Raw genomic sequence first — 56,152 nt, forward strand, 5'->3', positions numbered from 1 at the left:
GTCGGCCGCCGTCCTCCCCGACGGCACCGTCGAGACGATCACCCGCGACGACGAACTCTTCGGCCGCCCGACGTCCCGCCCCGGCGCCAAGCTGCCCCACGCCTGGCTCGTCGACCACAAGGGCGGCCGTATCTCGACGCTCGACCTCGTCGGCAGGGGCGGCTTCTCGGTCGTCACCGGTCTCGCCGGAACGCGATGGGCCGAAGCCGCCGACACCCTCGCCCAGGAACTCGGGCTCGACCTGCGCGGCGTCGTCATCGACCGCGACGCCCATGACGCGTACGGCGAGTGGAGCCGCCGCGCGGAGATCGACGAGGAGGGCGTGCTCCTGGTCCGGCCCGACGGATACGTGGCCTGGCGCCGGAGCAGTGGCGCCGCCGACGCCGACGAGGCCGTACACCTGCTGCGCCAGGCGCTGACGGCGGTTCTCTGCCGGCCTGCGTAACGGTCGGTCCCGCGCCTGCTCGTCTGATCGATTGATCGGTAGAGTGGAGGTATCGCGGGCAATCGATCGGAAACGGTGAGGGCATGCGGGAGTCGGCGGAGAAGCGGCAGGCCCGGATCGCGGAGCTGGTGCGGGTGCGGGGGGTCGCGCGGATCACCGATCTCGCCGACGAACTCGGCGTCTCGGTCGTCACGGTGCGCCGGGACGTCGAGGACCTGGCCCGGCGCGGAGAGGTGCGCCGGGGGCACGGGGTGGCGCGGTCGCTGCGGCCGGTGGCCGAGGGGAGCCTGGCTGGGGGCGATGCCGTCGCCATGATCGTGCCCGAGCGGAACACGTATCTCACCGAGGCCGTCCAAGGCGCCCGGGAGGCCGCGGAGAAGGCCGGGCTGCGGCTCGAACTGCACATCGCGGCCGACGACGGCGGGGCGGAGCGCGAGGCGGTTCGGCAGGCGCTCGACGGCGGCGCGCGCGGGCTGCTGCTGTCGCCGCACTGGCGCACGCGCGCCGAGGAGATCGACGCGGACCACGCGTGGCTGGCCGCCCTGGACGTGCCCGTCGTGCTGGTGGAGCGGCGCCCCGCCCGCACCGGCGCCATCTACCCGCTGGACTCCGTGCGTTCGGACCACGCGTACGGCGTGCACCTGGTGCTGGAGCACCTGGCCGGCCTCGGCCACCGGCGGATCGTCCTGGCCGCACGCGACGACAGCCCCACCGCGCGGGTGATCCGCGACGAGTTCGCCGGGCAGACCGCCGCCCGGGGTCTCGCCGCGGGCTGCCGGACCATCCTCAGTTCCCGCACCGCGGGCCCCGACCCGTCCGCCGCCGACCCGCGCTCCGCGGACCTGGTGGAAGCGGTGCGGAAGACCGGCGCGACGGCGGTGCTGATCCACAGCGACATGGACGCGCTGGTGCTGGTGCAGCGGCTGCAGGCGGCCGGGATCGATGTGCCGGCGCGCTGCTCGGTGGTGGCCTACAACGACGTGGTCGCCGACATGGGCCCGGTCCCGCTGACGGCCGTCGCACCGCCCAAGGCCGAGCTCGGCCGGATCGGGTTCGGCCTGCTGCTGCGCCGCCTCGGTACGGCCCGCGAGGGACTGCGCCCCGAGGCGACCCGGCACGTGGATCTGCTGCCGAGCCTGGTGATCCGCGAGTCCACGGAGACGCGCACCGCCCGCTGACACGCACGAGTTGTTCGTTTGACCGCTTCGGTTTCTTCTGTTCGATGTATTGACGCCTTTTTCGTCTCCCGCTCAGGATTTGGGTAACCCAGCAATGACGCGGGAGGCCCCATGCCGGCTCGACGACGCGTACGCCTGGCCACAGCCGCACTGTTCACCGCCATGACCTTGTTGCTCGCGGGCTGCTCCTCGGGCGGCGGCGACAGCGCCGGGACCGGGCCGGTGCGTCTCACCTTCTGGTCGGCGCTGCGCGGCACCCAGGAGGTCGTGGACGAGTACAACCGCAGCCAGGACAGGATCCGGGTCGACTATCAGCAGGTCCCGTCCGGCCCCCAGGGCGGCTGGGCCAAGCTCAGCAACGCCGCCCGCGCGGGCAACGCACCCGACGTCGCCACCATCGAGTACCCCCAGCTGCCCGGCTACGCCATCGACGGCGTGCCCCGCGACCTCACCGACCTGCTCCCCGACGACGTACGCCGAAAGTTCCTCCCACAGGCCCTCGACCTCACCACCCTCGACGGCCGTATCTACTCCGTGCCGGTGGACATCGAGCCGATGATGTTCTTCTACCGCAAGGACGTGCTGACCCGGCACAGCATCCAAGTCCCCCGGACCTGGGCCGAGTTCGAGACCGCGGCCCGCGCGCTGAAGAAGGCCGACCCCGGCTCCCGGCTCGCCAGCTTCTTCACCAACGGCTCCCAGCACATGGCCGGGTTCGCCTGGCAGGCCGGCGCCCAGTGGTTCCGGACCGCCGACGACACCTGGCGGATCACCCTGGACGACGCCCCGACCCGCAAGGTCGCCGCCTACTGGCAGCGCCTCGTCGACCAGGATCTGGTGCGCGTCGAGCCGGTGGACAGCCAGCAGTGGCGAGCGCATCTCCAGAACGGCGAGACCGTCGGCTACCTCGCGGGCGCCTGGGCGGCCGGCTCGCTGATGAACTCCACCCCCGGCGGCAAGGGGAAGTGGGCGATCGCGCCGCTCCCGCAGTGGGACCCCGCGAAACCGTCCCTCGGCACGCAGGGCGGCTCCACTTTCGCCGTCACCAAGGACAGCCAACATCCCAAGGAGGCATTGGAGTTCATCCTCTGGATGGTCACCAGCCCGGACGCCCTGCGCGCCAAGCTCTCCAGCGGCATCAGCAGCGCCTACCCGGCCGTACCCGCGCTCGTCCCCGTGGCCCGCAAGGAGATGGACACCGCCTACTACTCCGGCCAGGACATCTTCGGCCTCTTCGAGGAGTCCGCCCGGCTGGTCAGCCCGCGCTGGCAGTGGGGTCCGCGCATGACCTCCACGATCACCTCCGTCGAGGACGGGTTCGCCAAGGCCGGAGCCGGCAGCGGCAGCATCATCGGCGCCCTGCGCGAAGGCGAGCGCAGAACGCTGCCCGACCTCAGCAGCCTCGGCCTGTCGGTCACCACCCACTGAGTCGGTCACCACCAACTGAGGAGCAGCCGTGAGCACAGTGCTCTCCGAAGAAGAACGCACGGGAACGAAACCTCCCGCCACGCGTCCCACCCGCCCCCGCCGCGCCGGACGCCGCCAGCAACTCCTCGCCTGCGTCACGCTCCTCGCCCCGTTCACGGCCCTGCTCATCGCCGTGTTCCTGATCCCCGTCGGCTACTCGGTCTACCTCAGCCTCTTCTCCCAGGACCACGAGGGCCTCGGCTTCGGCGGCGGCACCACCGTCTTCACCGGGCTGCGCAGCTATCTCGCGGTCCTCGACGACCCGAGCTTCCGCTCCGGCTTCGCCGTGATCGCCCTGTACTGCGTGATCTTCGTCCCGGTGGTCGTCGTCGGCGCGCTCGCCCTCGCCCTGCTCCTCGACTCCGGCCTGGTCCGGCTGCGCCGCACCGCGCAGATGATGCTGTACCTCCCGCACGCGGTGCCCGGCATCATCGCCGCCGTGATCTGGCTGTACCTGTACACCCCCGGCCTCAGCCCCGTCATCAAGGTGTTCGCCGAGGCGGACATCCACATCGACTTCCTCGGCCTGCACACCGTGCTGCCGGCCATCGTCAACATCGCGCTGTGGAGCGGCCTCGGCTACAACATGGTGATCTTCTACGCCGCCCTCCAGGCCCTGCCGCGGGAGGTGATCGAGGCCGCCCGCATCGACGGCGCCGGCCGCCTGCGCACCGCGCTGTCCGTCAAGGTGCCGATCATCCGCGGCTCCGTCGTCATGGTCTGCATGTTCGCCCTGATCGGCGCGCTCCAGCTGTTCACCGAACCCACGCTGATGAACCAGGCCACCCCGATGGTCAACTCCCGCTACACGCCGAACATGTACATCTACGACGCGGCCTTCCGCCGCAACAACTACGGCCTGGCCTCCGCCGCCTCCGTGATCCTCCTCGTCGTCACCTGCGCCCTGTCGTTCGCCGTCACGCGCTGGGCCGGCCGCCGCGAACGGAGCCCGCGATGACCACGAGCAGACTCACCAGCCGCGCCGTCGCCAACGTCGTCGTCCTCGTCGCGGCCCTCTACACCCTGCTGCCCGGCCTGTGGCTGCTGCTGGCCTCCACCAAGAACTCCGACGCCCTCTTCAGCAGCGACATCCTCAGCCTCGGCGACTTCTCGCTCGGGCGGAACCTCACCGACCTGTTCTCCATGGAGGGCGGTGTCTACGGTCGCTGGTACCTCAACAGCCTGCTGTACGCGGTCGTCGGCGCCCTCGTCGGTTCGCTGATCAGCGTCGCCGCCGGGTACGCCTTCGACAAGTACGACTTCCCGCACAAGGAGAAGCTGTTCGGCCTTGTCCTCACCGGCGTCATGGTCCCGCCGACCGTGCTCGCCCTGCCGCTCTACCTGGTGGCGTCCAACATCGGCCTGGTGAACACCTTCTGGGCCGTGTTCATCCCGGTGCTGTTCAACCCCTTCGGCGTCTATCTGGCCCGTCTGCTCAGCGGCGGCTATGTGCCGACCGAGGTGCTGGAGGCGTCCCGGGTGGACGGCGCGGGGGAGTTGCAGACGTACTTCCGCGTCAGCCTGCGCATGCTCGGCCCCGGCTTCGTCACCGTCTTCCTCTTCCAGCTCACCGCGATCTGGAACAACTTCTTCCTGCCCATGGTGATGCTCTCCGACCAGAACCTGTATCCGCTCAGCCTCGGCCTCTACACCTGGAACAGCTCCGCCACCGTCTCGCCCGAGTACTACCCGCTCGTCGTCATCGGCTCGCTGCTCGCCGTCGTCCCGCTGATCGTCGCGTTCGTGACGCTGCAGCGGTACTGGAAGTCGGGCCTGACCGCCGGAAGCGTGAAATGACCGAACCCCGCCCTCACCGGCGCCGCCCGCGCGCCGTCCTGGCCATGGCGCGGCGGACCGCCCGCCAGGTCCTCGACGCCGACGCGCGGGCCCGCCTCGCCGACCTCACCGACATCGACCCGCACCTCGTCCTGGACGACCTGACCACCCCCGACGCCCACCGGGCCCTCGCCGACGCCGAGTTGCTCGTCACCGGCTGGGGCTGCCCGCCCCTCGACGCGGCGGTGCTGCACGCCGCGCCCCGGCTGCGTGCGGTCGTCCACACCGCGGGCACGGTACGCCACCACATCACCCCCGCCTGCTGGGAGCGCGGCCTCGCGGTCTCCTCCGCCGCCGCGGCCAACGCCGTCCCGGTCGCCGAGTACACCCTCGCCATGATCCTGCTCGCCAACAAGCGTGTCCTGGAGACCGCCCGCGTCTACCGCGCCGAGCGCCGCCGCGTCGACTGGAACGAACGCCACCCCGACGCGGGCAACTACCGCCGCACGGTGGGCATCCTGAGCGCCTCTATCATCGGCCGCCGTGTCATCGACCTGCTCCGCCCGCACGACCTGACGGTCCTCCTCCACGACCCCTACGTATCCGACGCCGAGGCCCGCGCCCTCGGCGTCCAGCCGGTGTCGCTGCCCGAGCTGTTCGCGCGCTGCGACACCGTCAGCGTCCACACGCCACTGCTGCCCGAGACCCGCGGCCTCGTCAGCCGCGACCTCCTCGCCCGGCTGCGCACCGGCGGCACCCTGATCAACACCGCACGCGGCGCCGTCGTCGACCAGGACGCCCTCACCGACGAGGTGGTGTCAGGACGACTCCACGCCGTCCTGGACGTCACCGAGCCGGAGGTCCTGCCCGCCGACTCCCCGCTCTACGACTGCCAAAACGTCGTGCTCACCCCGCACATCGCCGGCTCCAAGGGCGGTGAGCTGCGCCGCCTCGCCGAACTGGCCCTGGCCGAGATCGAGTCGTACGTCCTCGGCCGCCCCTTCGCCCACCCCGTCCGGCCCGAACGCCTGGCGCGCCTCGCCTGAGACGAGCCCGTAACGAACAGGAGGCGTGGCCCGGCCATGCCCGAACTCCCGCTCCCGCCCGAAGACCGCACCCTCAGCCCGTACACCGGTTACACCCGCGCCCACTGGGAAACCGTGGCCGACCACCTGCTCACCGCCGCGCTCCGCTACGCCACCCCCGGCCAGGCCCTCATCGACCTGCCCGGCCCGCCCTCGAAGTCCGGCGTCCGCTCCGACGGCCTGGAGGGCTTCGCCCGTACGTTCCTGCTCGCGGCCCTCCGCACCGCCGGAGCCTCGGGCAAGGACCCGCACGGCTTCCTGGACCGCTACACCGCCGGCCTCATCCGCGGCACCCGAACCCCCGGCCGCGACGACACCGAGTCCTGGCCGGAGATCGGCCACCACGGCATCCAGGGCCAGCCCATGGTGGAGTCCGCGTCGGTGGCCCTCGCCCTCCGCCTCACCGCACCCTGGACCTGGGACACGCTCTCCGCCGCCGACCAGGACCGTGTCGAACGCTGGCTGCGCGGCGCGCTCACGCACACGCCCGCACCCAACAACTGGTACCTCTTCCCGCTGACGGTCGCCGGTTTCCTGGAGTCCGCGGGCCGGGGCGACACCGAGACGCGCCGCGCGATCCAGCGGGGCCTCGACCTGCTGGACGGCTGGTACCAGGGCCAGGGCTGGTACTCCGACGGCGACGGCCGTGCCTTCGACCACTACAACGGCTGGGCCCTCCATCTCTACCCCCTCCTCCACGCCCACCTGGCCGGAGACGGTCCCCTCCTGGACCGACTCGGCCCCCGCCTCCGCGAGTTCCTCGGCGGCTTCGCCCTCCTCTTCGACGCCAACGGCGCCCCGATCCACCACGGCCGCTCCCTGACGTACCGCTTCGCCGCGACCGCTGCCGTGGCCCTGGGCGCCCTCACCGACCACACCCCGCTCACCCCGGGCACCACCCGCCGCATCCTCAGCGGAGCCCTGCGCCACTTCCTCGACCGCGGCGCCCTCACCGAGGACGGCATCCTCACCCTCGGCTGGTACGGCCCGCACGCGGCGACCCTCCAGCGCTACTCGGGGCCGGGCTCCCCGTACTGGGCGTCGAAGGGCTTCCTCGCCCTGCTGCTTCCGCCCGAGGACCCGGTGTGGACGGCGACGGAGGAGCGAGCCCCCACCGAGGGCCCCGACCGTGCACTCGCCCTGCGAGCCCCCGGACTGCTCGTCCAGACCACCACCCGGGACGGCCTCGTCCGCCTGCACAACCACGGCAGCTACAAGTTCGACTCCCGCGAGCCGGAGCAGGCCCCCGGCAACCCGCTCTACGCCCGCCTCGCCTACTCCACCCGCACCGGCCCCACCAGCGCCGCCAACACCCCCGACAACCACATCGCCCTGGAGGCCCGCGGCACCCGCAGCGCCCGCATCCGCATCAACCCCCTTGCCGACGGCCCGAACTGGCTCGCCTCCTGGCACCACCCGGTCTTCCTCGAAGGCGGCCCCGTCCTGCCGTCGGCCCGCATCGAAAGCCTGACCCTCGCCCACGGCAGCCTCGAACTACGCGTGCACCGCACGGTCGGCGTACCACCGGGAACGCCCGTCCACCACACGGGTTGGGCGGTCGCCGTCTCACCGGAAGCCGCCTCGCAGGCCGGGCAGACCGACGAACTCCGGATCGATGGCGACGAGGTGACCAGCCTGCTGCTCGGCCTGCACGGCTGGCGGCAGCAGGCCATACTCCGCGCCCCACAGGGCACCGCGTTCGGCCCCTGGGCCCTGGTCCCCGAACTCACCGGAGCGGTGGGGGAGGACGAGCCCGGCACCCTGTTCGCCGCACTCGTCTCCCTGACCACCGACCCGACCCCGCTCACCGACCAGGTCACCACCGAGGTGAACGGCTTGATCCTCACGGCCCACTGGCAGGACGGCACGCGCACGACAGTGAACTTCGAGGATGTCCCCGCGGTGACCGAATCGCCCCGAAAGGGGCGCGGGGAACTGCGCGACAAGCCCCCACGGCCTGCACTGTGATCCACTCACCCACAGCTGGCACGACCGGTCTGCACGGGACAAACCCGCGCCGCAAACCCCCCGTTCGCAGGCACATCCACAACAAGCCGCGACCCGGCAGTCACCTCACGCGTCTCGACAGCGAGACCTCCACCCGGCGCATCCCGGTAAAGATCCACCAACCACCGCCCGGACCCAAGGAACCCGAGCGACGCGTCCAGCGTCCGCGCACCCCCCGAAGTCACCGCCCCCAAGAACCACTCACCCCCCGACCGCCGAGCGAACACAGCCCGATCCCCAGGCGCGCCATCAACCAACTCGGTGTCGTCCCAAACCGCCGGCACCCCCGCCAGGAACCGCTCCGCAAGCGGCCGCGCCGCATACGACTCGACACTGTCGGCAAAGTGCTGCACCCCGGACTCGTACACCACCGACAACGCCAACTCGGCCGCGTCACTGGTGGGCCGCACACCGGTGAAGGTGACCGGCGTGAAGTCCATGGAGCCGGTGAGATTACGGGTGAACGGCAGCGTCGTGTAATGCCCCGCAGGGAACGGCTCGCGCCCCGGCCGCGGACGCGTCCCCTCGGCGCCCCGCACCGCCTCGACGGTCATCAACTGCGGCCACGTCCGCTGCTGCCCACGAGGAATCGTGCCGCCGTGGAAGTTCAGCATCAGCTCGTACTTCGCGCTCCCGGCGAAGATCGCGTCGTACCAGCGCATCCGGTCCTGCCCGTCCGACTCCATGAAGTCGATCTTCAGCCCGACCGCGCCCCAGCCCTTCCACCGCGCCAGCAACGTGTTGATCTCGCTCGCCGCGTCGATGGTCTGCCACCGGACCCACAGCCAGACTCCGACGCCCTTCTCCCGGGCGTACGCGATGAGTTCGGGCATCCAGTCGTTGCTCCAGCCCGAGTCGACGAGCACATACTCCCAGCCCTGTTCCGCGGCGAAGTCGACGAACTTCTTCTGCGCGGCGAGGCTGGTCGGGCTCTGCCCGTCGGACCACCAGGACCAGGCGGCCTTCCCGGGCTTGATCCACGAGGTGTCGGCGACCTTGGACGGCGCCGCGAGATCGGTGATCAGGTCGCTCTCGGTGACGGTGGCGAGATCGCCGATCACCATCGTGCGCCAGGGAGTCGCGAAGGGCGCCGTGGCCACCTCGGCGGGGTCGGGCAGTTTCAGGCTGAAGTGGCCCGCGTCCGCGTCGACACGGTCGAGGGTAAGGCGGGAGCCCGCGTAGGAGCTGTCGAGGCCGGACTCGCCGAGAAGCATCCAGCTGTCGCCGTCGACGCGGAACAGGGACGGATAGCCGTAGTCGGTACCGGTCTTGGCCTGCGCGAGCGTCGTGTGCTGGTGGATGGACTCGTAGTCCTGGCGGCCGTTGTCGTACGGCAGCAGGTAGGAGTCGGCCTGCGCGGGCACCGCGTACTGCGAGGTCTCGCCCAGCACCGTCACGGCGCCGGAGTCGCCGTCGCCTCGCGGGAGTTCATAGCGGTAGGCGACACCGTCGGCGGCGACCCGCAGGGCGATCCGCAGCATGCGGCCCTGCTTGCGGAAGGTGAAGACGGATTCGGTGGCGTCGAGGGTGTGCCGGGTGCGGGCGCCGGTGGTCGTCGTGTACGTCTCATGGACAGGCCGGTCCCGGCGGCTGACGAAGCTCAGCCCGGCGGAGAAGTCGGTGACGGCGGTACGGATGCCGAGGGCGGACGGCCGCAGCACCGTCGTACGGCCGTCGCGGGCGGTCAGGGTCAGGCCGCCGGAGTCGGTGAGGGCCAGCTGGGCGGAGAGGGGGCCGCCGCCGGGAGCCGCGGTTCGCCAGCTCCGCTCCGGGCCGGCGTCCTGGCCTTCGGCGGCGGTCGGAGCGCACAGCGTCGCCAGGCAGGCGGCGACCGTCAGGGCTCTGGTGACTGTGGATCGTACGACACGCATGTGTGCCTCCCACGCACGAGTCATCGGGTGAATCGGTCGTGTGGTTCGGTGTATTGACGCATCATTAGCCGCTTCCTACGCTCCCGTCTAGCCAAGTCATCGGATCAATCTGAGGGAGATCGATGATGAGAGTCAGTAGACGAGGCTTTCTCGGAGGTGTCGCCGCCGGTGCCGCGACGTCGGTCGCCGCACCGGCGGCGGCCGCTCAACAGGGCGGCGGCCCCGGGGGATTGGTCGGTATGCGGACCGACCGCGAGTGGCAGGAGTTCCTCGCCGCGCAGGACCCGGTGTGGAAGCGGCTGCCGCGCACCTGGTACGAAGGGCCCTTCCTCGGCAATGGGCTGCTCGGCTCGATCGTCTACCAGGAGCCCGGCCGCAACGCCCTGCGCTTCACCGTGCACCACAGCGAAGTCCAGGACCACCGGCCGGAGTTCGGCAGCGATTGGGGCGTGGCCCGCCTCCCGGTCGGCAACCTGCTGTTACACCCCGTCGGCACCATCACCGGCGCCGATCTGCGCCTCGACCTGTGGAACGCCGAGATCACCGGCACCCTCACCACCGACAAGGGCGCCATCCGGCTGCGCGCGCTGGTCCACAACGACCGCACGCTGCTGCTCGTCACCGCCCGCGCGGACGCGGGCGAGCGGAACTTCCGCTGGGAGTACGTCCCTTCACCCGCCGTCAGCCCGCGTATCGTCCGCGAGGATCCGCCCGACGACCTGGAACCCAACCCCGCACCGGTGACCACGAAGGAGCCGGACGGCACGACTCTGGTGGTGCAGTCGCTTGTCGCGGGCGGGCAGACGGCCAGCGCCCACCGCGAACGCGCCCACGGCGACGACCGGACGTTCTGCCTGGCCGTCACCCACTCCCACCCCGGCACCGACGCCGAGGGCCGGGCCCGCACGGCGGTCCGCAAGGCGTCCGCGCTGCCCGTCTCCAGCCTGCTGCGCACCCACCGCGACTGGTGGCACGCCTTCTACCGCAAGAGCTTCGTCTCACTCCCGGACGGCATGCTCCAGAGCTTCTACTGGCTCCAGCTCTACAAGCTCGCCTCCGCCGCCCGCGAGCACGCCCCCGTCATGGCCACCACCGGCCCCTGGCTGGAGCCCACCCCCTGGCCCGCCGTCTGGTGGAACCTCAACGTGCAGCTGGAGTACTGGCCGGTGCACGGCTCCAACCACCTGGAACTGGACGCGATCCCGCGCACCCTCGCCGAGAACACCGACACCCTCATCGGCGCCCTGAAGCCGCAGTACCGGGCCGACTCGGCGGGCCTGCGCCGCTCCACCGACGCCCAGTGCGAGGACAGCGGCAGCGTCGCCGTCCCCGGCGGCTCCGGTGACCCGGAGGTCGGCAACCTGCCCTGGGCGCTGCACAACGTCTGGCTCACTTACCGCCACACCATGGACCGGGGCCTGCTGGAGGACATCCTCTACCCGCTCCTGCGCCGCTCCACCAGCTACTATCTGCACTTCCTGTACGAGGGCGACGACGGCCGGCTCCATCTCCCGAAGACCTTCTCACCGGAGTACGGCAGCGCCCCCGACTGCAACTACGACCTGGCGCTGCTGCGCTGGAGCTGCGCCACCCTGCTCGACACCGTCGAACTGCTCGGTGTGGACGACGAGTTGGCGCTGAAGTGGCGGCACGTCCTGGACCGGCTCACCGACTACCCGGTGGACGCGAACGGCTTCATGATCGGCGCCGGGGTTCCGTTCGCGAAGTCGCATCGCCACTACTCCCACATGCTCGCCGTGTACCCCCTCTACCTCGTCAACTGGGAACAGCCCGAGCAACGCGACCTCATCGAGCGGTCGTTGAAGCACTGGATCGGCTTCGAGGGTGCCCTGCGCGGCTACAGCTTCTCCGGTGCCGCGTCCCTCTCCGCGATGATGGGCCGGGGCGACGACTCACTGACGTATCTGCGGGAGCTGGTGGCCCGGTTCGTCCAGCCCAACACCATGTACTACGAGGCCGGCCCGGTCATCGAGACTCCGCTGTCGGCGGCACAGAGTCTGCACGACATGCTGTGCACGAGCTGGGGTGACACCATCCGGATCTTCCCTGCCGTGCCGGGGGAGTGGCGGGACGTCACCCTGCACGACTTCCGCACCCAGGGCGCGTTCCTCGTCAGCGCCGTCCGCCGGGGCGGCCGTACCCGCTGGGTACGGGTCCGCAGCCTCGCCGGGGAGCCCTGCCGGGTGCGCCATTCACTGGGCGGGCGCGTCACGGTCGCCGGGATCGGCGGCCCGGCTCCCGACTGGCGCGACCTCGGCGACGGCGTCGTCGAACTCGACCTGCCCCAGGGCGCGGAGGCCGTGATCCACCCGGCGGGCCGCCGCCCCGAGCTGCGGATCGCCCCCGTGCCGGTCTCCGCTCCCGCCGACCGGTGGGGCCTGCCGGAGCTGCCGCAGTCCGGAACCGTCACCCAGGTCGACCTGACGGGCCACTTCGACAACGACGGCATCACCACCGAGATGTACTACGGCGACGGGGACTTCGACGGCACCGGCCGCACCTACCCCATGGCCCAGCTCCCGCAGACCGGCCAGACCTCCGACAACGGGATCGGCTTCGCCTTCACCAACGGCAGCGAGGGAACGAACAACAACGTCGTCGCGGGCGGCCAGAACATCTCCGTACCGCAGGGCGCCTACGGCAAGTTGCACGTGCTCGGCGCGGGCGACACGGGGAACGTCACCGTCCCGGCGACGCTCCGGTACGCCGACGGGACCACCGCCTCGACACAGCTCCGGCTCACCGGCTGGCTGGCGTCGGGACCCGCGTACGGCGAGACCACGGCGGTGACGACCGGTCAGATCCACACGCGCAACGGGCCGTTGGGCACCAAGGCGGCCATCTTCCACCAGGTCGTCGAGGTCGACGCGACCCGTCAGCTCACCGGGATCACCCTGACCGCGCCGACGGGCGGCACCGCCCGTGCGCACGTCTTCGCGCTCTCGCTGGAGGCTGTCGGCGGGTAGGTGTGGGGCGTCATGAGTCGAGGCCGCGGCACGGGTCCACCGTGTCCGCGGCCTCGGTCCAGCCCGCTCAGACGTCGTCCCGCTTCGCGGAACGCCCGCGCTGCTTGATCCGCTCCTGGGCCTTGCCCTTGAGCTTCTTGGCTTCTCCGCGCGCCTGCTCGAGCTTGCCCTCGGTCTGCATGTCGCGGTCGCCGGTGACCTTTCCGGTCATTTCCTTGGCTTTGCCCTTCATCTTGTCCGCGCGGCCCTTGTCGGCCATGGCTCCTCCTGAGGTGAGACAGGGCTTGCCCGCCCAAAGTAAGCGGGTGGGGCAGGCCCCGCGCGTCGGACGATGACGCTGCGTGAGCGCCGCGCCGCCGGACGGCCGGGGCGGGCCTTCCGGACGCGGTCAGCCGTTCAGCCGCTTACGCAGCAACTTCTTGCCCAGTTCGGCGCCTTTGCGGCTGTCGGCCTGCGCCTTGCGGAACAGGTCCACGACCTCCGTGTCCTTCTCGCGCTCCGCGTCCTGGATGTACGTCTCGAGCCGCAGCGCGTTGTTCAGGCAGGCCTCGACGTACCAGATCAGGTTGTAGTCCTTGTCCGGCGTGCCCGTGACGCCACCGGTCTCCGTGCTGCTGGTCATGGTGAACCTCCTCCGGTCCGAAACGGAACGGTCGAGTACCCCGGGCGGCGAGGCGTACACGGCCTCCCCGAGTGCTGGTCACCGGCGGATGACGACGGCTGGGGCGGGCACTTGGAGCGGATGGGTGCTGTGCTCGCCCTGGCCTCCGCGGTCTGCTACGGCATCGTCGACTTCGCCGGCGGACTGCTGTCCCGCCGCGTCCACTTCGCCGTCGTCACCTTCCTCGGACAGGTCGGAGGCTTGCTCCTGGCGGTCGCCGCCGCGCTGCTGTTACCCGCGACAGCGGTCCGGTCCACGGACGTCGCCTGGGGCGCGGCGTCCGGCGCCGGAAGCGCCGTGGCCATGCACTTCCTCAACCGCGGTCTGAGCCGTGGCGCCATGAGCATCGTGATCCCCGTGAGCGCGGTCACCGGGGTGGCGCTGTCGGTGCTGTGCGGGGTGTTCCTGCTGGGCGACCGGCCCACTCCGCTCGCCTGGCTCGGCATCTGCGCCACCGTTCCCGCTCTGTGGCTCGTCTCCGCCGGCGGCGACGGCCACGGCAGCCGAGCCCCGTCCGGGCGGCGGCTGCCGGTGGACGGCCTGATCGCCAGTGGGGGAGTGGCGGTCCAGTACATCGGCCTCGCCCAGGCGGACCCGGCGAGCGGCCTGTGGCCCGTGGCGGCCGGCCGGGTGGCCGCGGTTCTCCTCCTGCTCCCGGGCATCCGGCGGCACGCCGCCGAGTTCCGCCGGCCGGTCCGGTCGCTGGGCTGTGCGGTCCTGATCGGGGCGGGAGCGGCGCTCGGGCTCATCCTGTATCTCCTCGCCGCCCACCAGCAGATGCTCGCCGTCGCCGTCGTCCTGGCCTCCCTTTACCCGGCGGTCCCGACGGCCCTGGGACTCGCCGTCCTGCACGAGAAGGTCACCCGGACCCAGACGTCGGGTCTGCTGATCGCGGGCGTCGCGATCGTGCTGCTCAGTCTGGGGTGAGCGGTTGGGTGCCGTACGGCCGCATCGACCGGACCCGCGACGGGTACCCGGAGCACTCCGGAATTCAGTTGGATCGGTGGCCTGACGATGAGTGCGAAGACCGACAACGCGGTGGTCCGGGCCCTGCTCGACCGGCAGGAGCGCACCTACGCGGCGCAGGCCGGGATCAGACTGCGCAACACCCCCGGCCCCCTCTACCAGACGCTCGTACTGGCGATCCTGCTCAGCGCGCGGATCAAGGCCGATATCGCGGTGGCCGCGGCAAGGGCCCTGTTCGACGCCGGAATGCGCGACGCCCGCTCGATGGCTCAGGCGTCCTGGCAGGAACGCGTCGACGCGCTCGGCGAGGGCGGCTACCGCCGCTATGACGAGCGGACCGCGACGATGCTCGGCAAGGGGGCCGAACTGCTGCTGGAGCGCTACAAGGGCGATCTTCGGCGCCTGCGCGAGGAATCCGACCCCAAGAAGGCCCTGCGGGACATACCCGGGATCGGTCCCACGGGAGCCGATATCTTCCTGCGCGATGTGCAGGGCGTATGGCCGGAGTTCGCACCGTACTTCGATCGCAAGGCCCAGGACGGTGCGCGCCGGCTCGGACTGCCGACGTCGCCCGACAAGCTGGCCGGATTCGTGGGCGAGCGTGACGTGCCGCGGCTCGCGGACGGCCTGGTCCACGCGGCCCTCGACAAGCCCCTGGCCGACGAGGTGCTCGACGCCGCGAAGGCGGCGTGACAAGGCGTTCCGGAGTACGCGGCCATGGGACGGCCGGGGTGCCGCGTTACGCTGGCGCGGTGCCGGACCTGATCGCAGCCGCGCGGCCGCACCGCCCTGACACACACAGCCGCCCTGCGCACGGGCACCCGCGCTCATGACCGCCGGTACCCCGCGCGCCGCGGCGGAGCGACTCAGCGGGCGCCGGGTGACCCACGAGCGTCGGCTCAACGCCGCACTCTCCGAAGTCACCCTGGATGACGGCCACATGGTGATGGTCAAGCGTGGTGACGGCCCGGCCGCCGCGCAGGCCGAGGCGGCCGGGCTGCGCTGGCTCGCCGCCGCCGGCACGGTCCGCGTACCGGAGGTGCACGGCCACGACCGTCACTGGCTGGTGTCGGACCGCGTCCCGCCCGGCGCACCGACCCCCGCCGCGGCGGCCCGTTTCGGCGGTGAGCTGGCAGCCCTGCACGCGTCCGGTGCGCCCGCGTTCGGCGCCCCGCCGCCCGACGGCCCGGTGGACGCGTACATCGGGCTGGCCCCGATGCGTAACTCGCCTGGCACCGACTGGCCGGAGTGGTACGCGGAACACCGAGTGCTGCCGTATCTGCGCCGCGCGGTCGACGACGGCACGATCCGCCCCGCCGAGGCGGCCGTGATCGAGCGGGTCTGCGGGCGGCTGCCGGAGCTGGCGGGCCCCGCCGAGCCGCCCGCCCGGCTGCACGGCGACCTGTGGAACGGAAACGTGCTGTGGGGCGCCGACGGTCACGCCTGGCTGATCGACCCGGCCGCGCACGGCGGACACCGTGAGACCGACCTGGCGATGCTCAGCCTCTTCGGCTGTCCTCACCTGGACCTCGTACTGGACGGCTATCAGCAGACCGCACCCCTGGCCGAAGGCTGGACGGACCGCGTCGGACTGCACCAGCTCTTCCCGCTGCTGGTGCACGCGGTGCTCTTCGGCCGTGGCTACGCGGAACAGGCCCTGGACGTGGCTCGGGCGGCACAGGCGCGGTGATCTTTTGGGGTCGATGGCGTACGGACCATTGACTCGGTCCTGAGCGACCCTGAGACTGACATGACTACGTAGTCATAGAGCTTGGCCCTGAACTCGCACCCACTCATGACTACGTAGTCGCGAACGAGGAGGATGCATGGCGACCACCGCTGCCGAGGGCGGACGACGTCGGCGCGGCCCCGGTATGACGGAGGTCGCCCGGGTCGCCGGTGTCTCGCAGAAGACGGTGTCGCGGGTCGTCAACGGCGAACCGCATGTCAGCCCGGAGGTACGCGACCGCGTCCTGCGGGTCATCCGGGAGCTGGACTACCGCCCGAACAACGCGGCGCGTGCCCTGCTCCTCGGCCGGTACCGGCGGATCGGCGTCGTCACGCTGGGCACCGCTCTGTACGGACCGTCCACCCTGCTCAGCGCGCTGGAACGGGCGATGCAGCGGGCGGGCTACTCCTTCGCGCTGGCCGGAACCCTGGAGGGGCAGCGAGTCTCGGTAGCTGTGGAGTCCCTCCTCGAACAGGGCGTGGACGGGATCGTCCTGTCCGAGCCGATCGACGACGGCACCCCGCTCCGGTTCAGCGCGGACGTGCCGGTGGTCAGCCTCGGCGAGGGCATGGAACTCACCGAAGGGGTGGGCGCCGTGGTCGGCGCCGACGGTGTGGCGGCCGCCCGCATGGCGACCGAGCATCTGCTCGGGCTCGGCCACCGCACGGTCTGGCACCTTCCCGGACCCCAGGACTGGTACGCCGCCCGCGACCGGCTGCGCGGCTGGCGCGAAGCGCTCGATGCCGCCGGCGCCCCCGAGCCGCCGCTGCCCACCGAGGGCGACTGGAGCCCGGCCTCCGGGTACGCGGCCGGCCGCCAGCTGGCCCAACTGTCCGAAGTCACCGCCGTGTTCGCCGCCAACGACGACATGGCGATCGGCGCCCTGCGCGCCTTCGCCGAGGCGGGACTGGCCGTCCCCGACGACGTGAGCATCGTCGGCTACGACGACATCCCCGCCGCCCCTTACCTCTCCCCACCCCTGACCACCGTCCGGCAGGACTTCACCGCCGTCGCCGACCACGCCGTCGACACCCTCATCGCCATGATCGAAGGAACGTCCCGTCCGGCTCTGCACACCGCGCTCGCGGTCGAGTTGGCCGTACGGGCCTCCACCGCACCCAGCCGCTGATCCGTCGGCGGAACGGTCTGCGGCACCTCGCCGCCGACCCGATCCGCCTGCCCGCGTGCGCCGCCCGGGACGGCCGCGCACGCGACACTTTCGCAGCCGCGCCACGTGAGGAGTCACGTGTGGACACCCCATCACGCCGAACCGTGCTCCGCAGCGCCCTGGGACTGGGGGCAGGTGCCGCACTCGCCGCCTGTGGCACCGGGAGCACCACCGCCCGTACGTCCGGAGACGTGACGCTCGCCCTGTGGACCCACGACCCCGGATACGAGGCCTTCTTCACCAAGGGCATCACGGACGCCGACCGCCTCACCGACTTCCGCTACCGGCTCGAGGTCACCCGCGCCGGGGCCCCCGACCTCGTCACCAAGCTGCTCGCCCAGGCAGTCGCCGGCCGCGGTACACCCGACCTCGCGGGATTCGAGATCGGCAGCTTCCCGCGGATGCTGCGCGGCGACATCGCACCGCGCCTCCTGCAGCGCGAGCGAGTTCGGCATCTTCCGCCGTGTCGTGCTGCCCCTGCCGCTGGCCTGCCCGCCGTCGCCCTCTTCGTCCTGCTCCGCAAACAGCTCCTCGAAGGCCTGTCCACCGGCGCCGTCAAGGGCTGACGCCGCCTCAACCGACGTATAGGAGAAGCATGTTCGAGCTGCCCCCACGGGTTCTGTTCGGTGCCGCCTACTACCACGAGTACCAGCCCTACGAACGCCTCAAGGACGACCTCGACCTGATGGCCGAGGCCCGCTTCACGGTGATCCGGGTCGGCGAGTCGGTGTGGTCGACCTGGGAGCCGGAGAACGGCCGCTTCGACCTCGACTGGCTGCAACCGGTGCTGGACGGGGCACAGGAGCGGGGGATCGCCGTCGTCCTCGGAACGCCCACGTACGCGGTGCCGCCGTGGCTCGCCCGGCAGTACCCGGAGATCGCGGGGGAGCGTCGCACCGGTGAGCGGATCGGCTGGGGCGCCCGGCAGGAGGTCGACTTCACCCACCCGGCGTTCCGCTTCCACGCCGAGCGGATCATCCGCAAGGTCGTCGGCCGCTACGCCGACCACCCGGCCGTGATCGGCTTCCAGGTCGACAACGAACCCGGCCTCGAACTCTTCCACAATCACGGCGTGTTCCAGCGCTTCACCGACGAACTGCGGGCGCGGTACGGAGACGTGGAGACCCTCAACCGAGCCTGGGGCCTGGTCTACTGGTCCCACCGGCTGTCCACGTGGGCCGACCTGTGGACCCCCGACAACAACGCACAGCCCCAGTACGACCTCGCCTGGCGCCGCTTCCAGGCCCGCCTCACCACCGAGTTCATCGCCTGGCAGGCGGACATCGTGCGCGAGTACGCCCGCCCCGGCCAGTTCGTCACCACCTGCATCTCCTACGACCGCAAGGGTGTCGAGGACGACAAACTCACCGAGCGCCTCGACGTCACGGCGGGCAACCCCTACTACACGATGCAGGACGCCCTCACCCTGCCCGACCGCAACCGCGACGATCAGGGCTGGACGACCAACGGCACCTGGGCGCTGTACCGCAGCGCGGACCGCATGTACTCCTCCCGCCAGGAGCCCTACCTGGTCACGGAGACCAACGCCCAGGCGATCGGCACCCCGTGGAACAACCGCCCGGCCTACGACGGCCAGTGGCGCCAGGCCGCCTGGGCGCTGGTCTCCCGCGGCGCCTCGATGATCGAGTACTGGCACTGGCACACCCTGCACTTCGGCACCGAGACCTACTGGGGCGGCATCCTCCCGCACAACGGCCGCCCCGGACGCGTCTACCGCGAACTGGCTGTACTGGGAAAGGAGTTGGAGACGGCGGGTGACCTGGTGTCGGCCCTGACTCCCGACGCCGACGTGGCCTTCCTCTACTCCTCGCCGAGCAAGTGGGCGCTCCAGGCCCAGGCGCCACTCGCCCGGCCGGACGGGAGCGCCGACGAAAGCTCGTACCAGACCATCTTCGACGCCTTCTACCGCGGCGCCTTCGGCGCGGGCCTCCAGTCCCGCATCCTGCACCCCGGCCAACTGCCCGACCACGACCTGCCCCCCGTCCTGGTCGCCCCCGCCTTCTACGCCGCCGACGACGAGACCCTCGACCGGCTCAAGGAGTACGCGGCCAACGGCGGCCACCTGATCCTGGGCCCCCGCACCGCCTACGCCGACACCGAGGCCAGGGCCCGCACCGAGGCACAGCCGGGTCAGCTCGCCGAGGCGGCCGGAGTGACGTACGACGAATTCAGCAACCTCGGAGCACCGCTCACCGTGACCGGCAGCTCGGACTTCCAACTCCCGCCGAGCGCCCACGCGTTGCACTGGGTGGATGGTCTGCAGCCGCAGGGCGCCGAGGAGCTGGCGGCGTACGAGCACCCGCACTTCGGGCGCTGGCCCGCGGCCACCACTCACCGGCATGGAGCCGGCCGGATCACCTATGTCGGCACGGTCCCCGACCCCGAGTTCGCCCGGGCCCTGTTCCAGTGGGCCGTCCCGGCGGACGAGTGGCGCCCGGCCCTGCCGAGCGTCACCGCGACCTCCGCCACCGCCCGGGACGGCCGGCGGGTGCGCTTCCTGCACAACTGGTCGTGGGACGAGGTGTCGGTTCCGGTGCCCGCGGCCGTACGGGATGTGCTGTCGGGCGCGGTGCACTCGGAGGCGGTGCCGCTGGGGCCCTGGGACGTGAAGGTGCTTCAGGAGGAGCGGCCGTAGGGACCGCTGCTGCGGCGGACGACCAGTTCGACCGGGACGAGCGGCTCGACGCGGGGCGGCTCGGCGGGGTCGTCGATGCGGTTGAGCAGCAGCCGCAGTGACCGGGTGCCGATCTCGGCGAAGTCCGTGCGGACGGTGGTCAGCGGGGGGAGGAAATGGGCGGCCTCGGGGATGTCGTCGTAGCCGACGACGCTGACCTCCCCGGGGACGGCCCGCCCGGCCTCGTGCAGGGCGTGCAGGACGCCGAGCGCCATCTGGTCGTTGGACGCGAACACCGCCGTGACGTCGGAGCGGCCGGCCAGCTGTTGCCCCAGGTCGTATCCGGACTCGGCGCTCCAGTCGCCGGTCAGCGGAGCGTGCACCTCGGCCCCGGCCGCCTCCAGTGTCGCCTGCCAGCCGGCGACGCGCAGATCGGCGGAGGTCCATCCGGTCGGGCCCGCGATGTGGAAGACGGTCGGGTGACCGAGGCGCAGCAGGTGCTCGGTGGCGTCACGGGCGCCGATGCGGGAATTCGCGGTGACCAGGGGCGGGCCGCCGCCCCCGAGGTCGTTCTCCAGGACCACCAGCGGGCTGTCGAGACGGGCGTCCGCCAGCGCCCGGCCCACCCATGCCTGCGGGGCGATGGCGATCACGCCGTCCGCGCCCTCGGCCGACAGCCGATCCACGGCCTGGACCACCGTGTACGGGTCGGCCGTGTCGAGGGCGATGGAGCTCACCAGGTAACCGGCCTCCTGCGCCGCCGTGTTGATCGCGGTGAGGATGGAGGCGGGCCCGTAGCGCGCCGCGTCGAAGGAGATCACGCCGAGCATGCGGGTCCTGCCGCTGGCCAGGGACCGGGCGCTGCGGCTCGGGCGGTAGCCGAGCGTACGCATCGCGGCCCGCACCGCCTCCCGGGTCTCGGGGCGCACCGCCGGGTTGTCGTTGAGCACCCGCGACACGGTCTGCTTCGAGACACCGGCCAGCCGGGCCACGTCATCCATGACAGGACGCGCCCCGGCAAAGTTCCGACGACTGCGCCCCTTCGGAACGGCGCTACTGGTCATGGCGGGTGCTTCCTCGGCATCGCGGCGGGAGGTCCTCAGCATAGGCGGCACGCGCGGCGGGCCTGTCCCGGCCGGGACAGGACCCGACTGTCGCGCCCCCCCCACCCGACGGTAACCGTCCCCGGCTGTCGCGGGCCGCGCCCCGCAGGGGCGCGGCCCGCAAGGGGCGCGGGGAACTGCGCGATCAGCCCCCACCGGCCCGCAGCGAACAAACCGCCTACCCAGCGGAGCTCTCAGCGCCGCGTCTCGTCGCGCGGATGAGCCAGAGCGTCGCCGCCAGGCACACCGCCGAGACGGCGCAGAGCAGCAGCGGCACCGCACGGATCCCGGACCACTCGATGGCCTTGCCGAGCGCCGGGCCGGCCGCGACACCGCCGATCATCGACGCGGCGATCACGACCGCACCGGCCCGCCGGGCGCCCGGGGCCGCCCGGTTCAGCCACGGCAGCCCGGTGGGAAAGATCGGCGCGATGAACAGACCGACCCCGGCGTACGCGCACGGGGCGAGGCCCGGCACGGCCGCCAGCAGCAGGCAGACCGTCATGCCCGCGCAGGAGACGGTGATGATGGCCTGCGCCGAGAAGCGCAGCGCGAGCGGCGCCACCAGGAAGCGGCCGACGGTCATCATCAGCCAGTACACGGACGTGGCGGTGGCCGCGGCCCCGGCGCCATAGCCCACGGTCTCCAGATGGGTGGGCTCCCAGCCGCCCACCCCGGCCTCGATGCCCACGTGCAGGACATACAGCGCGACGAACACGGCGAGCACCGAGCCGAGGCTGCGGCGGAGGACGCCCGCACCGGACTCCGGCACCTCACTGGCAGGCGGCGGCACCCGGTCCCGTACGCCTCTCAGGCACAGCAGCAACGGCAGGTTGGCCAGCGCGAAACCGAGGAACACCGCGGGATAGTGCTCCGCGCCCACCGCACCGATCAGCGCCGGGCCGAGGATCGCGCCCACGCCGAAGTGCGCGTTGAGGACGTTCAGCATCGCGGTGGAACGGCGGCCGAACCCGACCGCGAACAGCTGGTTCAGGCCGTAGTCGATCCCGCCGAACCCGAGCCCGGCGAGCAGCGCGGCGGCCAGGGCCACGGGCCAGCTCTGCGCCAGCGCGAACCCGGCCGCACCGACCGCCATCAGCAGATAGGAGACGCCGAGCAGCCGCCGGTTGCCGATCCGGCCGTACAGCCGGTCGAAGAGCAGCACACCGGCCACCCCGCCCACGAAGTGCGCGCTCAGCGCCAGCCCGGCGGCCGAGGGCGACAGGCCGAACTCCTCGCGGAGGGCCGGGATCGAGGGGCCGTAGAGGGCCTGGAGCGCGCCGATGAGCACGAAGCCCACGCAGGACGCGACTACCGCGGAAGGCCTGAAGACGGACGGACCCGGGGGAGCGGTGAGGGGCCGGGCGGTCTGTTGTTCGGTCACGAGAAGGGATGTTACCGGTAACATACAGCGGCGGGTCAAGACCTGGGCGAGGCGGCAGTCGCCCCGTTGAGTAATCAACTGAGTAACCAACGGACTGCTAATTTGAGGCCCATGGCGTTGCGTAATGCGGTGATGGCCGCGCTGCTGGAGGGTGAGGCGTCCGGGTACGACCTCGCGAAGGGGTTCGAGGCCTCGGTGGCGAACTTCTGGATGGCCACGCCCCAGCAGCTCTACCGGGAGCTGGAGCGCATGGAGAACGAGGGGCTTGTCTCCGCCCGGGTCGTGCAGCAGGAACGCCGGCCCAACAAGCGGCTCTTCTCGCTCACCGAAGCCGGTCGCGACGTCCTGCGTGCCTATGTCGCCGAAGGGCCCTCGAAACCGACGGCCATCCGGGACGAACTGATGGTCAGGGTCCAGTGCGTCGACATCGGCGGCATCAGCGACATCGACGCCGTACGGGCCGCGGTCGTCGAGCGGATGGAGCGGTCCACCGCCAAGCTGGCCCGGTACGAGCGGATGCGCGAGCGGCTGCTGGCGGGACGCAGCGAGGACGAGTACTTCGCCGACGCCGAGCGCATCGGGCCCTTCCTCACGCTGATGGGCGGGGTGGCCTTCGAGCGGGCGAACCTGGAGTGGGGCCGGACGGCGCTGCGGCGACTTGAGCAGCGCGCGTCGTCGGGGGTGGCGTAACGCGCGTCTCGGGTTATGAGCGCGCCAAGTGCCGCATCGCCAGGGCCAGTTGCAGCCTGAGCCGGCCCTGCGGGGTGCGCACCGGCCAGCCCAGCAGATGCTCGGCGTGGGCCAGCCGGTCCTGGAGCGTGGAGTGGTGCACGTTGATCCCGGTGGCCGCCGCGCGCAGGCTCGCCGTCGAGGCGACCGCGGTCAGCGTGGCCAGCAACCAGGGCGTCGACGCTGCCGCCGCCTCCACGGCGCGGACGTCGGGCGGGGGTTCGGCACCGGGGACGACCAGGTCGGCGAGGAGCGCGATACCGCCCAGGTCGTCGGCGTGGACGACGCGCGTGCCGGGGTCCTGGGCGGTGCCGTCCGCCGTGAAGCGCAGGGCGGTGCGGGCCGCCGTCCAGGAGCGCGGCAGGTCGAGCACGGGGACGGCGGGGCCGACGCCCATGCGCTGTCCGGCGAGCGGTGGCTCGGTCTCCGGGTGTGCCGGTGCGATGCGGGGACGGCCGTCGTACGGCGCCAACGCGCGGGCCCGTCCCGCGGGGTCCAGGCCCAGCCGGCGGGCGGCGTGCAGCCGTGCCGCTTCCGGGGCGGTGGCGTCGAGGAGGGTCTCGACGAGGGCGGGGTCGTCGACGGGGGCCCGGCCCCGGGTGCGGTCGAGGACGCGCCGGACAGCACCGGCGGCCCGCTCCAGGATCACCGCGTCGACCACACTGGGCTGCTCCACAGGCGCACGCTCCAGCCACAGTGCCGGCGCACCGTCCGGAATCAGCGCCGAGGACGGCCAGCCGGGGTCCGGCGGGAGGTCGGAGTCCCGCCGGGTGCCGTCCGGCTCCACGCGCACCTGCACCCGCCGGTCGGCGTCGACGAGCCGCGCCGGCACCCCGGCCAGCACGGCCGCCCCGCGCACCAGCGCCTCCAGACCGGCCCGGGACTCGGACAGCCGGTCGAAGTAGGCGATGACCCGCACAGCGGCACCGGCATCCGGATCCAGCGCCGTCAGACGCCCGGCCAGCTCTTTCATCTGCCCATGGTGCGGCATCGAGGCGTGGATGAGGAACCGGCGGGGGCGTCGGATCGCCCGGGTGGCCCGGGTCCGGGCCGCCTGTGGGCATCGGATCCGGGGAGGGGGGATCGGTCGGGTTTCAGCTCCGCAGGAGCCGTCGTAGCCACTGCAGGTGTGCCGCCCGGGCGGCACGGGACAGGGCCGCCTGTGGGCATCGGATCCAGGGAAGCGGGGATCGGCCGGGCTTCAGTTCCCCAGCAGCCGTCGCAGCCACTGCAGGTGTGCCGCCCGGGCCGCCTGGGACAGGGCCGCCTGTGGGGCGAAGCCGTCGAAGCCGTGGAAGCCGCCTGGCCATACATGGAGCTCGGCCACGCCGCCGGCCTGCCAGAGGCGTGAGGCGTAGGCGACGACCTCGTCGCGGAAGGTCTCCGCGGAACCGACGTCCAGGAAGGCCGGCGGCAGCCCGGTCAGGTCCTCCGCCCGGGCCGGTGCCGCGTAGGCGGGCACGTCAGGGCCGCCGCGCGCCTCGCCGAGCAGGGCCGTCCAGCCGGTGTCGTTGGACGTGCGGTCCCATATGCCGAGGCCCGCCATCTGGTACGACGACGGCGTGTCGTTGCGGTCGTCCAGCATCGGGCACATCAGGAGCTGCCCGACCGGCTGCGGGCCCTTGCGGTCACGGGTGAGCAGAGCCAGCGCCGCGGACAGCCCGCCGCCCGCGCTGGCGCCGGCGACGACGATCCGCTCCGGGTCCCCGGTGATCTCCTCGGCGTGGTCGGCCGTCCACACCAGACCCGCGTACACGTCCTCGACCGGCGCCGGGTGCGGATGCTCGGGCGCCAGCCGGTACTCGACGGACACCACGACCGCGTCCAGCTCACGGGCCCAGGCCAGTGGTACGTCGACACCGACCCGGTTGGTGCCGAGGACCATGCCCCCGCCGTGGACGTGGTAGACGATCGGACGCGGGCCCGCGACGGGCTCGGCGGCCGGACGGCAGATCAGCAGCGAGATGTCCGGGGCTCCTTCCGGCCCTGGCACGACCCGGTCCTCGACCTCGAAGAACCCGCCCTCGGTGAGGTCCAGCTCGGCCAGCATCTGGATGCCCGGGCCGGTCCTCACCTCCTCGATCTCCTCCGAGGTGAGACTGGGCGAGATCATGTCCTTGATCGTCTCCAGCGCGGCGGCGAGCTCGGGGTCGAACGGGGGCGGCACCTGGGTCATGGCTTCTCCTCACATCACGCTGTCGCGCGGCGGCTCTTGTGGACATCGTCCGCGCACGACGGCGGCCCGGGAGCGCCGCCGTACGGCGGGTGGCACCCCGCTGACCAGCACATCCGTATATGAGACCTTGCCACGACATGACCTCTTGTTCACCTGCCGTCAGTGGAACGGAAAGGAAGCGGCGACAACGCTGTCCAGGCCCCACAGCACTAGGAGTTTTCCGTGAACGTCTCCCTGTCCGTCTGGCTGCTGACCGTAGTGGCGCTCTGTGCCCTCGTCGCCGTCGACTTCTTCATCGGCCGCAAGCCGCACGACGTGTCGGTCAAGGAGGCGGGGACCTGGACGGTCGTGTGGGTGGTGCTGGCCTGTCTGTTCGGGCTCGGTCTGGCCGTCTTCGGCGGCGGGCAGCCCGCCGGTGAGTTCTTCGCCGGGTTCATCACCGAGAAGTCGCTGAGTGTCGACAACCTCTTCGTCTTCGTCCTGATCATGGCGAAGTTCTCGGTGCCCTCGCAGTACCAGCAGCGCGTGCTGATGGTCGGTGTCCTGATGGCCCTCGTCCTGCGTGCGGGCTTCATCGCGGCCGGCGCGGCGATCATCTCCACGTTCTCGTGGGTGTTCTACCTCTTCGGCGCCTTCCTGATCTGGACCGCCTGGAAGCTGATCCAGGACGCCCGCAAGGAGGAGCACGAGGAGGAGTACCAGGAGAACAAGCTGCTCAAGATGGTCGAGAGCCGCTTCGGTGTGGCCGACCGCTACCACGGCACGAAGCTGTGGGTCGAGCAGAACGGCAAGCGGGTCATGACCCCGATGCTGGTCGTGATGCTCGCCATCGGCTCCACCGACGTGCTCTTCGCCCTCGACTCCATCCCCGCCATCTACGGTCTGACCAAGGACCCGTACATCGTCTTCACGGCCAACGCGTTCGCCCTGATGGGTCTGCGGCAGCTGTACTTCCTCATCGGCGGCCTGCTGAAGAAGCTGGTCCACCTCAGCTACGGCCTGTCGATCATCCTCGGCTTCATCGGCGTCAAGCTCGTGCTGCACGCCTTGCATGAGTCCGGGGTCCACGTCCCCGAGATCTCCATCCCCTTCTCGCTCGGCTTCATCGTGCTGGTCCTGGCGGTGACCACGGTGACGAGCCTGCGCGCCTCGAAGAAGCAGGAGCAGAAGAACGAGCTCACCGGCTCGCGGGACTCGGCTCGGTGAGGGCGGGGCGGCTGCGGGAGACGATCCGCATGCCGTGGTCGTCGACGACCCGGACCTGGAGCGAGCCGCAGCCGCAGCGGGTCCACACCGTTGTTCCGGCGGCGGTGACGTGCCGGGACACGACCTGGAAGGGCTCGGCTCCGTCGGGCCAGCCGCAGTGCGGGCAGACGGTGCCGGTCGTGCTGGTCATGGGAACTCCGTAAGTCGTTGGGCGTCATGGCTGGTTGACCGTCGCGACACAGCCAGGGTGCTGCCCGGCGTCCGTACACGTCCAGGTTGACTTCGTGGACTCCACCTTGAAGCGTGGACTTCATGATTGACCTGCGCCGACTGCACGTCCTGAGGGCCGTCGCCCACTACGGCACGGTCACCGCGGCCGCCCAGGCCCTGCACTTCACGCCGTCCGCGGCCTCCCAGCAGATCCGGCAGCTGGCCCGCGATCTGGGCGTCGACCTGCTCGAACCGCAGGGTCGCGGGGTACGTCTCACTCCGGCCGCCGAGAGCCTGCTCGCGCACGCCGACGCCATCCAGGCCCGCTGGGACCGGGCCGAGCTGGATCTGCGGGCCGACCAGGGCGAACCCGCGGGGCCTTTGCGCGCGAGCGGATTCCCGCTGGCGGTCTCGGTGCTGCTGGCGCCCATGGCGGCGCGGCTGCGCGCACGCCATCCGCGTCTGGACATACGGATCCAGGAGGCGGAGGTACCGGAGAGCTTCAATCTGCTCTTCGAGGGGGAGTGCGATCTGGCGGTCGTCGAGGCCACCGTGTTCAACCCACCCCTCAGCGACGCGCGCTTCGACCAACAGCCGCTGCTGGACGACCCGTTCGACCTCGTCGTGCCCGAGGATCACCCCTTGGCGGGTCGGGGCCGGATCGACCTCGCGGAGGCGGCGTACGAGCCCTGGATCGCCCCCGTGCCGGACAGCCCCTGCCGTCCGCATGTGCTGTCGGCGGCGGGGGCGGCCGGGTTCACTCCGGACGTCGTGCACCAGGCGATGGACTGGAACGTGATGGCGCATCTCGTCGCGCACGGGCTCGGGGTCGCGCTGATCCCACGGCTGGCACAGCTGACGCCCCACCTGCCCATCACCCGGGTGCAGTGTGCGGCCGAGCCGCACCGCAAGCTCCTCACGTGCACGCGCCGCGGCGGCCACGAGCGCCCCGCGGTCGCTGCCGCGCTGGCGGAGCTGCGTGAGCTGGCGCCCGAGGCGGTGGCCTGACGCACACGGGGGCCGGAGCCTCGCGCGGCTCCGGCCCCTGTGGGGGAGGGGTGCGGCTCAGGCCGCGGCGGTCTCGCCGGCGTACACGTGCAGTCGGGCGACGACCTCGGCGAGGTCCGCGGCGACCTCGGCGTCGTCGGCCGGGTGTGTGTCGGCGAAGCGGGTCAAGGAACCGGCGATGGACAGCTTGACGTCCTCCAGTACCTTGCCGCCGGCGATGCCCGCGGCCTTGCGGGCCTCGTCCTGCGCCCACACGCCGCCGTACTGGCCGAAGGCGGTGCCGACCACGGCGACCGGCTTGTCGGTGATCGCGCCGGCGCCGTACGGGCGGGACAGCCAGTCGATGGCGTTCTTCAGGACGGCCGGGATGGTGCCGTTGTACTCGGGCGAGAAGAACAGGAAGCCGTCGGCTGCCTGCGCGGCCTCGCGCAGCTTGGCGGCCGGGGCCGGGACGCTGCCCTCGACGTCGATGTCCTCGTTGTAGAAGGGGATCTCGGCCAGGCCCTCGAACAGGTGGATATCCGCGCCCTCCGGGGCCAGCTTGACGGCGGCCTCGGCGAGCTGACGGTTGTGCGAACCGGCGCGAAGGCTGCCGACGAGCGCCAGGATGCGAACAGACATGCGTACTCCAGGGATGCTGAAACATTGCCGAAACGATCCGGACCGGGGTCCGCTTACTGTGTAGCACCACAACCGGACCGCGGTCCAGTTTCATTCCCCATGCTTTACGCTGTTTTCATGTCCGCCCCTCTGCCGCCCTTCCCGGGGCCTCAAGAGCCCTTCGACGAAGCCGGGTTGTTGCAGCTCGGCAGCGCCGAGGAGGAGCCCTGCCTGCGTGCCGACGCGGCCCGCAACCGGGCCCGGCTGCTGGAGGCCGCCGCCGAGCTGATCGCCGAGCACGGCGTCGCCGGGGTCACGATGGAGGCGGTGGCCGTGGCGGCCGGAGTGGGCAAGGGGACGGTCTTCCGCCGCTTCGGCGACCGCACGGGTCTGCTGACGGCGCTGCTGGACCACTCCGCGCGCAAGCTCCAGGCCGACTTCCTCGGCGGACCGCCGCCCCTGGGGCCCGGGGCGCCGCCGGTCGAGCGGCTGCGGGCGTTCGGCGTGGCCGTGCTGTACCGCTCGTCCGAGCAGCTGGAGCTGGAACTGGCCGCCCTTCCGGAACCGACCCGCCGGTACTCCCACCCGTCGGTCCGGGCGCTGCGCACGCACATGGTGATCCTGCTGCGGCAGATCGTGCCCGACGCCGACTGCCAGCTCCTCGCCCAGACGCTGCTGGGCTACCTCGATCCCGCCGTGATCCACCATCTGACCCAGCAGTGCGGGATGCCGCTGGAGCGGCTGGAGACGGGCTGGGTCGACCTGGTCGCCCGTGTCACGCGTACCGACCCGCCCCGCTGAGCCGCGTTCGTACAATCTTCACCCGCCCGATCCCGCCCGCACCCCCGCCCCGGCCCTCTGCCAAGATGCGAGACGTCATGGTGCAGATACCGAAAACGCCCGCCCCCGTGTCGCCCGCGCCGCACCCTGTGCCCACGAGCGCCGATGTGGCCCGCCTGGCCGGCGTCTCGCGCGCGACCGTCTCCTACGTGCTCAACAACACCAGCGCCGTCCGGATCAGCGAGCCGACCCGGCGCCGGGTCCACCAGGCGGCGAAGGAACTCGGGTACGTGCCGCACGCCGCCGCCCGCAGCCTGCGCGCCGGGCACAGCCGGCTCGTCCTGATGCCCGCCCCGACCATCCCGGTCGGCCCGCTCTACAGCCAGTTCATCAACGAGCTCCAATGGGCGCTCAGCCGGCTCGACTACACGGTCGTCCAGTACGGCACCGTAGGCCTCCACGGCGACGAAGCCGCCCGCGCCTGGGCGGAGTTGCGGCCCGTCGCCGTCCTCGTCCCGGGCGCCGGCCTCGGCCCCCAGGGCGTCACGGTGCTGAAGCGCTCCGGCGCCCGGGCCGTCGTCACCCTCGGCCCCGAAACCGTCGACGGCGCCCACGCCCTGCTCATGGACCACGCGACCGTCGGCCACTGCGCCGCCACCCACCTGTACGACCGCGGCCGGCGCCGGATCGGCGTCGTCGTACCGGAGGAGCCCGGCCTGGAGACCTTCTCCGCGCCCCGCCTCGCGGGCGTGTACCGAGCCCTGCACGGCACGGACGCCACCGTGACCGAACTGCCGCTCGCCTACGAGGAGTCCGCCGGCGCCCGGCTCGCCGCGCGCTGGCGGGAACTCGACCTGGACGCCGTGTTCGCGTACAACGACGAGTACGCGATGCTGCTGATGCGCGCGCTGCAGGACGAGGGGGTCGACATTCCCGGGGACACGGCGATCATCGGAGCCGACGACCTGATGCTGGGGCGGCTGCTGCGGCCCCGGCTGAGCACGGTCCACATCGAGCTGCCGTCCGGCCGTGACCTCGCCGAACTCGTCGACCGCGCGGTCCGCGACCCGGGCACCGCACCCGAGCGGCACACCGTGCTCGGTGCCACGGTGGTGCACCGCGAATCCAGCTGAACCCCACGGGAGGCGCACCATGCGCACGACGGTCGGCATCATCGGCGGCGGCCCCGCCGGACTGCTCCTCGCCCGTCTGCTGCACCGGGCGGGCATCGACTGCGTCGTGCTGGAGAGCAGAACGAGGGAGTACGTCGAACAGCGCCAGCGCGCCGGCATGCTGGAGCAGGGCACGGTCGACGCCCTGCGCGAGGCCGGCGCCGCCGACCGGCTGGACGCCGAGGGACTGGTCCACCAGGGCATCGAGCTGCGCTTCGACCGGGAACGGCACCACCTCGACTTCCCGGCCCTCACCGGCGGCCGTACCGTCACGATCTACGCCCAGACCGAGATCGTGAAGGACCTCGTGGCGCTCCAACTGGCCGAAGGACCACCGCTGTTGTTCGAGGCGGAGGCACTCGCCGTGGAGAAGACGGAGAGCGAGGCACCCGTCGTACGGTTCCGGCACGAGGGCCGTGAGCAGGCGCTGACCTGCGACTGGGTGGCCGGCTGCGACGGCTCCCACGGCATCGCCCGGGACGGTTTCCCGGCCGCGCGCAGTCGCTCGTACGCGCACGACTACCCGTACTCCTGGCTCGGGATCCTCGCCGAAGTCCCGCCGTCCTGCGACGAGTTGATCTACGCTCGTGGCGAGCGCGGCTTCGCCCTGCACAGCATGCGCTCGACGAGCGTCTCACGCCTGTATCTGCAGGTCCCGAACGGCACAGACCCCGACGACTGGCCGGACGACCGCATCTGGGACGAACTCGCCGCCCGCTTCGCCATCGACGCCGACTGGACCCTGCGCCGCGGCCCGATCACGTCCAAGTCGGTGACGCCGATGCGGAGTTACGTCCACGAACCGATGCGCCACGGACGGCTGCTGCTCGCCGGGGACGCCGCCCACATCGTGCCGCCCACCGGGGCCAAGGGCCTCAACCTCGCCGTGTCCGACGTACGCGTCCTCGCCCGCGCCTTCGGCGAGCTGCACCGCACCGGGTCGGAGCAACTCCTCGACAGGTACTCGGAGTTGTGCCTAGCCCGGGTCTGGCAGGCGACACGATTCTCGTACGACATGACGACGATGCTGCACGTCCGGCCGGACGGGGACACCTTCGACGACCGGCTCCAGCGTGCCCGCCTGCGCCGGATCACCGCATCCCGCCACGCGGCCGCCGAACTGGCGGCGAACTACGCGGGACTGCCGCTGGCGCTGTAGGAGGCTGTGCGCCACGCCACCGCGCACACGGCGACGTGGCCATGGCACAACGCCTCCGCGTTCACTCGCCGTTCTGCTCGGCCTTGGTCTGCTGCTCCTCGACGGCCTTGCGCACCTCGTCCATGTCCAGCTTCCGGGCCTGTCCGATGACGTCGGTCAGCGCGGCCTCGGGCAGGGCGCCGGGCTGCGAGAACACGGCGACGCGGTCCCGGACGATCATCAGCGTCGGAATCGACTGGATGTTGAACGCGGCGGCCAACTCCGGCTGCGCCTCCGTGTCGACCTTGCCGAACACCAGGTCGGGGTTGTCCTGGGCGGCCTGTTCGTAGACCGGGGCGAACTGACGGCACGGCCCGCACCAGGACGCCCAGAAGTCGATCAGGACGAAGTCGTTGTCCGTGACCGTCTGGTCGAAGTTCTCCTTGGTGAGCTCCACGGTGCTGCTCATGGCGTGATTCCCTCTTCCTGATGTCGGGGCGAAGCCGTCCGCTGAAACACGTCCGACCCGTTGCGTATTCCGCGCACGTACCCGTGTGGCCACAGCGCACACCACCCACCAGACTGACCCCATGACGGAAACGGATTCCAACGTGTACGACGTCGTGGTGCTCGGAGCCGGGCCCGTGGGGGAGAACGTCGCCGACCGCACCCGTGCGGCCGGTCTCGCCACCGCGGTCGTGGAGAGCGAGCTGGTCGGCGGCGAGTGCTCGTACTGGGCGTGCATGCCCAGCAAGGCCCTGCTGCGCCCGGTCATCGCCCAGGCCGACGCCCGCCGCCTGCCCGGTCTGCGGCAGTCGGTGCAGGGCCCGCTGGACACGGCCGCGGTGCTCGCCCGCCGCGACGAGTTCACCTCCCACTGGAAGGACGACGGCCAGGTCCAGTGGATCGAGGGCATCGGCGCCGACCTCCACCGCGGCCACGGCCGCCTCACCGGAGACCGCGAGGTCACCGTGACCGGCCCGGACGGCGAGCAGCGCGTCCTGACCGCACGGCATGCCGTCGTGGTCGCCACCGGCACCCGCGCCCTCGTGCCCGATCTGCCCGGGCTCGCCGACGTCGGGCCGTGGACCAGCCGGGAGGCCACCAGCGCGAAGGCCGCGCCCGGTCGGCTGATCGTGGTGGGCGGTGGCGTCGTCGCCACCGAGATGGCCGCCGCCTGGCAGGCCCTCGGCTCGCAGGTCACGCTCCTCGTCCGCGGCAAGGGCCTGCTCAACCGCATGGAGCCGTTCGCCGGCGAACTGGTCGGCGACGGGCTCACGGAAGCGGGCGTGGACGTCCGTACCGGCACGTCGCTCGCATCGGTGACCCGTGAGAACGGCACGGTCGTCGCCGTGACCGAGGCCGGCGACCGTATCGAGGGCGACGAGATCCTCTTCGCCACCGGGCGTGTCCCGCGCACCGACGACATCGGCCTGGACAGGGTCGGCCTGGAGCCGGGCTCCTGGCTGCCGGTCGACGACAGCCTGCGCGTCACCGGCAGCGACTGGCTCTACGCGGTCGGCGACGTCAACCACCGCGCCCTCCTCACCCACCAGGGCAAGTACCAGGCCCGGATCGCGGGCGCCGCCATCGCCGCCCGCGCCTCCGGCGAACCGCTCCTGGAGTCGGAGCCGTGGGGCGCCCACGCCGCCACCGCCGACCACGCGGCCGTACCCCAGGTCGTGTTCACCGACCCGGAGGCGGCGGCCGTAGGGCTCTCCCTCGCCGAGGCGGAACAGGCGGGCCACCGCGTCCGCGCCGTGGACGTCGAGCTGTCCTCGGTCGCCGGAGCGGGCCTGTACGCCGACGGCTACCGCGGTCGCGCCCGCATGGTCGTCGACCTGGAACGCGAGATCCTCCTCGGCGTCACCTTCGTCGGCCCCGGCGTCGGCGAACTGATCCACTCGGCCACGATCGCGGTCGCCGGGCAGGTCCCGATCGGCCGGCTGTGGCACGCGGTGCCGTCCTATCCGACGATCAGCGAGATCTGGCTGCGGCTGCTGGAGGCCTACCGGGACAACTGAGTCACGCTTCGGGCAGCCGGAATCCCAGGGCAGCCGCCGCCGCATTCGGCGTCGGCTGCGCCCAGCGTTCGGCCATCGCCCGGCTCGAGGACAGTGAGCGCGGCTCCGCGCGGTCGAGATAAAGCGTGCCGTCGAGGTGATCCGTCTCGTGCTGCACGATCCGCGCGGGCCAGCCGCTGAACACCTCGTCCAGCGGGCGGCCGTACTCGTCCGCGCCCGTCAGCCGCACCTCGGCGTGCCGTGCCACCACCGCCTGCCAGCCCGGCACGCTGAGGCAGCCCTCGAAGAACGCGGCCCGGCCGGGTCCGACGGCTTCGTACGACGGATTGACCAGCACCCGGAACGGCTGCGGCACCCGCCCGCGCGCCACCCGCACCTCCTCGGGAACCGGCGCCGGGTCCTCGATGACCGCGATCCGCAGCGGCACCCCCACCTGCGGGGCCGCCAGGCCCACACCCGGCGCCGCGTGCATCGTGCCGCGCAGCGCCGCGACGAACCGTGCCAGCAGCGCGGGACCCAGCTGTCCGTCAAAGGGCTCGGCGGCGTGCCGCAGCACCGGTTCACCCGCCTCGACGATGGTCAGCGGCCCGTCGGTGGCGAGGAGTTCCTCGACCAGCTCGGCAAGGGGCGCGCGGTCATGGGGAGATGCCATCGCGCCAGAATGCCACGACACCACGACGACCGGACCGCGACGGTGTGGCGTACGTCACGCCAGGTGCCGGGAACTCGGCGCCCCCTTCCTCCGACTACTGGACCGCCAGACCCGAGAAACGTCCCCAGCCCCGGAGAAGCCGCCGATGTCCATCGCTCCCTCGACCTCCACGGACGAGGCCCCGAAAGCCGCCGCCCCGGCGCCGTCCCCCAGCAGATGGGCCCCGCTCCGCCCCCTGGTCCTGCGTCTGCACTTCTACGCCGGGCTCTTCGTCGCACCGTTCCTGCTCGTCGCCGCCACCACCGGTCTGCTGTACGCCGCCTCGTTCCAGGCCGAGAAGATCGTGTACGCCGACGAGATGACCGTCCCGGTCGGTGACACCAAGCTGCCGATCTCCGAGCAGGTGGCCGCCGCGCGCAAGGCCCACCCCGACGGCACGGTCTCGGCGGTACGCCCCTCCCCGGCGGACGACGAGAGCACCCGGGTGATGCTGTCCGGCGTCAAGGGCGTCGGCGACACCCATACGCTCGCCGTGTTCGTCGACCCGTACACGGCCGAGGTGCGTGGCGCCCTCGAACAGTACGGCTCGACCGGCGCACTGCCGCTGCGCACCTGGATCGACGAGTTCCACCGGGACCTGCACCTCGGCGAGAACGGCCGCCTCTACAGCGAGTTCGCCGCGAGCTGGCTGTGGGTGATCGCGGGCGGCGGCGTGGTGCTGTGGCTCTCCCGCCGCCGGGCCCTGCGGAAGGTACGGGGCACCAGCGGGCGGCGCCGCACACTCGGCCTGCACGGGACCGTGGGCGTCTGGGCCGCGATCGGGTTCTTCTTCCTGTCCGCGACCGGCCTGACCTGGTCGACCTACGCCGGCGCCAACATCGACGAACTGCGGACCTCGCTCGGCCACTCCACCCCGTCGGTCTCGGCGAGCGCGGGCGGTGACCACGGTGGCCACGGTGCCGCGGCCGGTTCCGGTGGGAACGGCGAGCACGGTGTCGGCCTCGACAAGATCCTGGCCGCCGCGCGCTCCGAAGGACTCGGCGATCCGGTCGAGATCGTCCCGCCCGCCGACGCGTCGTCCGCGTACGTCGTCAAGCAGGTGCAGCGCAGCTGGCCGGAGAAGCAGGACTCGGCCGCGATCGACCCGGCCACCGGCGAGGTCACCGACGTGCTGCGGTTCGACGACTATCCAATGCTCGCGAAGCTGACGCGCTGGGGCATCGATCTGCACACCGGAATCCTCTTCGGCCTGGCCAACCAGATCGCCCTGATGCTTCTCGCGCTCAGCCTGATCCTGCTGATCGTGATGGGCTACCGCATGTGGTGGCAGCGCGGCCGCGGCTCCGCCTTCGGCCGGCCGATCCCGCGCGGCGCCTGGCAGCAGGTGCCCCCGCAGATCCTCGTGCCGCTGGTCGCCGTGATCGCCGTCCTCGGCTACTTCGTACCGCTGCTCGGTATTCCACTGGCCGCGTTCATCGTGGTGGACGTGGTGCTCGGGGAGATCACTCACCGCCGGGGACGACGGACGCAGGGCAAGGCGGCAGCATGAACTCGGACGTGGGCCCGATTCCCCTGGGGGAACCGGGCCCACGTCGTGGCTCACAGCCGCTCGAAGTCCCCGGCGAGCGCCGAGGCGAGGCGCATGTGCCGCTCCGCCTCCTCGTGCCGCCCCTGCCGCTCCAGGGTCCGGCCCAGCATCAGCCGGGCGTAGTGCTCCACCGGGTCGCGCTCGACGAGCGTGCGCAACTCGGTCTCCGCGCGGCGCAGTTGGGCCGAGTGGTAGTAGGAGCGCGCCAGCAGCAGCCGCGGTCCGGTCTGCTCCGGCACCTCCTCGACCAGCCCGACCAGCACGCGCGCCGCGGCGGCGTAGTCCCTGGCGTCGAAGAACAACTGCGCGCGCTCCCAGCGCTCCGCCTCTGTTCCGTGGTCGTAGTACGTCGTGTCCACTCGTGACCTCCTTCGACGCCGTCAACGGAGCACGGTGGTTGAATATTCCACTACTGAGTCAGCGGGCCATGGCGGCGAGCTCGGCGTCGGCCCGCTCGGTGATGAGGGTCAGTACCCGCCCGGCGATGGCCAGTTCCTCGGCCGGGATACCGGCGTAGATCCGGGCGGTGATGGGGGCGGTCTCGGCCGAAGTCCTGTCCAGCAGCCCCCGTCCGCCATCCGTGATCCGCAGCTGGGACGGCCCCTGAGGAGCCAGCAGGTTGGCCGCGAGCAGTTCGTCGACCACGGAGTGCGAGTCCGTGGCGTCGATCTTCAGCGCGCCGACGACGCTGTCGACGAGACGCTCCCGCTCGATCGGTCCGTCGGCGGTGGCGGCGGCCCGCAGGGTGACGGACTGCTGGAACGTGGCGCCGTGGCGGGCCAGTGCCTGCTCGAGAAGCGCGCGGCCGGCGTAGTGGGCCAGGGCTATGACGCGGGGGTCGACCGGGGGAGTGGTGGTGGTCATGACTGCTCCTTGTCGGACTCACGGTCCATGGCGAACGGATCAAGAGGTGCGTCGAGCAGGGTGGCCAGATCGCGGCTGAACTCCTGGGTGCGCGGGCTGTCGAGGCCGCCGAGGGGCTCCAACAGCTGCTGCAGCAGGCCGTGGACGACCTTGATCGCCTCCCGGGTCCGCTCACGGCCCTGCTCGGTCAGGGCCAGTTGCACCGCGCGCGGGTCGCGGGGATCACGGGTGCGTTCGAGCAGGCCGGCCGTTTCTAGGGTTCGCGCCAGCTTGGAGACATACAGCGGTTCGAGACCGGTGTGGTCCGCGAGGCGCCGCTGGCTGGGGCGCTCGCCGTCGCGCTGCATGCCGTACAGCGAGGCCACCAGCGCGTACTGCGCGTGGGTCAGTCCCAGCGGGGTCACCGCACGGTCGACCGCGACCCGCCACTTGGTGGACAGCCGCCAGACCAGAAAACCGGGCGTCGCGCCCGCGGAAGCCATGCTCATGCGAATAGATTACATGGCTACTATATCCATGGCTACTATTTTCGGATGGGCCTGGCCTGCGTTGGACTGACGAGAGGACTCCCACGGGTCTAGGTTGGGCGCCATGAGCAATCTTGATCGCGAGGCGGTTCCCGCTCTGTGCGGCGGCCGCGGCTTCGTCGTGCCGGAGCCCGTGCGGGAACTTCTCAGCCCTCGCCACGTCAAGCTCGGCGAGTCCACCGAGGTTCGCCGTCTCCTGCCCAACCTGGGCCGCCGTATGGTCGGCGCCTGGTGCTTCGTCGATCATTACGGCCCCGACGACATCGCCGACGAGTCCGGCATGCAGGTCCCGCCGCACCCGCACATGGGACTGCAGACGGTGAGCTGGCTGCACGAGGGCGAGGTGCTGCACCGCGACTCGACGGGCAGCCTGCAGACCATCCGTCCGCGCGAACTGGGCCTGATGACCTCGGGCCGGGCGATCAGCCACTCCGAGGAGAGCCCGCGCTCGCACGCCCGCCTCCTGCACGGCGCCCAGCTGTGGGTCGCCCTCCCCGACGGCCACCGCCACACCGACCCGCGCTTCGAGCACCACGACGAGCTGCCCGTCGTCACGGCGCCCGGCCTCAGGGCCACGATGATCCTCGGCGAACTCGACGGCGCCGCCTCGCCCGGCACGACGTACACCCCGATCGTCGGCGCCGACCTGGCCCTCGCCGGCGGCGCGGACGTACGCCTGCCGCTGGAACCGGACTTCGAATACGCCGTGCTGTCCATGTCCGGCGAGGCCCGGGTGGACGGGGTGCCGGTCCTGCCCGGCTCGATGCTCTACCTCGGCTGCGGCCGCACCGAACTGCCGCTGCGCGCCACGTCGGACGCGGGGTTGATGCTTCTCGGCGGCGAGCCGTTCGAGGAGGAGCTGATCATGTGGTGGAACTTCATCGGCCGCACCCAGGCCGACATCGAACAGGCCCGCCAGGACTGGATGACCGGCTCCCGCTTCGGCGACGTGAAGGGCTACGACGGTGATCCGCTGCCGGCCCCGGAACTGCCGCCGCTGCCGTTGAAGCCGCGGGGCAGGGTGCGCTGAGCTGCGAATTCGACGGCTGGGGACCTGACCGGCGCGGACGCGGTGTTGTGTGGCGCGAGTGGTTCGGCGCCGGTGCGGAAACGGTCCGCCAAACCTGATGCGTGAAGAGACCCCGAGCGGTGGTCAACCCGGCGCGCACCGGCAGCATCACCGAGGTCACCCGCTCACCGGCCGTGATGCAGGTCGTTCAGCCGCCGCCGGAGCCCGGGCCGTAGAGCGCGGCGATGTCTTTGGAGGTCGCCCACCGGCTGTAGGTGGGCGACTGAGGCCAGCCCTCGGGCGAGTCCTGCCATTCCTCCTGCCGTCCGTAGGGCAGGACGTCGATCAGCGGGAAGGTGTGACTGAGCTGTTCGGTGCCACGGCCGTCGGTGTGCCAGGTGCGATAGACGGTGTCGCCGTCGCGCAGGAACACGTTGACCGCGAATCCTGCGTCGGGCGGTGCGCCGACGTCGGCCCCGAAGGAGCTGTTGGCAGTCGAGTACCACGTCATCCGGTTGCCGACGCGCTGCTTGTAGGCGAGTGCCTCTTTGATCGGGCCCTGGGTGACGATGACGAATCGCGCATCGTAGTTGTCCAGGAACTCCAGGCGGGTGTACTGCGAGGTGAACCCCGTGCAGCCCGGGCACTGCCATTCCTTGCCGGCGAACCACATGTGGTTGTAGACGATCAGTTGCCTCTTGCCTTCGAAGACGTCTGCCAGCCGAACGGGGCCGTCCTCGCCCTCCAGGGTGTAGTCGGGCATCTCGACCATCGGCAGGCGACGACGCTCGGCGGCGATGGCGTCAAGCTCCCGCGTCGCGGCCTTCTCCCGAGCTCGCAGCGCCTCGAGTTGGCGCTCCCAGGTTGCGGCGTCGACGACGGGTGGTAGTGCGTGGGTGGTCATGGTCCCCTCACAGAACTCGCGTGCGGCTTTCGCTCGTCCAGGGGTAGACCCCACCGGGCCCCGGAACTCATCGGACGAGGCCGCCCCATCGGTGCTCGCACGACTCTGCATGGCGGCCAGTTCCGCGCGTCGAGGCTGGACAGCGGACAGTTCAAACCCTGTCCATGGCTCGTTCGCCTCCGGCTGCACGCTGAGCTTCCCTGTCGGTTCACCGGGCCACGGTTGCGAGGACGTCGTGGCCCAGTCGCTGGATGACGTCCGTGGCGAGCCGATGCCGTACCAGCTTGCCGTCTCGGGTGGAGCGCAGCAGGCCCGCGTCGCGCAGGGTGCGCAGGGCGCGGGAGACCTGGGGTTCGCTGGAGCCGAGGCGGGCGGCGAGTTCTGAGGTGGTGATGGGCTCGCCCAGGAGGTGGCGGCAGAGTTCCATGCGGGCGGGCGAGGTCAGGGCCATCAGGCGGTGGTGCAGGTCGCGCAGGGTCAGCTGTCCGGCCGGGGCGGTGCCGCGCGCCGCGTACTGCACCACCACGCACGACGGGTGCTCGTTCTTGACCGTCAGATGCGGCCACACCCGGGCGGACGGGACGAGGACGAGGGGGCGCGGGGCCACCTTCACCTCGTCGATCTGCAGCTTGTCCAGCCGGATCCGTTCTCCCGGCCCGACCCGGGCCGCGGTCGGCAGCAGTTCGGTGAGCACCTCCGCGGGCGAACGGGCTGCCAGTCGGCGACGTACCTCCCGCGCGTGCTCCTCCAGGGCCGGCCGCAGGGTGCGCCAGTCCTCGGCGAAGAACGCGGTGTCGGCGGCCCGCAGCACCGCCAGCAGCCGGTCCCGCAGCTCCAGCGGTGCCGCGACCAGCTGTCGCGCCAGCTCACCGCGGGCGTAGGAGCGGCGCAGGCAGCGGCGGGCGTAGTCCTCCGCGGCGGTGGTGCCGGCGCGGAGCTCGCGGGCCGGCGGGACGGACTGCGCGCTGGTGCCGAGGACTCCGGGCGCCACCAACTCGAGGAAGTCCTCGGCCGACAGCTCCCCGATCGCCGCCAGCTCCTCGTCCAGGCCGGCCGCGAGCGGCACCGTACGGGGGAAGAACAGGCGGCAGCGGAAGCGGGCCCACAGCGGGGCGAACACGGAGAGCTCGTCGCGTAGTTCGGGGTCCGCCGCGGTGGCGCGGGCCGCCCACCCGGCGGCCTCCGGGTGGTGTTCGGGTTCGGCGAGCACATGCAGGCTCGCCATCAGTTCCGACAGCGCGGAGGGCCCGGCCGCGAGGTCCGCGGGGCCGAGCCCTCCGAGGTCGAGGACGATGCTCACGCCGTCAGCGTACGGCCGGGTTCACCGTACGGGCGCGCCCGGTCCGAGCGGGATGCCCAGCAGATACCAGGCGAAGAACAGCAGCACCCAGACCGCCAGCATGATCATGGCGAGGGGCAGGGTGAAGGAGACCAGGGTGCCGATGCCGGCCTTGCGGCGCAGGGTCTGCAGGTAGCCGACACAGAGCATGAACGACGTGCTCATCGGCGTGATGGAGTTCGTGCAGGAGTCGGCGATGCGGTAGAGCGCCATGGTGGTGGCGGGGCTGGTGCCGAGCAGCATCAGCATCGGTACGAGTGCGGGGGCGACCAGAGTCCACAGAGCGGAGCCGGAGGTGATGAGGAGGTTCATCAGCGCGACCGCGACGATCAGCAGGGAGAACAGCGCGAGTGTGGGCGCGCCCAACTCCCGTAGGAAGTCCGCTCCTTCGACCGCGACGACTGTGGCGATGTTGGTCCACTTGAACAGGGCGAGGAACTGCGACACCGCGAAGAAGAGCACCAGCAGCGGTGCGATGGACCGCACGCCGTCCGCCATGAACTCCGGTATCGCGCGGCTCCCGCGGATCCGCCCGGTGAACCGCCCGTACACGGCGCCGATCAGCAGGAAGAAGACGGTGAGGAAGACGGCGATGGCGTTCATGAAGGTGGACTCCACGATCGCGCCGCCCTCGCCGCGGAGCGGGGAGGAGGCGGGGAGCATCGCGAGCACGATCAGCGCGGCGTAGCCGAGCACGGCAAGGCCGGTCAGCTTCAGGGCCCGCAGCTCGGTGGCGTCGTCGACGCCGGCGGCGACCACCTGCTGCGCCGCTGCCGCCTCCAAGTCGGCGTCGGGGATCAGGTGGTGCTCGCGCTTGGCGAGGATCTTGTCCACGACCAGGGCGATGGTGCCGGCCAGCACGAACGCCGAGACGGTGGTGAAGTACATGTTGTCCGTCGCGCGGACCACCACGTCCTTGTCGACGAGCTGCGCGGCCTCGGTGGCCACGGAGGCGAACAGCGCGTCACCGGGGGCGATCAGCGGGTTGGCGTCGCCCGCGGCGTTGATGGACACGAACGCGACGATCATGCCGAGCATGGGGGAGCGGCCCACGGCCCGGAAGGCCACCGCCCCGAGCGGGATGAGGACCACGTACGCCGAGTCGGACAGGAACTTCCCCAGCACCCCGCCCAGAGCCACGCCCAGGACGACTGTGCGCGGGGACAGGCCTGACAGCATGCGGCGCGCCAGCGCTTCGAAGAGCCCCGAACGCTCGGCGACCGCGACACCCAGCATCACCATCAGCACGGTGCCGAGCGGGCCGAAGGTCACGAAGGACTCCTCGGCGCCGGTGATCAGGTCCCGTACGGCGTCCGCCGACAGGGCGCTGCGTACGCCGACCAGGTCGCCCGAGGACGGGTCCTCGACCTGCAGGCCGGAGGCGTGCAGCGCCCAGCTGACGCAGGCGACGATCCCGCACAGGATCCAGAACAGCCAGAACGGATGGGGCAGCGCGTTTCCCGCCCGCTCGACCAGGTCGAGGAACCGGGAGCCACGGCCCCCCTCGCCGGGCTCGGTGGCCTGCACCTCCTCGGCGCGGCTGTCAGGTGTGCTCATGGCGGCCTCCTGTGAGGACTGGGAAGAAGACGGGGAGGGGAGAGGACCGGGAAACGAGGGCATGGCGCGGCTGAGCCGCGAGCGATGTGAAACGGGCCCCGGAGCCGCACACGCTCACGATCCGCCGCGATGGCCTGCGGGGCGTTCCCGGGTTGCGCTGCACAGTAGGTCCCGTGTCCGGTCCCGTCACCGTCCGGCGGAACAGTTGACCTGATGACGTCAAGTGATCGCCATGTCCTGGGCCATTGCTTAGCGTCACGGGAGTGACCTCGTACGACACCTCTCCCACGTGCCGGCCCGAACCCCTCCAGGGCGGCGCCCTGTGGCGCCGCACCCTGCGCATCCCCATGCGGGACGGCATCCGGCTCGCCGCCGACCTGTACTCCGCCTCACCCGAACCGGAGACGACCGCGCTTCCCGTGCTCCTCGAGCGCACCCCGTACGGCCGGCGCGCGCAGCGCGGTTCGGACCAGGACCGCAGCGACGCGCCCGTCCCGCAGCCCGAGGACATCGCCCGCCACTTCACCGAAGCCCGCTACCACGTCGTACGGCAGGACTGCCGGGGCCGGGGCGACTCCGAGGGCACGTTCGTGAAGTACCTCGGCGAGGGCCCGGACGGCGCGGACACGATCGCCTGGCTCAGGAACCAGCCGTGGTGCGACGGCAGGGTCGTGATGACGGGGGTGTCCTACTCCGCCCACGTCCAGGCAGCAGCGGCCGCCGAAGGGGCGACCGGGCTGGCCGCCATGTTCCAGGACTCGGGCGGCTTCTCCTGCGCGTACGACGCGGGGATGCGGATGGGTGGCGCCTTCGAGCTGAAGCAGGTGACCTGGGCGTTGCGGCATGCGGTGCACAGCCCGGAGGCGGCGGCGGATCCGGTGCTGGCCGAGCAACTGCTGCGGGTGGACGCGACGGGCTGGTTCGCCGCGATGCCGTGGCGACCCGGCTGCACGCCGCTGCGGCACCTGTCGGCGTACGAGGACTTCCTGCTGGAGCAGTGGCGCCAGGACAGCTTCGGGGACTACTACCGCAACCCGGCGATCTACGGGCGAGGCTTCTACGACCGCTTCCCGGACGCGCCGAGCCTGCACATGGGCAGCTGGTACGACCCCTACGTCCGCTCCACCATCGAGAACTTCACCGCCCTGCGGGAGCTGAAGTCGGCACCCTCCTACCTGGTCATGGGCCCCTGGACGCACGGACACCACTGCGAGACGTACGCCGGAGACGTGGACTTCGGTCCACGGGCGACCCTGGACGGCAACCTCGCCCCGTCGTACCTGGAGTTCCGCCGCCGCTGGTTCGACCGGGCGCTGGGCCGGGCGAGCGACTCAGACCTCCCGGCGGTCCAGTACTTCCTGATGGGCGGCGGTGACGGGCGGTGGGACGCGGCCGGGCGGATGCGGCACGGCGGGGAGTGGCGCACCGACACCCGGTGGCCGCCGGCGGCGACGGCGCCTGTTGACCTGTACCTCACCGCGGACGGCGCCCTCGACGTCACCCCGCCCACCGTGGCCGCCGCATCGGTGACGTACGACTTCGACCCGCGCCGCCCCGTCCCCACCATGGGAGGCCAAGTCACCTCGGGAGAACCGGTGATGACGGGCGGGGCCTACGACCAGAACGCCCCGGACGCCCGGGTGTACGGGGCGCGCGAGCCGTACCTGCCGCTGGATTCCCGCCCGGACGTGATCAGCCTGAGCACCCCGCCACTGGAGCGGGACGTGGTGCTGGCCGGACCGGTGTCGGCAAGGCTCCACATCTCGACCACGGCCCCGGACACCGACTTCACCATCAAGCTGATCGACGTCCACCCGCCCAACGCCGACTACCCGCACGGCTTCGCCATGAATCTCACCGACGGCATCGTCCGCTGCCGCTTCCACCGCTCCTACGAGAGCCCGGAGTTGCTCATTCCCGGCAAGGTCTACGAGATCGAGGTCACCGCCCCCGACACGGCGAACCGCTTCGCCGCAGGCCACCGCATCCGGCTCGACGTCTCCTCCAGCAACTTCCCCCGCTTCGACGTCAACACCAACACCGGCGAACCGGAAGCCGCCGCCCGCCGCACCGCCGTAGCCGTGAACACCGTGCACATGGATGCCGAGCGCCCCTCCCACCTGCGAGTGTGGCTGGAGGGAGGAGCGGACGCGCTCGGGTAGCCGGACAGCCGGGAGCAGGTAGGCCTGACAGAACGATTGACCCCCTGTCACCACCCCTCTACCTTCTGATCGATTCACCGAACTGTGTTCGAAATATCGGAAGTCGATGACCTCTTGGAGGGTAGATGAGCAGCAGTGCCCAGTCCGGCCCCCGCCCCTCACGCCGTCAGGTGCTCGGTATGGCCGCCACCGTGCCGCTGGCCGTGACCGGCTCGCTGGCCCTCGGGGCGGGATCGGCCCACGCGGCCGACTCGGCGTATGTCATGTGCTACTTCACCGAGTCCACGACCATGCTGGAGGCCGACTACGGCCTGCATCTGGCCGTCAGCACCGACGGGCTGCGGTGGATGCCGCTGAACCAGAACAAGCCCGTGGTCATGCCGACGGCGGGCGCGGGCGGGCTGCGGGACCCGTTCGTCCTGCGCAAGCAGGACGGCACCTTCGTCGTGCTGGCGACGGATCTGAAGGGCACCGACTGGTCCCGCAACAGCGTGTACATCCACGTCTGGGACTCGGCCGACCTGCGCACCTTCACCGGCTACCGGCTGCTGAAGCTGCACGACATGACGAACACGCACAGCTGGGCACCGGAGGCCTTCTGGGACGCCGGGCGCGGCCGGTACGGGATCCTCTACTCGTCGGTGAACAGCAGCGGACACAACGTGATCATGGTGAGCTACACCACCGACTTCCGGACGACCGAGAACCCGCAGGTCTTCTTCGACCCCGGTTACGACGTCATCGACGGCAACCTGACCGTGGGCGTGAACGGCGTCAACTACCTGTACTTCAAGCGGGACCAGACCCTCGTCGGCGCGAGATCCACCTCGCTGAACCCGGGCAGCTTCACGGTCTTCAGTACGCCCGCCGCGCACGGCGGCACCGAGGCCCCGACCGTCGTGAAGTCCCTGACCTCGAACACCTGGTACCTCTGGGGTGACACCTACACGCCGAACGGCGTCTTCTACGCCTGGCAGACCACGAACCTCGCGGCCGGCACCTGGAGCGCGCTCGACCAGCGCCTCTACGCGCAGCCGCTCAACTCCAAGCACTGCGGCATACAGTCGATCACCTCGGCCCAGTACGGCAATCTGGTGTCCGCCTGGGGCGCCCCGGCCTGGAACCGGCTGAAGTCGTACAACTATCCGGACCGTTACGTCCGGCACAGCGGCTACGTGGGCCGGATCGACGCATACCCCTTCGACCCGTATCCCGACTCGCAGTGGAAGCTCGTGCCGGGCCTCGCCGACTCGGCGGGAGTCTCCTTCCAGTCGGTCAACTACCCGGCCCGCTATCTGCGCCACTACAGCTACAACCTGAGGCTGGACGAGAACGACGGCACGTCCACGTTCGCCGCCGACGCCACCTTCTACCGGACCGCGGGGCTCGCCGACTCCTCCTGGTCGTCGTTCCGTTCGTACAACAACCCGACCCGGTACATCAGGCACGCCGACTACGCCCTGCGGATCGACCCCGTCTCGACCGCCACGGAGCGGCAGGACGCCACGTTCCACGTCGGGTACTGAGGGCTTCGCCGGTGGGTGTCGGGAACCTGGACTGTCAGTACAGGTTCTGGACTGTTAGTCTAGAGGTGTGAATCGGGCCCGAGGCCATCCCGACGCCGATGGAGGACACGCGTGACGACCACGACCCCGCCGGTCACCCTCGATGACGTCCGTGACGCCGCCGCCCGGCTCAAGGGCGTCGCGCACCGCACCCCGGTGCTGCGTTCACGGACGCTGGACGCACTTGTCGGCGCCGAGGTGTTCCTCAAGTGCGAGAACTTCCAGCGTGTGGGCGCCTTCAAGTTCCGCGGCGCCTACAACGCGGCCTCCCGGCTGACACCGGAGCAGCTGGCCCGGGGCATCGCCGCCTACTCCTCCGGCAACCACGCCCAGGCCGTCGCCCTTGCCGCCCGTGAACTCGGCACCACCGCCGTGATCCTCATGCCGGAGGACGCCCCGCGCTCCAAGATGGCCGCCACCGCCGGATACGGCGCCGAGATCGTGACGTACGACCGCTACACCGGCGACCGCACCGCCCTCGGTGAGGCCCTGGCCGCCGAGCGGGGCCTCGCGCTCATCCCGCCGTACGAGCATCCGCATGTCATCGCCGGGCAGGGCACCGCAGCCCTGGAACTGCTCGAAGAAGCGGGGGAGTTGGACGCGCTCGTCACGCCGGTCGGCGGGGGCGGGCTCATGGCCGGCAGTGCCACGGTCGCCAAGGGCCTGTACCCGGGGGTCCGGATGATCGGCGTAGAGCCGGAGGCCGGGGACGACACCAAGAGGTCGCTGGAGGCGGGCCGGCGCATCGAGATCCCCGTGCCCCGCACCATCGCCGACGGACAGGCCCTGCACACCCCCGGAGAGCTCACGTTCTCCGTGAACCGACGGCTGGTCGACGAGATCGCGCTGGTCGGCGACGAAGAGATCAGGGACGCGATGAGGTTCGCCTTCGAGCGGCTGAAGATCGTCGTGGAGCCCAGCGGCGCCACGCCGCTGGCCGCCCTGCTCAACGGTCGAGCGGGCGAACTTCCGCGCCGGGTCGGCGTGATCATCTCCGGCGGCAACATCGACGCCGAGCGCTTCGCGCGGCTGTGCGGCGGCGCCGGCTGACGTGGTGGTCTTGGTCGTCCGGGAGGACGATGGACGCATGGGGCACGGTCACCGCCGGTGCCGTTCGTGGCCGCCCGGAGACGGAGACCTGCCCCGGCCGCAGTGCGCGGCCGGAAAGGAGGAGCGTCATGCTCGAGATCAAGACGCTCGACAAGCCGGACGAGCGGAGGGACTTCCCCCGAGGCCATCTGGAAACCGTTCACATGACCGGACTCGACTTCGCGGTGGCGACCTTCGAGCCCGGCTGGCGCTGGTCGGAGTCCATAGCGCCGATCGCCGGGACCGAAAGCTGCCAGATCCACCACAACGGCTATGTCGTCGAAGGCCGTTTGCGCATCCGCATGGACGACGGTGCCGAGAGCGAGGTCGGACCCGGCGACGTCTTTGTGTGCCCGCCGGGACACGATGCCTGGGTCGTGGGCGACGAACCGGTCATCGCGTACGACTTCGCGGGAGGCATGGCACAGGAATACGCCAAGGCCAAGGAGGGGTAGCACCCCTCACACCGTGATGACGACCTTCGCGCGCGCGTGCTCCACCTCCAGGTACCGGATCGCCTCCGGTATCTCGGCGAACGGATACGTGCGGTCGATGACCGGGACCACCTTTCCGGACTCGGCCAGCTCGCCCAGGACGGTCAGATACTCCGTGGTCACCACCGCCGAGATCTCGACCACGCGGTGCGATACGAACCTGCCGACCGCCCGCCCCTGAAAGAAGAGGCTCATCGGCCCGAAGAAGGTGCCACCGTCGTAGGTCCCGCCGCCGGACAGCACCAGCGTGCCGGCCGGGGTCAGTACGCTCCGGAACTCGCTCAGCGACTTGTTGCCGACCAGGTCGAGCACCACGTCGTACCGGCGTCCGCTCCGGGTGAAGTCCTCCTGGCTGTAGTCGACGACATGGTCCGCGCCGAGCGAGCGGACTATGTCCACGTTGCGGGTCCGGCACACCGCGGTGACGTCCAGGCCGTACACCTTCGCGAGCTGCACCGCGAACGTGCCGACGCCGCCGGACGCGCCGTTGATCAGGATCGTCTGTCCGGACCGCACCCGGGCCACATCACGCAGGCCCATGAGCGCGGTGCACCCCGCCACGGGTATCGCGGCGGCCTGCTCGAAGGTGAGGCCGGACGGTTTCGGGGCCACGGCCGCGGCGCGGGCGCACGCGTACTCGGCGAACGTCCCGTCGGTCTCGCCGAACACCTCGTCGCCCGGATGCAGCCCCTTCACCTCGCTGCCGACGGCCTCGACCCGGCCCGCGAAGTCATTGCCGCGGATCTTCAGCTTGGGTGCGCGCAGCCCCATGGAGATGCGCATCAGCTTCGGGTCGCCGTGCATCATGTGCCAGTCCTTGGCGTTGACGGACGCCGCCCGCACCCGCACGAGCACCTGGTCGGCCTTCGGTACCGGCCGGTCGACCTCCCTGAACTCCAACTCGTCCGCCGAGCAGTACCGGTCCTGGATCACAGCCTTCATGGAATCCCCCTCTGTTACCACGGAGCGTAGAAGAGCGAGGTCTGCCCGGGAATGAGGCGCAAGCCCTGGTTCCTCCCGGAGAGCACCCCTAGGGGGTCGGGGAGAGACGTACGGAACAGGGAGTCGCGCTTGCTCTGAAAAACCGATCGGTTTACGCTGCTCGTGTCCCCATGGAAAACGATCGGTTTTCCGTCCTTGCCTTGTCTTGCCTTGCTGCGAAGAGTGTGGAGCTTCCCATGACAACCATCGAAGGTTCCGTCGCCCTGGTCACCGGCGGCAGCCGCGGTATCGGCCGTGCCCTGGTCGCGGCGCTGTACGAGCGCGGCGCCAAGAAGGTGTACGCTACCGCCCGCGACCCGCGGACCGTCACCCACCCCGATGCCGTGCCGCTGGCACTCGAGGTCGGCGACCCGGCGTCCGTCGCGGCCGCCGCCGAGCAGGCGCAGGACGTCACCCTGCTGATCAACAACGCGGGCGCGAGCGTGAACGCCAACTTCCTCGCCTCACCCGTCGACGACGTCCGCCGCGAGTTTGAGACGAACTTCTACGGACCGCTCCTCGTCACCCGCGCCTTCGTGCCGGTCATCGAGCGCAACGGCGGCGGCCACATCCTCAACGTGCACTCGGCGCTGTCGTGGATCGGTCTCGCCGGCTCCTACAGCGCCTCGAAGGCCGCCCTCTGGTCGCAGACCAACTCCCTGCGCCTCGACCTCAAGCCGCGCGGCATCGAGGTCACCGGGCTTCACGTCGGCTATGTCGACACGGACATGACGGCGCAGATCGACGAGCCGAAGTCCACGCCGGAGAGCGTGGCGGCGCAGGCCCTCGACGGTATCGCGGCCGGTGCCTACGAGGTGCTGGCGGACGACATCTCCCGGCAGGTCAAGGCGGGCCTGTCCGCAGACCTCGCGGCGCTCTATCCGCAGCTCGCCGCCTGATCACACCGGCAGCAGGCGGGCGATCAGGTCGCCGAGCTGCCGGGCGTTGCGGCACTCGTGCATTCCGATGACACCGGCGTATTCGGGTGCGGCCGAGTCGCCGGTGCCCCACAGCGTGCGCGGCTCAGGGTTCAACCAGTAGACGCGGCGGGCCCGTTCGGCGATGTCCCGTACGGCGGGCAGGTTCGGGTCGCTCATGTTGGTGCGGGCGTCGCCGAGGACGAACACGGTCGTACGCGGGCCCAGCGCGTCGGCGTAGCGCTCCGCGAACTCGCCCAGCGCGGCGCCGTAGTCGCTGCTGCCGTGCCAGCGAGTGAGCGTGGCCTCCGTCTGGATGCGGGCGCCGAGCCCCTGGGGGTCGGCGACGCCGTGCCGGAGCAACCCGGTCACCTCGTCGATCCGGTTGACGAAGGCGAACACCCGCACCTTGCTGAACTGGTCGTGCAGCGCCTGCACCAGCAGCATCGTGAAGTCCGAGAAGCCGGACACGGAGCCCGACACATCGCACAGCAGCACCAGTTCGGGCCGGGCCGGACGGCGCCGGCGCAGCACGGGCCGCATCGGCACCCCGCCCGTCGACAGCGAGCCGCGCAGCGTCCGGCGCAGGTCGATCGTGCCCCGCGCGGCACGGCGCCGGCGTGCCGCCAGCCGTGTGGCGAGCTTCCGGGCAAGCGGCTGCACCGTCCTGCGCAGCTCGGCCACCCGGTCCCGCCCGGCGTACAGGAAGTCGACCCGGTCGGCGGTCGGGGCCACCGCACGCCGGGCGATCTCGTCCCGCCCGCGCCGCTCGGCGACCCGGCGCCGCGCCTCCGTGGCCACCATCGCCCGGAACGCCTCGATCCGCCGCCGGATCTCGTCGTCGAGGAGCCGGTCCGCGAACCCCGAAGTGCCGCCCTGCCCCCGGATGTCGTCGCGGACCCGGGCCAGCAGCGTCTGCGGGCGGAGCCGGTCGAGCGTCTGGTACGACGACCAGCCGTCCGACGCCGGTGAACTCCCGTATCCGCCGAAGCCGTCAACGGCCTCACCCGCCAACCGGCCCATCAACGCGGCGTCGTTGGCGGTCAGGGCTTTCGCGAGCCGGTCCCGCAGATCGTCCCGGTCCGCGGACCGCTCCTCCGGCGCCCCCACGCCCCGCGGGAAGTACAGGTCGAAGACCGGGTCGAACACCGGCCGCTGCCCCGGGCCGTGCAGCAGCGTCGCGGCCAGTCCCTCGCGCAGTCGCTCACGGTCCGCCAGGCCCAGCGCCGCCACCGCCCGGCCGGCGTCCACGGTCTCCCCGGTGCCGATGCGGATGCCGTGCGCACGGAGCGCGGCGACGAAGTCCGTCAGCCGCGCCGCGACATCCGACGCCGCCGCGGTCACACGGCGTCCAGATCGAGCTTGGCCGCCGCCTTCAGCACGTCGTCCTGGTGCTTGAGGAGCACCCCCAGACTGGCCTGTACGACCGTCTCGTCGAGCGTGTCGGCGCCCAGCGCCAGCAACGTGCGCGCCCAGTCGACGGTCTCGGCGACCGAGGGCACCTTGCGCAGGTCCATCGCCCGCAGCGCCCCGACGACGCGCACCACCGACGCGGCCAGCGCCTCGTCGAGGTCCGGCACCTTCAGCCGTACGATCCGGCGCTCCAACTCCTCGTCGGGGAAGCCGATATGGAGGAACAGGCAGCGGCGGCGCAGCGCCTCGGACAGCTCGCGGCTCGCGTTCGAGGTGAGGACGACGAAGGGGCGGCGCGTGGCCGTGACCGTGCCCAGTTCGGGGACGGTAACCTGGAAGTCGCTCAGCACTTCGAGCAGCAGGCCCTCCACCTCGACGTCAGCCTTGTCGGTCTCGTCGATCAGCAGGACCTTCGGGGTGTCCCCGCGGATGGCCGTCAGCAGCGGGCGGGGGAGCAGGAACTCCTCGCTGAAGATGTCGGTGCGCGTCTCGTCCCACGTCTCGTCGCGGCCCGCGGTGATGCGCAGCAACTGCTTGGCGTGGTTCCACTCGTACAGCGCGCGGGACTCGTCGACGCCTTCGTAGCACTGCAGCCGTATGAGCTCCGCTCCGGCGATCGTGGCGACGGCCTTGGCGAGTTCCGTCTTGCCGACGCCGGCGGGGCCCTCCACCAGGAGCGGCTTGCCGAGACGGTCGGCGAGGAAGACGGTGGTGGCGACCGCGGGGGAGGCGAGATAGCCGGTCTCGGCGAGGCGGGCGGTAACTTCGTCGACGGATGTGAACAACGGGGCCTCCCGCTCGGTGTGGACTCCTGCCGCTATCTAAGCGCTCGTTCAGGGCGCCTGTCACGCGATTCCCGACCGTGAGACCGATCGGTTTCTGCTCCGGTCCGGGTGCGAGATCGGCGCTGACGCAGCCCGAGTACGGGGGATGGTCGAGCTGAACGCCTCCTATGCGGCCCGGTTGAAGTCGGCTGGCGGTTCGGCAGCGCCCCGAAGGGGCGCGGGGAACTGCGCGACCAGCCACGACGGCCCGGCAGACGAGCGACGGCCTATCGCGCCCGGGTCGAGACGCTGGACGCGCTGGCCGCAGCCACCGTGACCGCGCCGCTGGACGCGGCCGGGGTCGCACAGGCGTAAGGGGCGGCCGCCGAGGCGACCGCCCCTTACCGAGTCCCCTCGCTCAGGCCGCGAGCCCCACCGCCTCGACCGCCGGAGTGCGCAGCACCCGCCGGGTCGTGGCCAGGCTCGTCCCCATCGTCACCGCCGCCGCGATCGCGACGACCGTGAGCCAGATGCCGAAGAACTGGCCGGGCAGCGCCTCGTCCGAGCGGACGACGGCGAACGGGACGATCCCCGCCAGCGCCGCCACCGTGCCGAAGAAGACACCGGTCACCGTGAGGACCAGCCCCTCGGCGCCCACCACACCGAGCACCTGACCCGGAGTCGCCCCGGCCAGCCGCTGCTGCCCGAACTCCCGGGCCCGGTAGGTCGTCGCCGCGTACAGCGAGTTGATGAGCATCACGCAGACGAACGCGACGATGATGCCGACGACCGTGAAGTTCAGGGTCTCCAGCGTCTTGGCGTCGACGTCCTTGACGATCCCCAGCTTCTCGACCGTGTCGCTCTCCACCGCCTGCATGGTGAGCGTCGCCGTGGACACCGCCGTGAACAGGATCAGCGACATCAGGATCCCGGCGAGATGCTCCGCCCGCTCACGCAGGTTGCGCACGGCCAGCCAGCCGCTCGCCCCCGACAGCGACAGCCGGTCCAGCATGCCCTTCAGCAGCCGTGCCGCCAGCAGCGCGAAACCCACCGACAGCAGGATCGCGCCGTACGCCGCAGGCGCCATCAGCGCCTCGTCCGTCGCCGACATCGCGAAGGTGGACGTCACCGCCACAGCGCCGGCGACCAGAGCGGCGTACGCGAAGAACTTCCGCTTCCCGTCCCGCCGTTCGCGCCGGTGCGTCGCCCGCCGTACGGCGAGGAACGCGGCGCCCGCCGCCGCGAGCAGCGTGATGTCGATGCCCGACATCAGCGCGACCGGCCCGAAGGAGTGGTCGACGGACCCGGCGACCTGGCCGCTGTCCTGGAACACGTCCAGCAGCAACTGCCCACCCAGCATCGCCGGGCCGATCGCCAGTGCCGCGCCCACCAGGGCCACGGCCACCGCCTCACCGACGACCATCCGCTTGATCTGCGCCGGAGTCGCCCCCGAGCAGCGCAGCAGCTCCAGCTCGGCCGCCCGCTGGCGGACGTTGACCGTCAGCGCCGAGGCGATGGCGAAGAACACCAGCAGGGTGCCGTAGCCGCCGACGACGCTCGCCGAGAGGCTCAGCGTCTCGGAGCTGGTCGAGTCGATGCCGGGCTGCCCGGCGGTGTCGTGCATCGAGTTGAACGTCATGATGATCGCCGCGCCGAGGAAGGCGGACAGCAAGGTCGCGAGGAAGCGTCCGGGCCGCTGCCGGATGGACCGCATGGCCAGCATGAACATCGCTCACACCCCCTGCAGCGCGTCGTCGCCCAGGTGGGCCAGCCGCTCGGCGACCGCGTCGGGCGTGGGCGCGTCCATCCGGCCGGCCAGCCGGCCGTCCGCGAGGAACAGCACCGAGTCGGCGTACGAGGCGGCGACCGGGTCGTGCGTCACCATCACCACGGTCCGGCCATGCACCCGCACCGCCTCCTGAAGCAGCAGCAGCACCTCCCGTGCGCTGCGCGTGTCCAGGGCGCCCGTCGGCTCGTCCGCGAAGACCACCCGGGGTTCGGTCACCAGCGCGCGGGCGATTGCCACCCGCTGCCGCTGACCGCCGGAGAGCTGGTCGGGACGGTGCCCGAGCCGGTCGCCGAGCCCCACGGAGGCCAGCACCTCCCGGGCCCGCCGCCGGTCCACGCGCTGCCCGGCGAGCTTCAGCGGCAGCACCGTGTTCTGCGCGACGGTCAGCGTCTCCAGCAGGTTGTACTGCTGGAACACGAACCCGATCCGACGGCGCCGGAACTTCGTCAGCTCCGCCTCCGTGCCACCCGTCATCTCCGCCCCGTCGACCATCACGATGCCGCTGTCGGGCCGGTCCAGACCGGCCGCGCACTGCAGCAGCGTCGACTTCCCCGAGCCCGACGGCCCCATCACGGCCGTGAACGTGCCCCGCCCGAGGCTGAGCGTGACCCCGTCCAGGGCGGTCACTGCGCTGTCGTCGGAGCCGTAGGTCTTGGTGACCTTGACCAGCCGCAGTGCCTCGGCGGCGGGTCCCTTGTCGTGCATACGTCGCGAACCTGTGCGAAACATTTCGTCATCACCCTCACTCCGGCACGCCCTGTGCCATGCCCAAGACGCTACGGAGACGGAGGCCGGACCACATGGGGCGCAGAACCCGTATTGGAGGGTGTACTCGGCAACACCCTGTCAGTGGTGCGTTGTACGTTGGCGGTCATGGGGATCTACCTGGTCGGGGTCGGTGCGCAGGAGTGGTTCGACGAGGATGAGGAGGAGGGGGGACTGGGCGCGGCCGCCGCCGGGCTCAACGAGGAGCTGCGTCGGCGCGGACTGCCGCCGTACGAGTCGGTGCCCGAGACGTCGGCATTCGAGGAGAAACTCGTTCCACCCATGGACGGCTTCAGTGCGCTGTGCCGGACCCACCTGTCACGGGAGGCAGAGGAACGGCTCCTGGGCTGGACCGTCCTGGTGCCCATCTCGCTCGACGACGAGATCCGACTGCCCGTCGAGTCCTCCTACACCGACGAGACCACGCTCGCCGGCGCACCCCAGGTGCTCGCCCTCGCGGAACAACTGGCAACGGTCATAGGCCTCCCGCCCGAGATACCCGCCACGAATGGCAACCTGGAACTCACGTCGTGGTTCCTGGACGGACCAGCGCAGGAGACGGCCGCAGCCCGCCCCAGCCCATGGGCCAAGGACCTGGACACGGCCTTCTACGTGGCGCTGTATCTGAGCGCCGCCCGCCACTCCCTGAGACGCGGCTGCCCGATGAAATACAGCTGACGCCTGATACCGCCGCGCCGATCACTCCCCGCTCACCAGGATCACCTCCAGGGTGCGCGGCCCGTGCACCCCCTCGACCCGGTCGAGTTCGATGTCGCTGGTCGCGGAGGGACCGGAGATCCAGGTCAGCGGGCGTGTCGGGTCGAGGCGTGGCAGAGCCTGCGGCACGGACGACACGACCTGGCCGGGAACCCGTACGACACAGATGTGGTGGTCGGGGACGAGGGTGATCCGGCGGCGGCCCTGGTCGGGGGAGCCGTCCAGGACGATCGTGCCGGTCTCGGCGATGGCTACCGCGCAGCCGGTCACCACACTGTCGACCTGGTCCAGTTCGTACGACGTGCTCTCCGCCCGGTCCGGCACCCGGACCACCTCGGTCGCCGCCAGCCACTCTTCGTCCAGCCCCGGCGGCACGACGACGGACGCCGAACCCCGTGCGTCGAGCAACCCCGCGATCACTCCGGCGAGTCCCGCACCGTCCGTGCGGTGCACGATCGCCCGATAGTCCGCCAGGTTCTCGGCGAGCAGATCCACCGTCCCCTCGACACTCCGGTTCCCGTGCTCGCTCAGATAGGCGCGCGAGATCGCCTGGTCGTACGGCGTGTCGTCGGGCGGTACGTCCGCGAGCGCGCGCTGCACCCGGCCCAGGATCCGCTCCCTGCTGCTCACTTCGCACCGCCCTTTCCGCTGCCGCCCCGCGTGCGCTGCCACCAGTCCCGGAACGGCTCGGACGGCAGTGCGGGCAGGGCCCGGGTCTCGCTCCACGCCTTGCCGGGACCCGGAAGCGAGCGCGGATGCAACCGCCGGGTGCGGGAGGCGAGCCGCTGGCCGGTGCGCAGGGCGCCCGGGCGGGCGAACGCCCAGCGTGTCGCGCGCATGGCGGCCCGTTCGGCAGCGTGCCCCTTGGCCGGCTTCAGCACCACCTTGTTGCCGGCCCGCGTCACCTGGCCGCCCTCCACGACCCGCTCCCGCAGATGCACCAGCACCTCGGGGATGTCGATCGCGACGGGGCACACCTCGTAGCAGGCACCGCACAGCGACGAGGCGTACGGCAGCGAGGCGTCGATCTCGCTGTCCGTACCCCGGAGTTGAGGGCTGAGGATGGCGCCGATCGGGCCCGGATAGACCGAGCCGTAGGCGTGGCCGCCGGCCCGCTCGTACACCGGGCACACGTTGAGACACGCCGAGCAGCGGATGCAGCGCAGGGCCTGGCGGCCGACCTCGTCGGCGAGGGTGTCGGTGCGACCGTTGTCGAGGAGTACCAGGTGGAAGGTGTGCGGCCCGTCGGCGCTCTCGGAGTCCGTCGTGCCGGTCCACATGCTCGTGTACGGGTTCATGCGCTCCGCCGTCGACGAACGCGGCAGCGTCTGCAGGAACACCTCCAGGTCCTGCCAGGTCGGCACGATCTTCTCGATGCCGACGACCGAGATCAGCGTCTCGGGCAGGGTCAGGCACATCCGCCCGTTGCCCTCGGACTCCACGACGACCATCGTGCCGGTCTCGGCGACCATGAAGTTGGCGCCGGAGACGCCGACCTTGGCGCGCAGGAACTTCTCGCGGAGGTGCAGGCGGGCGGCCTCGGCGAGTTCG

Annotated in this window: 53 protein-coding genes (2 of these 53 only partly in view); 29 read left to right on the forward strand and 24 right to left on the reverse strand. The window is 71.3% G+C overall.

Annotated features, from left to right (window positions below; genetic code table 11):
* From KCH48_RS02010 to KCH48_RS02040, 7 genes are all read left to right on the forward strand, one after another.
* Positions 1-445: the end of an FAD-dependent monooxygenase gene (locus KCH48_RS02010; protein WP_210569750.1), read on the forward strand. The gene continues 1,328 nt to the left of window position 1, outside the view; only the last 445 of its 1,773 coding nucleotides appear in the window; its start codon lies beyond the left edge, outside the window; its stop codon occupies positions 443-445.
* An 83-nt stretch (positions 446-528) separates the two neighbouring features.
* The gene (locus KCH48_RS02015; RefSeq protein ID WP_210569751.1) at positions 529-1,623 is read left to right on the forward strand and encodes a LacI family DNA-binding transcriptional regulator; all 1,095 of its coding nucleotides are present in this window, start codon (positions 529-531) and stop codon (positions 1,621-1,623) included.
* 111 nt (positions 1,624-1,734) lie between these two features.
* Complete coding sequence (locus KCH48_RS02020) at positions 1,735-3,051, forward strand: ABC transporter substrate-binding protein (RefSeq protein WP_210569752.1); 1,317 nt, start codon at positions 1,735-1,737, stop codon at positions 3,049-3,051.
* A gap of 37 nt (positions 3,052-3,088) precedes the next feature.
* Positions 3,089-4,048: a sugar ABC transporter permease gene (locus KCH48_RS02025; RefSeq protein WP_307840808.1), complete on the forward strand. Its 960-nt coding sequence runs from the start codon at positions 3,089-3,091 to the stop codon at positions 4,046-4,048.
* Entirely contained in the window at positions 4,045-4,887 is an 843-nt protein-coding gene (locus KCH48_RS02030; RefSeq protein ID WP_210569754.1) for a carbohydrate ABC transporter permease, read from the forward strand. The genes KCH48_RS02025 and KCH48_RS02030 overlap by 4 nt, the downstream gene beginning before the upstream one ends.
* Positions 4,884-5,912 carry a hydroxyacid dehydrogenase gene (locus KCH48_RS02035; protein ID WP_210569755.1) on the forward strand — a complete coding sequence of 343 codons (1,029 nt, stop codon included), beginning with the start codon at positions 4,884-4,886 and terminating at the stop codon, positions 5,910-5,912. The genes KCH48_RS02030 and KCH48_RS02035 overlap by 4 nt, the downstream gene beginning before the upstream one ends.
* Positions 5,913-5,948: 36 nt before the next feature.
* The gene (locus KCH48_RS02040) at positions 5,949-7,919 is read left to right on the forward strand and encodes a DUF2264 domain-containing protein (protein ID WP_210569757.1); all 1,971 of its coding nucleotides are present in this window, start codon (positions 5,949-5,951) and stop codon (positions 7,917-7,919) included.
* Positions 7,920-7,924: 5 nt separating this feature from the next.
* Here the strand turns inward: KCH48_RS02040 and KCH48_RS02045 are convergent, their stop codons facing one another.
* Entirely contained in the window at positions 7,925-9,829 is a 1,905-nt protein-coding gene (locus tag KCH48_RS02045) for a glycoside hydrolase family 97 protein (RefSeq protein ID WP_210569759.1), read from the reverse strand.
* Between the two features lie 125 nt (positions 9,830-9,954).
* Between KCH48_RS02045 and KCH48_RS02050 the strand changes: the two genes are divergently transcribed.
* Positions 9,955-12,816, forward strand: coding sequence for a Tat pathway signal sequence domain protein (locus KCH48_RS02050; RefSeq protein WP_210570891.1), 2,862 nt, complete (start codon positions 9,955-9,957; stop codon positions 12,814-12,816).
* Positions 12,817-12,883: 67 nt separating this feature from the next.
* Here KCH48_RS02050 and KCH48_RS02055 read toward each other — a convergent pair whose 3' ends face one another.
* Both KCH48_RS02055 and KCH48_RS02060 read right to left on the reverse strand, forming a co-directional pair.
* The gene (locus KCH48_RS02055) at positions 12,884-13,075 is read right to left on the reverse strand and encodes a CsbD family protein (protein ID WP_210569761.1); all 192 of its coding nucleotides are present in this window, start codon (positions 13,073-13,075) and stop codon (positions 12,884-12,886) included.
* A 129-nt stretch (positions 13,076-13,204) separates the two neighbouring features.
* Entirely contained in the window at positions 13,205-13,438 is a 234-nt protein-coding gene (locus KCH48_RS02060) for a hypothetical protein (protein WP_210569763.1), read from the reverse strand.
* Positions 13,439-13,558: 120 nt separating this feature from the next.
* Between KCH48_RS02060 and KCH48_RS02065 the strand changes: the two genes are divergently transcribed.
* The 6 genes from KCH48_RS02065 to KCH48_RS02090 all read left to right on the forward strand — a co-directional run bounded on the left by KCH48_RS02065 (position 13,559) and on the right by KCH48_RS02090 (position 19,996).
* A complete protein-coding gene (locus KCH48_RS02065; RefSeq protein WP_210569764.1) occupies positions 13,559-14,404 on the forward strand; it encodes an EamA family transporter in 846 nt (281 codons plus the stop codon).
* An 87-nt stretch (positions 14,405-14,491) separates the two neighbouring features.
* Positions 14,492-15,136: an endonuclease gene (locus KCH48_RS02070; RefSeq protein WP_210569766.1), complete on the forward strand. Its 645-nt coding sequence runs from the start codon at positions 14,492-14,494 to the stop codon at positions 15,134-15,136.
* Between the two features lie 136 nt (positions 15,137-15,272).
* Positions 15,273-16,133, forward strand: a complete 861-nt coding sequence (locus tag KCH48_RS02075; RefSeq protein ID WP_210569768.1) for a fructosamine kinase family protein — start codon at positions 15,273-15,275, stop codon at positions 16,131-16,133.
* A 136-nt stretch (positions 16,134-16,269) separates the two neighbouring features.
* Positions 16,270-17,301 carry a LacI family DNA-binding transcriptional regulator gene (locus KCH48_RS02080; RefSeq protein ID WP_246884685.1) on the forward strand — a complete coding sequence of 344 codons (1,032 nt, stop codon included), beginning with the start codon at positions 16,270-16,272 and terminating at the stop codon, positions 17,299-17,301.
* 119 nt (positions 17,302-17,420) lie between these two features.
* Positions 17,421-17,906, forward strand: coding sequence for a hypothetical protein (locus tag KCH48_RS02085; protein WP_246884686.1), 486 nt, complete (start codon positions 17,421-17,423; stop codon positions 17,904-17,906).
* A 29-nt stretch (positions 17,907-17,935) separates the two neighbouring features.
* Positions 17,936-19,996, forward strand: coding sequence for a beta-galactosidase (locus KCH48_RS02090; protein ID WP_210569770.1), 2,061 nt, complete (start codon positions 17,936-17,938; stop codon positions 19,994-19,996).
* On the opposite strand, the gene KCH48_RS02095 is transcribed toward KCH48_RS02090, so the two are convergent.
* On the reverse strand, positions 19,978-21,039 hold the full coding sequence (locus KCH48_RS02095) for a LacI family DNA-binding transcriptional regulator (RefSeq protein WP_246884687.1): 1,062 nt from the start codon (positions 21,037-21,039) through the stop codon (positions 19,978-19,980). The two genes, KCH48_RS02090 and KCH48_RS02095, sit on opposite strands and share 19 nt — an antisense overlap.
* 217 nt (positions 21,040-21,256) lie before the next feature.
* Positions 21,257-22,462 carry an MFS transporter gene (locus KCH48_RS02100; RefSeq protein WP_307840776.1) on the reverse strand — a complete coding sequence of 402 codons (1,206 nt, stop codon included), beginning with the start codon at positions 22,460-22,462 and terminating at the stop codon, positions 21,257-21,259.
* A gap of 111 nt (positions 22,463-22,573) precedes the next feature.
* Between KCH48_RS02100 and KCH48_RS02105 the strand changes: the two genes are divergently transcribed.
* Positions 22,574-23,152: a PadR family transcriptional regulator gene (locus KCH48_RS02105; protein ID WP_210569776.1), complete on the forward strand. Its 579-nt coding sequence runs from the start codon at positions 22,574-22,576 to the stop codon at positions 23,150-23,152.
* A 13-nt stretch (positions 23,153-23,165) separates the two neighbouring features.
* On the opposite strand, the gene KCH48_RS02110 is transcribed toward KCH48_RS02105, so the two are convergent.
* Both KCH48_RS02110 and KCH48_RS02115 read right to left on the reverse strand, forming a co-directional pair.
* On the reverse strand, positions 23,166-24,164 hold the full coding sequence (locus KCH48_RS02110; protein ID WP_210569778.1) for a helix-turn-helix domain-containing protein: 999 nt from the start codon (positions 24,162-24,164) through the stop codon (positions 23,166-23,168).
* Positions 24,165-24,392: 228 nt separating this feature from the next.
* Positions 24,393-25,367, reverse strand: coding sequence for an alpha/beta hydrolase (locus KCH48_RS02115; protein WP_210569780.1), 975 nt, complete (start codon positions 25,365-25,367; stop codon positions 24,393-24,395).
* A 222-nt stretch (positions 25,368-25,589) separates the two neighbouring features.
* Between KCH48_RS02115 and KCH48_RS02120 the strand changes: the two genes are divergently transcribed.
* The gene (locus KCH48_RS02120) at positions 25,590-26,573 is read left to right on the forward strand and encodes a TerC family protein (RefSeq protein WP_210569782.1); all 984 of its coding nucleotides are present in this window, start codon (positions 25,590-25,592) and stop codon (positions 26,571-26,573) included.
* Here KCH48_RS02120 and KCH48_RS02125 read toward each other — a convergent pair.
* Complete coding sequence (locus KCH48_RS02125; RefSeq protein WP_210569785.1) at positions 26,545-26,763, reverse strand: hypothetical protein; 219 nt, start codon at positions 26,761-26,763, stop codon at positions 26,545-26,547. The genes KCH48_RS02120 and KCH48_RS02125 overlap by 29 nt on opposite strands.
* Positions 26,764-26,885: 122 nt before the next feature.
* Here KCH48_RS02125 and KCH48_RS02130 point away from each other — a divergent pair, with 122 nt between their 5' ends.
* Positions 26,886-27,791, forward strand: a complete 906-nt coding sequence (locus KCH48_RS02130; RefSeq protein ID WP_210570893.1) for a LysR family transcriptional regulator — start codon at positions 26,886-26,888, stop codon at positions 27,789-27,791.
* A gap of 57 nt (positions 27,792-27,848) precedes the next feature.
* Here the strand turns inward: KCH48_RS02130 and KCH48_RS02135 are convergent, their stop codons facing one another.
* Complete coding sequence (locus KCH48_RS02135; RefSeq protein ID WP_210569788.1) at positions 27,849-28,412, reverse strand: NAD(P)H-dependent oxidoreductase; 564 nt, start codon at positions 28,410-28,412, stop codon at positions 27,849-27,851.
* A gap of 99 nt (positions 28,413-28,511) precedes the next feature.
* Between KCH48_RS02135 and KCH48_RS02140 the strand changes: the two genes are divergently transcribed.
* The 3 genes from KCH48_RS02140 to KCH48_RS02150 all read left to right on the forward strand — a co-directional run bounded on the left by KCH48_RS02140 (position 28,512) and on the right by KCH48_RS02150 (position 31,502).
* Complete coding sequence (locus tag KCH48_RS02140) at positions 28,512-29,192, forward strand: TetR/AcrR family transcriptional regulator (protein WP_210569790.1); 681 nt, start codon at positions 28,512-28,514, stop codon at positions 29,190-29,192.
* A 77-nt stretch (positions 29,193-29,269) separates the two neighbouring features.
* A complete protein-coding gene (locus tag KCH48_RS02145; RefSeq protein ID WP_246884688.1) occupies positions 29,270-30,304 on the forward strand; it encodes a LacI family DNA-binding transcriptional regulator in 1,035 nt (344 codons plus the stop codon).
* 19 nt (positions 30,305-30,323) lie between these two features.
* Positions 30,324-31,502 (forward strand): 4-hydroxybenzoate 3-monooxygenase, encoded by a 1,179-nt coding sequence (locus KCH48_RS02150; protein WP_210569794.1) that lies wholly within the window; start codon positions 30,324-30,326, stop codon positions 31,500-31,502.
* A gap of 61 nt (positions 31,503-31,563) precedes the next feature.
* Here KCH48_RS02150 and trxA read toward each other — a convergent pair whose 3' ends face one another.
* Complete coding sequence (gene trxA, locus KCH48_RS02155) at positions 31,564-31,950, reverse strand: thioredoxin (RefSeq protein ID WP_210569796.1); 387 nt, start codon at positions 31,948-31,950, stop codon at positions 31,564-31,566.
* A gap of 121 nt (positions 31,951-32,071) precedes the next feature.
* On the opposite strand from trxA, the gene KCH48_RS02160 reads away from it, so the two are divergent.
* Positions 32,072-33,505 carry an NAD(P)/FAD-dependent oxidoreductase gene (locus KCH48_RS02160; protein ID WP_210569798.1) on the forward strand — a complete coding sequence of 478 codons (1,434 nt, stop codon included), beginning with the start codon at positions 32,072-32,074 and terminating at the stop codon, positions 33,503-33,505.
* Position 33,506: 1 nt separating this feature from the next.
* Here the strand turns inward: KCH48_RS02160 and KCH48_RS02165 are convergent, their stop codons facing one another.
* Entirely contained in the window at positions 33,507-34,157 is a 651-nt protein-coding gene (locus KCH48_RS02165; protein WP_210569800.1) for a peptide deformylase, read from the reverse strand.
* A gap of 145 nt (positions 34,158-34,302) precedes the next feature.
* Between KCH48_RS02165 and KCH48_RS02170 the strand changes: the two genes are divergently transcribed.
* A complete protein-coding gene (locus KCH48_RS02170) occupies positions 34,303-35,706 on the forward strand; it encodes a PepSY domain-containing protein (RefSeq protein WP_210569802.1) in 1,404 nt (467 codons plus the stop codon).
* Positions 35,707-35,756: 50 nt separating this feature from the next.
* On the opposite strand, the gene KCH48_RS02175 is transcribed toward KCH48_RS02170, so the two are convergent.
* The 3 genes from KCH48_RS02175 to KCH48_RS02185 are packed head-to-tail and all read right to left on the reverse strand — an operon-like array spanning position 35,757 to position 37,097.
* Positions 35,757-36,104, reverse strand: coding sequence for a tetratricopeptide repeat protein (locus KCH48_RS02175; protein ID WP_210569804.1), 348 nt, complete (start codon positions 36,102-36,104; stop codon positions 35,757-35,759).
* Positions 36,105-36,162: 58 nt separating this feature from the next.
* On the reverse strand, positions 36,163-36,609 hold the full coding sequence (locus tag KCH48_RS02180) for a winged helix DNA-binding protein (protein WP_210569806.1): 447 nt from the start codon (positions 36,607-36,609) through the stop codon (positions 36,163-36,165).
* Positions 36,606-37,097 carry a MarR family winged helix-turn-helix transcriptional regulator gene (locus KCH48_RS02185; RefSeq protein WP_210569808.1) on the reverse strand — a complete coding sequence of 164 codons (492 nt, stop codon included), beginning with the start codon at positions 37,095-37,097 and terminating at the stop codon, positions 36,606-36,608. Before KCH48_RS02185 ends, KCH48_RS02180 begins: the two co-directional genes overlap by 4 nt.
* A gap of 103 nt (positions 37,098-37,200) precedes the next feature.
* On the opposite strand from KCH48_RS02185, the gene KCH48_RS02190 reads away from it, so the two are divergent.
* Positions 37,201-38,166 (forward strand): pirin family protein, encoded by a 966-nt coding sequence (locus tag KCH48_RS02190; RefSeq protein ID WP_210569810.1) that lies wholly within the window; start codon positions 37,201-37,203, stop codon positions 38,164-38,166.
* Between the two features lie 187 nt (positions 38,167-38,353).
* Here the strand turns inward: KCH48_RS02190 and KCH48_RS02195 are convergent, their stop codons facing one another.
* The 3 genes from KCH48_RS02195 to KCH48_RS02205 all read right to left on the reverse strand — a co-directional run bounded on the left by KCH48_RS02195 (position 38,354) and on the right by KCH48_RS02205 (position 41,945).
* Positions 38,354-39,049 (reverse strand): DUF899 family protein, encoded by a 696-nt coding sequence (locus KCH48_RS02195; RefSeq protein ID WP_210569812.1) that lies wholly within the window; start codon positions 39,047-39,049, stop codon positions 38,354-38,356.
* Positions 39,050-39,257: 208 nt separating this feature from the next.
* On the reverse strand, positions 39,258-40,349 hold the full coding sequence (locus tag KCH48_RS41930) for a DUF5937 family protein (protein ID WP_210569814.1): 1,092 nt from the start codon (positions 40,347-40,349) through the stop codon (positions 39,258-39,260).
* A 21-nt stretch (positions 40,350-40,370) separates the two neighbouring features.
* The gene (locus tag KCH48_RS02205; RefSeq protein ID WP_246884689.1) at positions 40,371-41,945 is read right to left on the reverse strand and encodes an AbgT family transporter; all 1,575 of its coding nucleotides are present in this window, start codon (positions 41,943-41,945) and stop codon (positions 40,371-40,373) included.
* A gap of 263 nt (positions 41,946-42,208) precedes the next feature.
* Here KCH48_RS02205 and KCH48_RS02210 point away from each other — a divergent pair, with 263 nt between their 5' ends.
* The 4 genes from KCH48_RS02210 (at position 42,209) to KCH48_RS02225 (ending at position 47,216) form a co-directional block, all read left to right on the forward strand.
* Entirely contained in the window at positions 42,209-44,107 is a 1,899-nt protein-coding gene (locus KCH48_RS02210; protein WP_210569816.1) for a CocE/NonD family hydrolase, read from the forward strand.
* A gap of 125 nt (positions 44,108-44,232) precedes the next feature.
* Positions 44,233-45,633: a glycoside hydrolase family 43 protein gene (locus tag KCH48_RS02215; protein ID WP_210569818.1), complete on the forward strand. Its 1,401-nt coding sequence runs from the start codon at positions 44,233-44,235 to the stop codon at positions 45,631-45,633.
* A gap of 111 nt (positions 45,634-45,744) precedes the next feature.
* The gene (locus KCH48_RS02220; protein WP_210569819.1) at positions 45,745-46,722 is read left to right on the forward strand and encodes a threo-3-hydroxy-L-aspartate ammonia-lyase; all 978 of its coding nucleotides are present in this window, start codon (positions 45,745-45,747) and stop codon (positions 46,720-46,722) included.
* Between the two features lie 128 nt (positions 46,723-46,850).
* Positions 46,851-47,216, forward strand: coding sequence for a cupin domain-containing protein (locus KCH48_RS02225; protein ID WP_210569821.1), 366 nt, complete (start codon positions 46,851-46,853; stop codon positions 47,214-47,216).
* Positions 47,217-47,222: 6 nt separating this feature from the next.
* Here KCH48_RS02225 and KCH48_RS02230 read toward each other — a convergent pair whose 3' ends face one another.
* On the reverse strand, positions 47,223-48,197 hold the full coding sequence (locus KCH48_RS02230; RefSeq protein ID WP_210569824.1) for an NAD(P)-dependent alcohol dehydrogenase: 975 nt from the start codon (positions 48,195-48,197) through the stop codon (positions 47,223-47,225).
* A gap of 236 nt (positions 48,198-48,433) precedes the next feature.
* Here KCH48_RS02230 and KCH48_RS02235 point away from each other — a divergent pair, with 236 nt between their 5' ends.
* Entirely contained in the window at positions 48,434-49,135 is a 702-nt protein-coding gene (locus KCH48_RS02235; protein ID WP_210569826.1) for an SDR family oxidoreductase, read from the forward strand.
* Here KCH48_RS02235 and KCH48_RS02240 read toward each other — a convergent pair whose 3' ends face one another.
* From KCH48_RS02240 to KCH48_RS02255, 4 genes are all read right to left on the reverse strand, one after another.
* Positions 49,136-50,497, reverse strand: a complete 1,362-nt coding sequence (locus KCH48_RS02240; RefSeq protein WP_210569828.1) for a VWA domain-containing protein — start codon at positions 50,495-50,497, stop codon at positions 49,136-49,138.
* The gene (locus KCH48_RS02245) at positions 50,494-51,351 is read right to left on the reverse strand and encodes a MoxR family ATPase (protein WP_210569830.1); all 858 of its coding nucleotides are present in this window, start codon (positions 51,349-51,351) and stop codon (positions 50,494-50,496) included. Before KCH48_RS02245 ends, KCH48_RS02240 begins: the two co-directional genes overlap by 4 nt.
* 397 nt (positions 51,352-51,748) lie before the next feature.
* On the reverse strand, positions 51,749-53,059 hold the full coding sequence (locus KCH48_RS02250; protein ID WP_210569832.1) for an FtsX-like permease family protein: 1,311 nt from the start codon (positions 53,057-53,059) through the stop codon (positions 51,749-51,751).
* Between the two features lie 3 nt (positions 53,060-53,062).
* Entirely contained in the window at positions 53,063-53,848 is a 786-nt protein-coding gene (locus KCH48_RS02255) for an ABC transporter ATP-binding protein (RefSeq protein ID WP_210569834.1), read from the reverse strand.
* A gap of 144 nt (positions 53,849-53,992) precedes the next feature.
* Here KCH48_RS02255 and KCH48_RS02260 point away from each other — a divergent pair, with 144 nt between their 5' ends.
* Entirely contained in the window at positions 53,993-54,562 is a 570-nt protein-coding gene (locus KCH48_RS02260; protein WP_210569836.1) for a hypothetical protein, read from the forward strand.
* Positions 54,563-54,583: 21 nt separating this feature from the next.
* Here KCH48_RS02260 and KCH48_RS02265 read toward each other — a convergent pair whose 3' ends face one another.
* Positions 54,584-55,231, reverse strand: coding sequence for a lactate utilization protein C (locus KCH48_RS02265; RefSeq protein ID WP_210569841.1), 648 nt, complete (start codon positions 55,229-55,231; stop codon positions 54,584-54,586).
* Positions 55,228-56,152 carry the 3' portion of a LutB/LldF family L-lactate oxidation iron-sulfur protein gene (locus tag KCH48_RS02270; protein WP_210569843.1) on the reverse strand. It continues 569 nt past the right edge of the window, so 925 of the gene's 1,494 nt are visible here — the last part of the coding sequence; the start codon falls outside the window, past its right edge; it ends in the stop codon at positions 55,228-55,230. Before KCH48_RS02270 ends, KCH48_RS02265 begins: the two co-directional genes overlap by 4 nt.

It is taken from the genome of Streptomyces sp. GESEQ-4, from assembly GCF_017948455.1.
GTDB lineage: Bacteria > Actinomycetota > Actinomycetes > Streptomycetales > Streptomycetaceae > Streptomyces.

Excerpts from the sequence above, each read along its gene's own strand:
- KCH48_RS02015 (WP_210569751.1), top strand. The coding sequence starts at position 529 with ATGCGGGAGTCGGCGGAGAAGCGGCAGGCCCGGATCGCGGAGCTGGTG.
- KCH48_RS02020 (WP_210569752.1), top strand. The coding sequence starts at position 1,735 with ATGCCGGCTCGACGACGCGTACGCCTGGCCACAGCCGCACTGTTCACC.
- KCH48_RS02030 (WP_210569754.1), top strand. The coding sequence starts at position 4,045 with ATGACCACGAGCAGACTCACCAGCCGCGCCGTCGCCAACGTCGTCGTC.
- KCH48_RS02035 (WP_210569755.1), top strand. The coding sequence starts at position 4,884 with ATGACCGAACCCCGCCCTCACCGGCGCCGCCCGCGCGCCGTCCTGGCC.
- KCH48_RS02040 (WP_210569757.1), top strand. The coding sequence starts at position 5,949 with ATGCCCGAACTCCCGCTCCCGCCCGAAGACCGCACCCTCAGCCCGTAC.
- KCH48_RS02045 (WP_210569759.1), bottom strand. The coding sequence starts at position 9,829 with ATGCGTGTCGTACGATCCACAGTCACCAGAGCCCTGACGGTCGCCGCC.
- KCH48_RS02050 (WP_210570891.1), top strand. The coding sequence starts at position 9,955 with ATGAGAGTCAGTAGACGAGGCTTTCTCGGAGGTGTCGCCGCCGGTGCC.
- KCH48_RS02055 (WP_210569761.1), bottom strand. The coding sequence starts at position 13,075 with ATGGCCGACAAGGGCCGCGCGGACAAGATGAAGGGCAAAGCCAAGGAA.
- KCH48_RS02060 (WP_210569763.1), bottom strand. The coding sequence starts at position 13,438 with ATGACCAGCAGCACGGAGACCGGTGGCGTCACGGGCACGCCGGACAAG.
- KCH48_RS02065 (WP_210569764.1), top strand. The coding sequence starts at position 13,559 with ATGGGTGCTGTGCTCGCCCTGGCCTCCGCGGTCTGCTACGGCATCGTC.
- KCH48_RS02070 (WP_210569766.1), top strand. The coding sequence starts at position 14,492 with ATGAGTGCGAAGACCGACAACGCGGTGGTCCGGGCCCTGCTCGACCGG.
- KCH48_RS02075 (WP_210569768.1), top strand. The coding sequence starts at position 15,273 with ATGACCGCCGGTACCCCGCGCGCCGCGGCGGAGCGACTCAGCGGGCGC.
- KCH48_RS02080 (WP_246884685.1), top strand. The coding sequence starts at position 16,270 with ATGGCGACCACCGCTGCCGAGGGCGGACGACGTCGGCGCGGCCCCGGT.
- KCH48_RS02090 (WP_210569770.1), top strand. The coding sequence starts at position 17,936 with ATGTTCGAGCTGCCCCCACGGGTTCTGTTCGGTGCCGCCTACTACCAC.
- KCH48_RS02095 (WP_246884687.1), bottom strand. The coding sequence starts at position 21,039 with ATGACCAGTAGCGCCGTTCCGAAGGGGCGCAGTCGTCGGAACTTTGCC.
- KCH48_RS02105 (WP_210569776.1), top strand. The coding sequence starts at position 22,574 with ATGGCGTTGCGTAATGCGGTGATGGCCGCGCTGCTGGAGGGTGAGGCG.
- KCH48_RS02110 (WP_210569778.1), bottom strand. The coding sequence starts at position 24,164 with ATGAAAGAGCTGGCCGGGCGTCTGACGGCGCTGGATCCGGATGCCGGT.
- KCH48_RS02115 (WP_210569780.1), bottom strand. The coding sequence starts at position 25,367 with ATGACCCAGGTGCCGCCCCCGTTCGACCCCGAGCTCGCCGCCGCGCTG.
- KCH48_RS02125 (WP_210569785.1), bottom strand. The coding sequence starts at position 26,763 with ATGACCAGCACGACCGGCACCGTCTGCCCGCACTGCGGCTGGCCCGAC.
- KCH48_RS02130 (WP_210570893.1), top strand. The coding sequence starts at position 26,886 with ATGATTGACCTGCGCCGACTGCACGTCCTGAGGGCCGTCGCCCACTAC.
- KCH48_RS02135 (WP_210569788.1), bottom strand. The coding sequence starts at position 28,412 with ATGTCTGTTCGCATCCTGGCGCTCGTCGGCAGCCTTCGCGCCGGTTCG.
- KCH48_RS02140 (WP_210569790.1), top strand. The coding sequence starts at position 28,512 with ATGCTTTACGCTGTTTTCATGTCCGCCCCTCTGCCGCCCTTCCCGGGG.
- KCH48_RS02145 (WP_246884688.1), top strand. The coding sequence starts at position 29,270 with ATGGTGCAGATACCGAAAACGCCCGCCCCCGTGTCGCCCGCGCCGCAC.
- KCH48_RS02150 (WP_210569794.1), top strand. The coding sequence starts at position 30,324 with ATGCGCACGACGGTCGGCATCATCGGCGGCGGCCCCGCCGGACTGCTC.
- trxA (WP_210569796.1), bottom strand. The coding sequence starts at position 31,950 with ATGAGCAGCACCGTGGAGCTCACCAAGGAGAACTTCGACCAGACGGTC.
- KCH48_RS02160 (WP_210569798.1), top strand. The coding sequence starts at position 32,072 with ATGACGGAAACGGATTCCAACGTGTACGACGTCGTGGTGCTCGGAGCC.
- KCH48_RS02165 (WP_210569800.1), bottom strand. The coding sequence starts at position 34,157 with ATGGCATCTCCCCATGACCGCGCGCCCCTTGCCGAGCTGGTCGAGGAA.
- KCH48_RS02170 (WP_210569802.1), top strand. The coding sequence starts at position 34,303 with ATGTCCATCGCTCCCTCGACCTCCACGGACGAGGCCCCGAAAGCCGCC.
- KCH48_RS02180 (WP_210569806.1), bottom strand. The coding sequence starts at position 36,609 with ATGACCACCACCACTCCCCCGGTCGACCCCCGCGTCATAGCCCTGGCC.
- KCH48_RS02185 (WP_210569808.1), bottom strand. The coding sequence starts at position 37,097 with ATGAGCATGGCTTCCGCGGGCGCGACGCCCGGTTTTCTGGTCTGGCGG.
- KCH48_RS02190 (WP_210569810.1), top strand. The coding sequence starts at position 37,201 with ATGAGCAATCTTGATCGCGAGGCGGTTCCCGCTCTGTGCGGCGGCCGC.
- KCH48_RS02195 (WP_210569812.1), bottom strand. The coding sequence starts at position 39,049 with ATGACCACCCACGCACTACCACCCGTCGTCGACGCCGCAACCTGGGAG.
- KCH48_RS02205 (WP_246884689.1), bottom strand. The coding sequence starts at position 41,945 with ATGAGCACACCTGACAGCCGCGCCGAGGAGGTGCAGGCCACCGAGCCC.
- KCH48_RS02215 (WP_210569818.1), top strand. The coding sequence starts at position 44,233 with ATGAGCAGCAGTGCCCAGTCCGGCCCCCGCCCCTCACGCCGTCAGGTG.
- KCH48_RS02225 (WP_210569821.1), top strand. The coding sequence starts at position 46,851 with ATGCTCGAGATCAAGACGCTCGACAAGCCGGACGAGCGGAGGGACTTC.
- KCH48_RS02230 (WP_210569824.1), bottom strand. The coding sequence starts at position 48,197 with ATGAAGGCTGTGATCCAGGACCGGTACTGCTCGGCGGACGAGTTGGAG.
- KCH48_RS02235 (WP_210569826.1), top strand. The coding sequence starts at position 48,434 with ATGACAACCATCGAAGGTTCCGTCGCCCTGGTCACCGGCGGCAGCCGC.
- KCH48_RS02250 (WP_210569832.1), bottom strand. The coding sequence starts at position 53,059 with ATGTTCATGCTGGCCATGCGGTCCATCCGGCAGCGGCCCGGACGCTTC.
- KCH48_RS02255 (WP_210569834.1), bottom strand. The coding sequence starts at position 53,848 with ATGTTTCGCACAGGTTCGCGACGTATGCACGACAAGGGACCCGCCGCC.
- KCH48_RS02260 (WP_210569836.1), top strand. The coding sequence starts at position 53,993 with ATGGGGATCTACCTGGTCGGGGTCGGTGCGCAGGAGTGGTTCGACGAG.